This window comes from Shimwellia pseudoproteus (genome assembly GCF_016415625.1).
Classification (GTDB): domain Bacteria; phylum Pseudomonadota; class Gammaproteobacteria; order Enterobacterales; family Enterobacteriaceae; genus Shimwellia; species Shimwellia pseudoproteus.
In genome coordinates, this window is record NZ_WBXP01000021.1 from 1 (window position 1) to 57671 (window position 57671).

56 protein-coding genes and 1 pseudogene (1 of these 57 running past the window's edge) are annotated in these 57671 nt (G+C 54.8%); 21 read left to right on the forward strand and 36 right to left on the reverse strand.

What is annotated here, in order from left to right; genetic code table 11:
* Positions 1-671: 671 nt before the first annotated feature.
* Positions 672-1259, reverse strand: a complete 588-nt coding sequence (locus tag F9C28_RS10940) for a tyrosine-type DNA invertase (RefSeq protein ID WP_199015348.1) — start codon at positions 1257-1259, stop codon at positions 672-674.
* Between the two features lie 1334 nt (positions 1260-2593).
* Between F9C28_RS10940 and F9C28_RS10945 the strand changes: the two genes are divergently transcribed.
* On the forward strand, positions 2594-2830 hold the full coding sequence (locus tag F9C28_RS10945) for a hypothetical protein (protein WP_199015349.1): 237 nt from the start codon (positions 2594-2596) through the stop codon (positions 2828-2830).
* Positions 2831-2972: 142 nt separating this feature from the next.
* Here F9C28_RS10945 and F9C28_RS10950 read toward each other — a convergent pair whose 3' ends face one another.
* Entirely contained in the window at positions 2973-3860 is an 888-nt protein-coding gene (locus tag F9C28_RS10950) for an SDR family oxidoreductase (RefSeq protein ID WP_199015350.1), read from the reverse strand.
* 102 nt (positions 3861-3962) lie between these two features.
* Here F9C28_RS10950 and F9C28_RS10955 point away from each other — a divergent pair, with 102 nt between their 5' ends.
* Complete coding sequence (locus F9C28_RS10955) at positions 3963-4796, forward strand: helix-turn-helix transcriptional regulator (RefSeq protein ID WP_199015351.1); 834 nt, start codon at positions 3963-3965, stop codon at positions 4794-4796.
* Here F9C28_RS10955 and F9C28_RS10960 read toward each other — a convergent pair.
* Positions 4793-5455, reverse strand: coding sequence for a TetR family transcriptional regulator (locus tag F9C28_RS10960; protein WP_199015352.1), 663 nt, complete (start codon positions 5453-5455; stop codon positions 4793-4795). The genes F9C28_RS10955 and F9C28_RS10960 overlap by 4 nt on opposite strands.
* Positions 5456-5583: 128 nt before the next feature.
* Here F9C28_RS10960 and F9C28_RS10965 point away from each other — a divergent pair, with 128 nt between their 5' ends.
* Positions 5584-6243, forward strand: a complete 660-nt coding sequence (locus F9C28_RS10965) for an O-methyltransferase (protein ID WP_199015353.1) — start codon at positions 5584-5586, stop codon at positions 6241-6243.
* Positions 6244-6322: 79 nt separating this feature from the next.
* Here F9C28_RS10965 and yecR read toward each other — a convergent pair whose 3' ends face one another.
* The 3 genes from yecR to icd form a co-directional block, all read right to left on the reverse strand.
* Entirely contained in the window at positions 6323-6625 is a 303-nt protein-coding gene (yecR, locus tag F9C28_RS10970; protein WP_233149030.1) for a YecR family lipoprotein, read from the reverse strand.
* Positions 6626-7102: 477 nt separating this feature from the next.
* Positions 7103-8479, reverse strand: coding sequence for an autotransporter-associated beta strand repeat-containing protein (locus F9C28_RS10975; protein ID WP_199015355.1), 1377 nt, complete (start codon positions 8477-8479; stop codon positions 7103-7105).
* Positions 8480-9485: 1006 nt separating this feature from the next.
* The gene (icd, locus tag F9C28_RS10980; RefSeq protein ID WP_199015356.1) at positions 9486-10736 is read right to left on the reverse strand and encodes an NADP-dependent isocitrate dehydrogenase; all 1251 of its coding nucleotides are present in this window, start codon (positions 10734-10736) and stop codon (positions 9486-9488) included.
* 396 nt (positions 10737-11132) lie between these two features.
* Between icd and rluE the strand changes: the two are divergent.
* From rluE to F9C28_RS11025, 9 genes and pseudogenes are all read left to right on the forward strand, one after another.
* Positions 11133-11778: pseudogene (gene rluE, locus F9C28_RS10985) on the forward strand (23S rRNA pseudouridine(2457) synthase RluE).
* Entirely contained in the window at positions 11775-12110 is a 336-nt protein-coding gene (locus F9C28_RS10990) for a lysozyme inhibitor LprI family protein (RefSeq protein ID WP_199015357.1), read from the forward strand. Before rluE ends, F9C28_RS10990 begins: the two are co-directional and overlap by 4 nt.
* 12 nt (positions 12111-12122) lie before the next feature.
* Positions 12123-12581 carry an NUDIX domain-containing protein gene (locus F9C28_RS10995; protein WP_199015358.1) on the forward strand — a complete coding sequence of 153 codons (459 nt, stop codon included), beginning with the start codon at positions 12123-12125 and terminating at the stop codon, positions 12579-12581.
* A 56-nt stretch (positions 12582-12637) separates the two neighbouring features.
* The gene (gene mnmA / locus F9C28_RS11000; RefSeq protein ID WP_199015359.1) at positions 12638-13747 is read left to right on the forward strand and encodes a tRNA 2-thiouridine(34) synthase MnmA; all 1110 of its coding nucleotides are present in this window, start codon (positions 12638-12640) and stop codon (positions 13745-13747) included.
* A gap of 29 nt (positions 13748-13776) precedes the next feature.
* A complete protein-coding gene (gene hflD, locus F9C28_RS11005) occupies positions 13777-14406 on the forward strand; it encodes a high frequency lysogenization protein HflD (RefSeq protein ID WP_199015360.1) in 630 nt (209 codons plus the stop codon).
* 20 nt (positions 14407-14426) lie between these two features.
* Complete coding sequence (purB, locus tag F9C28_RS11010) at positions 14427-15797, forward strand: adenylosuccinate lyase (protein ID WP_199015361.1); 1371 nt, start codon at positions 14427-14429, stop codon at positions 15795-15797.
* Positions 15798-15927: 130 nt separating this feature from the next.
* Positions 15928-16602 carry a two-component system response regulator PhoP gene (phoP, locus tag F9C28_RS11015; RefSeq protein ID WP_199015362.1) on the forward strand — a complete coding sequence of 225 codons (675 nt, stop codon included), beginning with the start codon at positions 15928-15930 and terminating at the stop codon, positions 16600-16602.
* Positions 16599-18074, forward strand: a complete 1476-nt coding sequence (phoQ, locus tag F9C28_RS11020) for a two-component system sensor histidine kinase PhoQ (protein ID WP_199015363.1) — start codon at positions 16599-16601, stop codon at positions 18072-18074. The genes phoP and phoQ overlap by 4 nt, the downstream gene beginning before the upstream one ends.
* A gap of 77 nt (positions 18075-18151) precedes the next feature.
* Positions 18152-19273: a ribosomal protein uL16 3-hydroxylase gene (locus tag F9C28_RS11025; protein WP_199015364.1), complete on the forward strand. Its 1122-nt coding sequence runs from the start codon at positions 18152-18154 to the stop codon at positions 19271-19273.
* Positions 19274-19349: 76 nt separating this feature from the next.
* Here the strand turns inward: F9C28_RS11025 and pepT are convergent, their stop codons facing one another.
* The gene (pepT, locus tag F9C28_RS11030) at positions 19350-20573 is read right to left on the reverse strand and encodes a peptidase T (protein WP_199015365.1); all 1224 of its coding nucleotides are present in this window, start codon (positions 20571-20573) and stop codon (positions 19350-19352) included.
* 390 nt (positions 20574-20963) lie between these two features.
* Between pepT and potA the strand changes: the two genes are divergently transcribed.
* Genes potA through potD form a run of 4 tightly spaced genes read left to right on the forward strand, consistent with a single transcriptional unit; the run spans position 20964 to position 24772 of the window.
* Positions 20964-22100 carry a spermidine/putrescine ABC transporter ATP-binding protein PotA gene (potA, locus tag F9C28_RS11035; RefSeq protein ID WP_199015366.1) on the forward strand — a complete coding sequence of 379 codons (1137 nt, stop codon included), beginning with the start codon at positions 20964-20966 and terminating at the stop codon, positions 22098-22100.
* Positions 22084-22941, forward strand: coding sequence for a spermidine/putrescine ABC transporter permease PotB (potB, locus tag F9C28_RS11040; RefSeq protein ID WP_199015367.1), 858 nt, complete (start codon positions 22084-22086; stop codon positions 22939-22941). Before potA ends, potB begins: the two co-directional genes overlap by 17 nt.
* Positions 22938-23729, forward strand: coding sequence for a spermidine/putrescine ABC transporter permease PotC (potC, locus tag F9C28_RS11045; protein WP_199015368.1), 792 nt, complete (start codon positions 22938-22940; stop codon positions 23727-23729). The genes potB and potC overlap by 4 nt, the downstream gene beginning before the upstream one ends.
* A complete protein-coding gene (potD, locus tag F9C28_RS11050) occupies positions 23726-24772 on the forward strand; it encodes a spermidine/putrescine ABC transporter substrate-binding protein PotD (RefSeq protein WP_199015369.1) in 1047 nt (348 codons plus the stop codon). Before potC ends, potD begins: the two co-directional genes overlap by 4 nt.
* A 187-nt stretch (positions 24773-24959) precedes the next feature.
* Here potD and cobB read toward each other — a convergent pair whose 3' ends face one another.
* Genes cobB through lolC form a run of 5 tightly spaced genes read right to left on the reverse strand, consistent with a single transcriptional unit; the run spans position 24960 to position 29913 of the window.
* The gene (gene cobB / locus F9C28_RS11055; RefSeq protein ID WP_199015370.1) at positions 24960-25799 is read right to left on the reverse strand and encodes a Sir2 family NAD+-dependent deacetylase; all 840 of its coding nucleotides are present in this window, start codon (positions 25797-25799) and stop codon (positions 24960-24962) included.
* A gap of 45 nt (positions 25800-25844) precedes the next feature.
* Positions 25845-26756: an N-acetylglucosamine kinase gene (nagK, locus tag F9C28_RS11060; protein ID WP_199015371.1), complete on the reverse strand. Its 912-nt coding sequence runs from the start codon at positions 26754-26756 to the stop codon at positions 25845-25847.
* A gap of 13 nt (positions 26757-26769) precedes the next feature.
* Positions 26770-28017 carry a lipoprotein-releasing ABC transporter permease subunit LolE gene (gene lolE / locus F9C28_RS11065; RefSeq protein ID WP_199015372.1) on the reverse strand — a complete coding sequence of 416 codons (1248 nt, stop codon included), beginning with the start codon at positions 28015-28017 and terminating at the stop codon, positions 26770-26772.
* Positions 28017-28721: a lipoprotein-releasing ABC transporter ATP-binding protein LolD gene (lolD, locus tag F9C28_RS11070; protein ID WP_199015373.1), complete on the reverse strand. Its 705-nt coding sequence runs from the start codon at positions 28719-28721 to the stop codon at positions 28017-28019. Before lolD ends, lolE begins: the two co-directional genes overlap by 1 nt.
* A complete protein-coding gene (gene lolC, locus F9C28_RS11075; protein ID WP_199015374.1) occupies positions 28714-29913 on the reverse strand; it encodes a lipoprotein-releasing ABC transporter permease subunit LolC in 1200 nt (399 codons plus the stop codon). Before lolC ends, lolD begins: the two co-directional genes overlap by 8 nt.
* A 379-nt stretch (positions 29914-30292) precedes the next feature.
* On the opposite strand from lolC, the gene mfd reads away from it, so the two are divergent.
* A complete protein-coding gene (gene mfd / locus F9C28_RS11080) occupies positions 30293-33739 on the forward strand; it encodes a transcription-repair coupling factor (protein ID WP_199015375.1) in 3447 nt (1148 codons plus the stop codon).
* A 152-nt stretch (positions 33740-33891) separates the two neighbouring features.
* The gene (ldtC, locus tag F9C28_RS11085; RefSeq protein WP_199015376.1) at positions 33892-34836 is read left to right on the forward strand and encodes a L,D-transpeptidase LdtC; all 945 of its coding nucleotides are present in this window, start codon (positions 33892-33894) and stop codon (positions 34834-34836) included.
* A 210-nt stretch (positions 34837-35046) separates the two neighbouring features.
* Here the strand turns inward: ldtC and bhsA are convergent, their stop codons facing one another.
* Complete coding sequence (bhsA, locus tag F9C28_RS11090; protein ID WP_199015377.1) at positions 35047-35304, reverse strand: multiple stress resistance protein BhsA; 258 nt, start codon at positions 35302-35304, stop codon at positions 35047-35049.
* A gap of 237 nt (positions 35305-35541) precedes the next feature.
* On the opposite strand from bhsA, the gene F9C28_RS11095 reads away from it, so the two are divergent.
* Both F9C28_RS11095 and F9C28_RS11100 read left to right on the forward strand, forming a co-directional pair.
* On the forward strand, positions 35542-36180 hold the full coding sequence (locus F9C28_RS11095; protein ID WP_199015378.1) for a TetR/AcrR family transcriptional regulator: 639 nt from the start codon (positions 35542-35544) through the stop codon (positions 36178-36180).
* 133 nt (positions 36181-36313) lie between these two features.
* Positions 36314-37375, forward strand: coding sequence for a Gfo/Idh/MocA family oxidoreductase (locus F9C28_RS11100; RefSeq protein WP_199015379.1), 1062 nt, complete (start codon positions 36314-36316; stop codon positions 37373-37375).
* A gap of 49 nt (positions 37376-37424) precedes the next feature.
* On the opposite strand, the gene F9C28_RS11105 is transcribed toward F9C28_RS11100, so the two are convergent.
* The 22 genes from F9C28_RS11105 to yceD all read right to left on the reverse strand — a co-directional run bounded on the left by F9C28_RS11105 (position 37425) and on the right by yceD (position 56230).
* Positions 37425-37964 carry a glycine zipper 2TM domain-containing protein gene (locus F9C28_RS11105; RefSeq protein ID WP_199015380.1) on the reverse strand — a complete coding sequence of 180 codons (540 nt, stop codon included), beginning with the start codon at positions 37962-37964 and terminating at the stop codon, positions 37425-37427.
* Positions 37965-38136: 172 nt separating this feature from the next.
* The gene (locus F9C28_RS11110; protein ID WP_199015381.1) at positions 38137-39435 is read right to left on the reverse strand and encodes an NAD(P)/FAD-dependent oxidoreductase; all 1299 of its coding nucleotides are present in this window, start codon (positions 39433-39435) and stop codon (positions 38137-38139) included.
* A gap of 224 nt (positions 39436-39659) precedes the next feature.
* Positions 39660-40202: an alpha/beta hydrolase YcfP gene (gene ycfP / locus F9C28_RS11115; RefSeq protein WP_199015382.1), complete on the reverse strand. Its 543-nt coding sequence runs from the start codon at positions 40200-40202 to the stop codon at positions 39660-39662.
* Between the two features lie 27 nt (positions 40203-40229).
* Complete coding sequence (gene nagZ / locus F9C28_RS11120) at positions 40230-41255, reverse strand: beta-N-acetylhexosaminidase (protein ID WP_199015383.1); 1026 nt, start codon at positions 41253-41255, stop codon at positions 40230-40232.
* A 21-nt stretch (positions 41256-41276) separates the two neighbouring features.
* Complete coding sequence (gene thiK, locus F9C28_RS11125) at positions 41277-42089, reverse strand: thiamine kinase (protein WP_199015384.1); 813 nt, start codon at positions 42087-42089, stop codon at positions 41277-41279.
* Positions 42067-42786 (reverse strand): penicillin-binding protein activator LpoB, encoded by a 720-nt coding sequence (lpoB, locus tag F9C28_RS11130; RefSeq protein ID WP_199015385.1) that lies wholly within the window; start codon positions 42784-42786, stop codon positions 42067-42069. The genes thiK and lpoB overlap by 23 nt, the downstream gene beginning before the upstream one ends.
* Before the next feature lie 13 nt (positions 42787-42799).
* The gene (locus tag F9C28_RS11135; protein WP_199015386.1) at positions 42800-43174 is read right to left on the reverse strand and encodes a YcfL family protein; all 375 of its coding nucleotides are present in this window, start codon (positions 43172-43174) and stop codon (positions 42800-42802) included.
* 1 nt (position 43175) lies between these two features.
* Positions 43176-43535: a purine nucleoside phosphoramidase gene (gene hinT, locus F9C28_RS11140; protein WP_199015408.1), complete on the reverse strand. Its 360-nt coding sequence runs from the start codon at positions 43533-43535 to the stop codon at positions 43176-43178.
* 255 nt (positions 43536-43790) lie between these two features.
* Positions 43791-45224 (reverse strand): PTS glucose transporter subunit IIBC, encoded by a 1434-nt coding sequence (gene ptsG / locus F9C28_RS11145; protein ID WP_199015387.1) that lies wholly within the window; start codon positions 45222-45224, stop codon positions 43791-43793.
* Between the two features lie 292 nt (positions 45225-45516).
* Positions 45517-46299 carry a metal-dependent hydrolase gene (locus tag F9C28_RS11150; protein ID WP_199015388.1) on the reverse strand — a complete coding sequence of 261 codons (783 nt, stop codon included), beginning with the start codon at positions 46297-46299 and terminating at the stop codon, positions 45517-45519.
* A 24-nt stretch (positions 46300-46323) separates the two neighbouring features.
* Entirely contained in the window at positions 46324-47331 is a 1008-nt protein-coding gene (holB, locus tag F9C28_RS11155; protein ID WP_199015389.1) for a DNA polymerase III subunit delta', read from the reverse strand.
* Positions 47331-47969, reverse strand: a complete 639-nt coding sequence (gene tmk / locus F9C28_RS11160) for a dTMP kinase (protein ID WP_199015390.1) — start codon at positions 47967-47969, stop codon at positions 47331-47333. Before tmk ends, holB begins: the two co-directional genes overlap by 1 nt.
* Entirely contained in the window at positions 47959-48981 is a 1023-nt protein-coding gene (gene yceG / locus F9C28_RS11165; protein WP_199015391.1) for a cell division protein YceG, read from the reverse strand. Before yceG ends, tmk begins: the two co-directional genes overlap by 11 nt.
* A 9-nt stretch (positions 48982-48990) precedes the next feature.
* Entirely contained in the window at positions 48991-49791 is an 801-nt protein-coding gene (pabC, locus tag F9C28_RS11170; protein ID WP_199015392.1) for an aminodeoxychorismate lyase, read from the reverse strand.
* Positions 49792-49915: 124 nt separating this feature from the next.
* Positions 49916-51157: a beta-ketoacyl-ACP synthase II gene (gene fabF, locus F9C28_RS11175; RefSeq protein ID WP_199015393.1), complete on the reverse strand. Its 1242-nt coding sequence runs from the start codon at positions 51155-51157 to the stop codon at positions 49916-49918.
* Between the two features lie 87 nt (positions 51158-51244).
* Positions 51245-51481, reverse strand: a complete 237-nt coding sequence (gene acpP, locus F9C28_RS11180) for an acyl carrier protein (protein WP_000103754.1) — start codon at positions 51479-51481, stop codon at positions 51245-51247.
* Between the two features lie 274 nt (positions 51482-51755).
* Entirely contained in the window at positions 51756-52490 is a 735-nt protein-coding gene (gene fabG / locus F9C28_RS11185) for a 3-oxoacyl-ACP reductase FabG (protein WP_199015394.1), read from the reverse strand.
* 13 nt (positions 52491-52503) lie between these two features.
* Positions 52504-53433 (reverse strand): ACP S-malonyltransferase, encoded by a 930-nt coding sequence (gene fabD, locus F9C28_RS11190; RefSeq protein WP_199015395.1) that lies wholly within the window; start codon positions 53431-53433, stop codon positions 52504-52506.
* A gap of 17 nt (positions 53434-53450) precedes the next feature.
* Positions 53451-54404: a beta-ketoacyl-ACP synthase III gene (locus F9C28_RS11195; protein ID WP_199015396.1), complete on the reverse strand. Its 954-nt coding sequence runs from the start codon at positions 54402-54404 to the stop codon at positions 53451-53453.
* A 6-nt stretch (positions 54405-54410) separates the two neighbouring features.
* Positions 54411-55445 carry a phosphate acyltransferase PlsX gene (gene plsX, locus F9C28_RS11200; protein ID WP_199015409.1) on the reverse strand — a complete coding sequence of 345 codons (1035 nt, stop codon included), beginning with the start codon at positions 55443-55445 and terminating at the stop codon, positions 54411-54413.
* Positions 55446-55518: 73 nt separating this feature from the next.
* Positions 55519-55692 carry a 50S ribosomal protein L32 gene (rpmF, locus tag F9C28_RS11205; protein WP_002440227.1) on the reverse strand — a complete coding sequence of 58 codons (174 nt, stop codon included), beginning with the start codon at positions 55690-55692 and terminating at the stop codon, positions 55519-55521.
* Between the two features lie 16 nt (positions 55693-55708).
* Entirely contained in the window at positions 55709-56230 is a 522-nt protein-coding gene (yceD, locus tag F9C28_RS11210; RefSeq protein WP_199015397.1) for a 23S rRNA accumulation protein YceD, read from the reverse strand.
* Between the two features lie 140 nt (positions 56231-56370).
* Here yceD and F9C28_RS11215 point away from each other — a divergent pair, with 140 nt between their 5' ends.
* Positions 56371-56955 (forward strand): Maf family protein, encoded by a 585-nt coding sequence (locus tag F9C28_RS11215; protein WP_199015398.1) that lies wholly within the window; start codon positions 56371-56373, stop codon positions 56953-56955.
* A gap of 90 nt (positions 56956-57045) precedes the next feature.
* Here the strand turns inward: F9C28_RS11215 and rluC are convergent, their stop codons facing one another.
* A protein-coding gene (gene rluC / locus F9C28_RS11220; protein WP_199015399.1) for a 23S rRNA pseudouridine(955/2504/2580) synthase RluC crosses the window boundary here: on the reverse strand, positions 57046-57671 show its 3' portion. It continues 343 nt past the right edge of the window; 626 of the gene's 969 nt are visible here — the last part of the coding sequence; the start codon falls outside the window, past its right edge; it ends in the stop codon at positions 57046-57048.

Genomic DNA, 57671 nt, shown 5'->3' on the forward strand with positions numbered 1-57671 from the left:
TGACGAAAGCAGGTATGCCTGAAAGTGTGCGTATTGCCTGAAAACACAACCCGCTACGGGGGAGACTTACCCGAAATCTGATTTATTCAACAAAGCCGGCCAGCACTTCTTTAGCAGTAAGAAAACGACGTTTATTCACAACGATGACTCCAATTAGTTGAGGGATACAGGTAATTACCCTTACAGTTAAAAGGGAATTAATAAATTAACCCGCAATGTTAAAGGTGTATTATATGAAGGTAATTAATAGTAAATTGACGGACATATGACTTTTACACACTGGAGGGATTGTACTACGCGACAATTCTTATTCTCATTGATTTTGCCCATAACCACAAGCGCGGTCACACCCGACATTGCGCCAGGTGCATAATACATCAGAGTAAATAATTATTTATTGCCTGGTAATCAATCAAAAAATAAATAACCCATTATTATAAAACAACCAATAACAACAATAACACTGGGTGTATTTATCATACTGTGCGGGGAAATAAATACTGACAAGATATTGATACGGTTAGCCAATATATTATGCCGTCATGGGGCATATCGCGTGCTGCCAACACCGTCCCTGGTGTCGGTATTTACCCTCCCCTGCGCGCCCGGAATAGGGTGCCCTATGATAATACTGTCCGGCATTATTACTCAGGCAGCGGCCCGGCGGCGCATCACAGCCCGGGGCGGGGGCTATCCCATATACCGTAAAACCGCCCGGCATTACTGGCGGTATACCATACAGTATGGCGGATATTACGGTGGCCAAGGTAATCCTGGATCAGCCGTGTATCAATGCCCATATTTGCCAGGGCGAAGCCACAAGAATGGCGCAGCATATGCGGATGGATTTCCAGCGGTAACCCGGCGCTGTCTCCGCAACTGGAAATTATCTGGTAGAACTGTTGGCGCGATAGCGGATTGCCTTTACGGGACAAAAATATCCACTCACTGTCAGCATCCGGGTAGGCCGCCCGTTCGCTTAACCGGGCATTTAGCGCCCGCACCTCCTTCGGCAACAGTGGGTGAGTGGTTGAAAAGCCTTTCTTGAGGCGATGGATGTAAATGCATTTTGCCCGTAAATCAATGTCGGAAATACGTAACCGACATATCTCGCTGGCCCGAAATCCATGAATAAAACACAGCAGTGTCAGACAATAATTTCTGGCAGCATAGGGGCCGCTGTTGGCGGCACCGAGGAGTAACTCTATTTCGTTTTGAGTCAGAAAATTTCTTTTTTTGATTTCTGTATTACTTTTCATTTTTATCATCTTCCATTTCAGGCGGCATATAGCGTTGAGTCAACCGCGCGACGCCTTTCACTCCATTAAGTTCCATTGCAACATCGAAAGCTATGCCAAAGAATACTCATCTACTCCTCTGATAGAAAATGGATGCCCACGTGATTGGTTATCAGGCTAAAAGCAAATCCAGCTGCTACCTCCCTATTCAGCACATACCCTTGATGCTAAAAATAATGAGCTACGGCGTAGCGTCACCGCACTTGAAATATAAAAAATAATAATAAAGTCACCTATCCGGCACACCCTATCATCAGCCGCTAAAAATACGGTTGACGGGGTAATACGATAAAAACAGATACAGCGACGAACGGCGTTGTGCAAATGCACATATATAATGACGTAATCGATCACTCACTTATGCTATTACACATGATGTATGCGCGCGCACTGTTATTGATGACAGTGTCTATTTGCGTTGTTGTTTTGCGCAGTTGTTGGCTATTTGGCTTACACGATCCTATTTAGAATAGTTATGATAAAAAGCGGGCTACTGTCGTGAATATGATCGACCAATGATTAAATGTCAAGCAATTTTATTAAACGAGTCGGTAACAAAAAATATCATCCGCAGTGAGTTACCCCTCTATAGTTTGCGGATTAATTAAATAATCAACACACCGGAATCACTGGCGCTTTATTAAATTTTGATGATGTCATATAAAAAATTTTAACAAGATTATCGCGTTATCCTGACTCTTGCGGCATGTTACCTATTACTGATAATAATCACACCGATAAATAAATCGTCGTTTCCTTACCATTTCACTAAATTATCATTTTTTATCGAATCAATGGCGTATCAGGCACGGTATTCTCTGGCAACCATCACCGCGACGGGCATACGCCGGAATGAAGTGCCAGCACCATGACCGCTCGAATGTGGATCGGTGGTGAGGTAAATCACACTATTTAACACCGTACTGCCCGGCTTTTTTCAGGTTAATCCCTTTATGTCTGAGATAATTACCAAAATACACCGCTCAAAATGTCCATCAGATTAATTCATTATCCCGTACACTCTTCATCGGTAACACTTATGGTTACTTCTCAACCCCTTTTTGCCGGGAGGCCCCACCTCCCGGTTTTTTTAACCCCCGCCTGCCCCAGGACTATTGCCGGAAAACCGTAACGTTGAGTTACCATATCAATTTAAATATCATCGCGAGTGCAACGCGCAACTTTCTTCCGGCGCGATAAGGCGCTCACCCCCGGCAGGAAACAGAGGGCTGACACCAAAAACCACAGGGTATGGCCGGTGTGCCAATAAATAATTGACATGCGTGACTAATGATATGACAACGAAAAATCTTTTTAGTAGCGTTACGGCCAGGTTTTATCCACCGGATCAATTACATCCTGATGATGCTATTGAAATATCCGCTGGCGTGGAGGATTTTTTGCGGGAAGCAATATTGTGGGGGGCAAATACCTTTACGGTTGCGCGGGACAGTGCATCTGTAAGCTATCCCCCGGAACTGGATAACTATGTTAGCCGCTATCATGCGCCGACCCACTACCCTGAAAAATAGGTCATTCAGTGGCGCATTATTGTCAGCAACACTGAAAGCTGCCGCGATAATTAGCCCGGGACCGGTAACCGGTGGTGTAAAGCAATATATCCATCACACATGTAGATGACAGCAATATAACCCGGTCCCGCTAACCGGCGGATTATTCGATATTTATCTTACCCAAATCCTCAAGTAACCCGGGGCCCGTTGGGGTCCAGCCAAGCTGCAAACGCGTCCAGGCGCCTGATGCGGTGAGGTCTTTATCCGCGAAGAATGCGAACCAGCCAAAGTGTGCCGGGGACTGACTGGCGGTGAGCGATACCTGTGGTAGCCCGAGCCTCTCACTCACTATTTGGGCTATCTCACGCATCGCAATCCCCTCTTGCGCCACGGCATGGTAGCGTTTGCCCTTTTCCCCCCGGGTAAGCGCCAGAACATAGAGCGTCGCCACATCCGTCACGTGGGCCGCAGGCCAGCGGTTATTCCCGGCGCCAATATACGCCACTATGCCTTTCTGGCGAGCTATCTCGATATAGGGGGTAATCAGCCCCTGACGTACCGTATCGTGAACTTGCGGCAAACGCACGAACCGCACGTCGACACCTTCATCAAGCCATTTATCGCCTTCCAGCTCAGAGAGAACCCGCGGGTTAGTGAGATCGGCACTAAAACCGTCTTCTGTGGCTGGCTGGCCGTTTCCTCTCTCCCCCATGGCGGTACCGGACGTAATAAGCAAGGGGCGGTGGCTCCCCTTCAGGGCATCACCGAGTACGCGGATCACCTGGCGGTCTTTCTCACAGTTGGCGGCAAAATGGCTGAAATCATGGTCAAACGCGGTATGGATCACCGCATCAGACTGGGCGGCACCATCACGCAATGTTTCAGGTTGATCAAGGGTCCCGCGGTAAACCCCGGCCCCCATGGCCTGGAGTGCCCGGGCACTGGTATCGGAACGGGCAAGCCCGAGCACCTGGTGGCCCGCAGCAATTAATTCAGGGACGATACGGGAACCAATAAACCCCGTTGCTCCGGTTAAAAACACACGCATAATGACCTCTCATCTGGTTGGCGCTCTCGTTCAGATGAGTGTAATCCGGGGTGTATACTATAAAAGTAGTGAATTTATCATGGTATAAAACTTAACAGGAAAATGATGACCACTGGCAACCCCCTTGGGGATTTTTTACGTCACCGCCGAATGAAATTAGATCCCGTCTCGTTCGGTTTTACCACCGGCAGGCGGCGCACGCCGGGGCTGCGCCGGGAAGAGGTGGCCCAGCTCGCCAATATAAGCCCAACCTGGTATACATGGCTGGAGCAAGGACGGGGTGGTGCCCCCTCCCGGGAGGTATTAAGCCGAATAGCCAGCGGCCTGATGCTGACCGAACCAGAGCGGGAGCACCTGTTTCTGCTGGCCTTCGGCCACCCACCGGAACGGCACTACCGGGGTACCGGCACTATCACGCCGCGTTTACAGGGCGTGCTGGATGCGCTGCCCTATAGCCCGGCGATTATAAAAACCGCCCTGTGGGACGTGATAGCCTGGAACCGTGCCGCCACCGTAATACTGGCAGACTACGAGCAACTTGCCCCCCGCCAGCGTAATGTGTTACGCCTGCTGTTCACCGATCCTCAGGCCAGGACGGTTCAGGAAGACTGGCAGCGCATCGCGCAATTTGTGGTCAATGCCTTTCGGGCCGATGTTGCCCGGATGGGCGGGTCCAGTGACGCCATGGCGCTGGTCGATGAGTTATCCCTGGCAAGCGAGGAGTTTGCCGCTTTCTGGCAAAACAATGATGTTACCCACCACAGTGAAGGGGTTAAACGGCTGCGCCACCCGGCGCTGGGGCTTATCGAGCTGGCGTTCTCCACCTTTTCGCTGGATGGCCGCCCCGATCTGCAACTGCTGATATTCAACCCGGCAACACCGGAAAGCCAACTGGCGATCCAGCACTATCTGGCAGAAACACAATCCCCGTCTTAGCCCCCGCACTGGCGCGGCGGCTGGCCATCGTTCGCCTGGGCCTCCTTTAGCCAGGCGATCAGCATATCGGCTATCGAATCAGAAAAAATACGCACCTCAGCGTCACTGTGCGGCTGGGTCGAATAGCGGGTACCAACGGCGCTTAATGTAGTGGTGAGTAATTCACTGGCGACGCGGCGGCGCGCCGGCCCCGCCTGGGGTAACACCTCTGCAATAAAGCGCGCATAAATCATATCCCCTTGGGCCCCGATCGCCTGCGCCTCCGGCGCGTCACGGTAGAGCGGCGCGGCATCATGGAGGGCCTGGCGTAGTTTTGCTTCCTCACATTCAGAGCGGATAAATACCTGCACCAGCGTGCGCAGCCGCGCCAGTGGCGGGACCGTGTTATTCCCCAGGATACCCGTCAATAGGGTTAAGGTCTGCTGCCATTCATCGTGCTGCAAGCGAAACAGAATCGCGGCTTTATTGGGGAAATACTGATACACCGACCCTATGCTCACCCCCGCCTTTTCTGCCACCCGCGCGGTAGTGAAACGCGCCACGCCCTCTTTTTCCAGAACCTGAACAGCCGCCTGGAGAATGGCCGCCACCAGCACGGCTGATCGCGCCTGTTTCGGCTGTTTTCTGGATGAAATCAGTGGGTTAATTTTTGATGACATAGGGCGCCCTTTGCTGGCCGGAATGCGAATAGTGAATACCGCTTATTGGCCGTATTCTTTAAAAAAGTGACGAATCAGTCGCATTTTAGGCATCCCATGTCGCCCATTCAACTTTTGAAGGATTTACTATGTCGAACACCCTGACATCCGCCCCGCTGGCGGCGCTATTAGATAAGCTTTTTCAGCAGGCAAACCACGCGGCGAACACCACGACTGTGATGATATCCAGTGCCGATCAAGAGCGCATGATGACCAGCAAAACGGAATACCGTGCGCTGTATGGCCAGCTTAAAAACCTCTGGTTACCGGTCACCCGTGAAACCGGCACGCTGCTCTATATGCTGGCCCGCAGCCTGCGCGCCCGGAATATTATTGAATTCGGCACCTCATTCGGCATTTCTGCGCTGCACCTTGCGGCGGCGTTGCAGGATAATGGCGGCGGCCGATTGATCACCAGTGAATTCGAGCCGCAAAAAGTGGCCAAAGCCCGTGAACATATTCAGGCGGCCGGGCTGAGTTCCCGGGTGGAAATTCGTGAAGGGGATGCTTTACAAACCCTGGCGGACAATCTTCCGCAGACCATTGATCTGGTCTTACTCGATGGCGCTAAGTCACTGTATTGCGATATTCTGGCGCTGCTGGAACCACGGTTACGCCCCGGGGCGCTGATCGTTGCCGATAATGCCGATTACGCCGCAGACTATCTGGACTATGTGCGCAATCCGCAGCATGGTTATTTATCCGTGCCCGTTGCTGAGGATGTTGAATTAACGTTTCGTCTTGGCTGAAATACCGCGCCCCCTTGCCGGGGGCCGTGAGGTAACCGGGTTACCGGATATAAAAAGGGCCGCCGGGGTGCCAGCGCGATCAGTGCTGTGCAGCAGGGCCGCCAGTGCACTGATATTCAACCGTCACATTGGTGACCTGGCAGCCCCCGGCAGTGTCGGTTTCCTGGCAGGTTTGGGTCTGGCCGCCAAATGCCTCTGCTCCGGTATAGCCCCAGGTTTTGCATTTCGCCGCCGCCTGGATTGCGCCATTGTTCAAATCGACCACCGGTTTCTCAAAGGCACCAAAGGTATATCCCATACGCACCGTTCCATCCGCTTTACTGCCGCCGATGGGGGCCATCTCTTTTTTTGTCGCGCAGCCCGCCAGGGCGAATAAGCACATTGCTAAACACGCCTTCTGTTTCATTTCCACGTTGCTTTACCTATTCAATATTCTGCCTGGCAAAGAAACTAACAAAAGAGGGTTGGGGTGTCATCATGGAGTGGGCGGGGAAATAGTTATTACTCTGATTGGTATTATCATCACAACCGCAGACCGCCTGGTGACGAAATAGCCATAACAACACAAATGTTATTGCGGGTGATATATCACCCAGTAAAGATAAACCTGTTCAGGATGAAAATGTTAAGCCCGGTATTATAGCGACGGGATGGCAATAATATCCCGGCAGGAAAACAGTGATAACACCCTGACGCATTATGTGCCGGATAAAAAAGGAATAGAGAGGATTTTACCATGGGACAGCGAGTTGCTCCTCAGTGAGCTGGAAAAACGCACTCACTGCATACGCAGGGCCATAATCAGAACCACTGAAACCTTGCCAATATCTTCTGACATTAAACCACCAGCCACTCATTTTCACGAATATGTAGGGTCAAGCTGCAGGGTCCCTTCCTGCACGCTGGTGCCGCCGGTATAGGTATTCACCCCGGTGAGCAGGAGGGTACCGGCGCCGGTTTTGCTTAAGGCGCCGTCACCGGAAATAATACTGTTCAGGGTATTATTAAAGCCATTGGTATCAACCACCCCACCTCCACTGCCGAGGATAAATGCGTCCGTGCTGATATCTGCCACCCGGCCATAACGCAAGGTACTCCGGTTATCCAGAGTCAGTGAGGTTAATAATGAATTATCGGTCATGGTCCAGATACTGTCTGGCCCGTCGATACGCAGGTTCAGTGTGCTGGCAGAGAAAGAAGGGCTGTCAGAGTAAATGGTTCTTCCGGTAAACAGGCTGCCGTTCGCCATCGACAAATCTATCAGACCGTGGTCAGACGCAATCAGGTTACCCTCTATGTTATATACACCAGAGGTAGCGACATCGTTCACATAATCCCAGGAGCGGATGATCCCACCAGAATGAGCAAGGGCGGCCGCGGCGCCGTTGGCGGTCAGCGTGATATCGCCCCCGAGATTGATAATCGCAGAGCGGGGGGCACCCGAAATCAGTGTTCCCGCCCGGGCATATAATGCCCGTAGAGGGCCACTGACCTCTACAGTGGCATTATTCAGGGAAATAGTAGCGCCCCCATCTGCAACCACCCCATAGCCTAAAGACTGAATAGTACTGTTACCATTTAGTTCCACGATAGCCCGCCCTTGACTGCCTGAGTTATATTTCCCAGCAAAAACCGCATAATAACCGGAACTTGTCACAGGAGACATTGTTTGTATATTGGCATTACCATTGACAACAACACTATTAACGGCACCAGTGCTATCTGCCGTATATACAGAGATACCGTTACCGACTCTCCCAATATTTATACTGGCATTATTATTAATCACAACTGTAGAGCCGGAACTCGGATTTAACCTTATACCATCTGCAAATGTAGAACTACTACCTGAACTGAGTGGCTGATCAGTATGGACTGTAAAATCATCCATTATTATCGACCCACCTACAAGGCCTGACAAGATACCATGAGCACCAGCACCTGTTGTCGATATAAATAAATCATGGAATTTATAATTTCCTCCATCCAGGTAAATCCCAAAGCCGCTCAGTGGATTACCAGTCCGCCCAGGATCAGTAGTAGTTACACGGACCTCATCGTAATTAGTGTAATCCTGATTATCTCCGTTGAGGTTATCGGATGTGAAATTGTTTAACGTATTCGATACTGAAAGCACGTTATCAGCCCACACCGGCAGTGATAAGCTCCCCACCATTAATGCCATAGAGATACACAATGCTACATTTGGAAGTCTGGGTGCCTTTTTCTTATTCATGGTAACCTCCTTACTGCTTTCATCATATTGCGTTCAGAACACGACGAAAAACAGCGACAGCCTGGCTCATCTAAAAATAAGTTTCACACCTCAAAAATAAGGCCACAAAACAATCAAAAAAATACTCCAACACATAACCTAACAACAGTCATGTTTATGCTGATGTGAAAACCTCTGTAACCAGTTAAGATACCGACTGGTTTTACAATAATATTTTCATCGTATTTTAATGCTGTCAATGTCAAAAAACGCTCGAATCGACAATATACAATCATACTACAGCCAGCCTCCTTAATAATCCTATAGCCCATATCATTTGTATAAAAAAGATAAGAGAAAAAGTCCATAACAATAGCAGGTAAAAAAACACAGCACGCATTAACCAGGATTATTATGACAATTAAGATAATTGATACTCATGAGCAGTACACTCCCAAAAGAAAACAGCATAAAAAATCAAAAAACATTATGGCACCAATACCTTCACAGCAGCCATCCCGGAGAGAGCGCCAGGATAAACGCTTCGCGTCTTTTTGTTTATGATGTGCTTTACCACCTATCTTTAGCCCGGTTCTGCCGGGCATTTTTCACCCCAACCTAAAAGCCAGAAATTAAAACCATCCTTCCGCTTATCAATATAGGAGAATTGATACAACCTCAGTCATGCACTGAATTAAAATAATTTCACCGAGTTACATTATTTTTATAAAACTCCTATTTCACAGGAAATAAAAAAAGGGTGGATATGTCGGAAATATCTACCCCGAATAGTAGACTAACATTATTATAAGAACGAACCCCAAAGAAATATAATCGATAGTTAATTTACTGGATGAACATTTAGAGCTGTACTGTTATTAAAGTGATAAGAAGCCACTACGCCACTGGCCCAGCAGTCCACCCAGTTTTGGGGTGAGGTTTTGGGGATAGTTTTGGGGAGGAGATTTTACCGGTGAAAAAAACGGGAACCCGAAGGCTCCCGTATTATGAAAATCAGCCGGGCTGATTACATGTTCGCGATAATCGCGTCGCCAAACTCGCTGGAACTCAGCAGTTTAGCGCCTTCCATCAGACGTTCGAAATCGTAAGTCACGGTTTTGGCCGCAATAGCGCCTTCCATGCCTTTAACGATAAGGTCTGCGGCTTCGAACCACTGCATATGGCGCAGCATCATCTCAGCGGACAGGATGATGGAGCCCGGGTTCACTTTGTTCTGGCCTGCGTATTTCGGTGCGGTACCGTGGGTGGCTTCAAACAGTGCGCATTCGTCACCGATGTTAGCACCCGGTGCAATACCGATACCGCCCACCTGGGCTGCCAGGGCGTCAGAAATGTAGTCGCCGTTCAGGTTCATACAGGCGATAACATCATATTCTGCCGGGCGCAGCAGGATCTGCTGCAGGAACGCATCGGCAATCACATCTTTAACGATGATATCTTTGCCGGTGTTCGGGTTCTTGATCTTCATCCACGGGCCGCCGTCCAGCAGCTCTGCGCCGAACTCTTCACGCGCCAGCTGATAGCCCCAATCTTTAAAGGCACCTTCGGTGAATTTCATGATGTTGCCTTTGTGTACCAGGGTCAGTGAATCGCGATCGTTGGTGATAGCGTATTCAATGGCCGCACGTACCAGGCGTTTGGTGCCCTCTTCAGAGCACGGTTTGATACCGATACCGCAATGCTCAGGGAAGCGGATTTTCTTCACGCCCATTTCTTCACGCAGGAAGTTAATCACTTTTTCCGCGTCGGCACTGTCGGCTTTCCATTCAATACCGGCATAAATATCTTCGGAGTTTTCACGGAAGATAACCATATCGGTCAGTTCAGGGTGTTTCAGCGGGCTTGGCGTGCCCTGGTAGTAACGTACCGGGCGCAGGCAAACGTACAGATCCAGTTCCTGGCGCAGCGCAACGTTCAGAGAGCGAATACCGCCGCCGACCGGGGTGGTCAGCGGGCCTTTGATAGCCACGCGATAGTCGCGGATCAGATCCAGGGTTTCCTGGGGCAGCCACACATCCGGGCCGTACAGCTCGGTCGATTTTTCACCGGTATAGATTTCCATCCAGGAAATTTTCCGCTCGCCTTTATAGGCTTTCTCAACGGCGGCATTGACAACTTTCAGCATCGGCGGCGTAACATCCACCCCAATACCGTCACCCTCGATATAAGGAATTACGGGGTTATGCGGCACGTGCAGCTTGCCGTCTTGCAGGGTGATTTTCTGACCTTCCGCCGGAACAACTACTTTGCTTTCCATTCACCTCTCCTTCGAGCGCTTCTGGTTTATTACTGATTTTTTGTTAATGATTTGTAATTAGCGTGTCAATACTACCGGATTGTTGCCCACCGCGCCAGACACGATTACCACCAATTTGCGTAATGGGCTGGACAAAGCCTTTTACCTGCACTACGCACAGATACCACCCGCCGTCGCGACCCTATCCCGGCGCTAACCCGTTAACACAAAAAGAGATCTGCGGACAAACAACCCAAGTAAATATCCCCACAGAAAACCATAAAATTTGCCCGCGCGCCACAAAACCTGGCGACAACCCCGGTTAACATTTCCTGCGATCGCGTCCTCGCCGGGCAATAACCCTTCAGTGGGTGGTTGTGTTACCCTTATTACAGGACAGTTGACCAGAAACCCGTTATGCACAGCCAGATAAAAAAGCCCCATTCGCCACACCAGAAACGTAAAGCGTCCACCCGTGGCGCTGCCCGGCCCGCGCCCAGGCGCCGCCCTACTGGCCCCACCCGGGTGGTACTGTTTAATAAACCGTTTGATGTGTTGCCGCAGTTCACTGATGAGCAAGGCCGCAGCACCCTGAAAGACTATATCCCGGTGAGTGATGTTTACGCCGCCGGGCGGCTCGATCGCGACAGCGAAGGGTTACTGGTGCTCACCAATGACGGCGAACTACAGGCGCGCTTAACCCAGCCCGGTAAGCGCACCGGCAAAATCTACTTTGTCCAGGTTGAAGGTGTTCCCGATGAGCAGGCGCTGAACGCACTGCGCACCGGCGTCACCCTCAACGATGGCCCCACCCTGCCCGCCGGTATCGAACAGGTGGCAGAGCCTGCCTGGTTATGGCCACGCCAGCCCCCCGATCCGGGAACGTAAATCAATTCCCACCAGTTGGCTGAAGATTACCCTCTATGAGGGCCGTAATCGTCAGGTCCGCAGGATGACAGCCCACGTGGGTTTCCCTACCCTGCGGCTTATCCGCTATGCCCTTGGGGACTGGGATCTTACCGGTCTGGCCAACGGCGAATGGCGTGAGGTCTCTGAAAAATGAAAATACTGGCCGTTATTACCCCCCTGTTGTGTGCCGTCAGCGTGCCAGTTATGGCCGCCAGCTTTGACTGCACCCGGGCCCGGCAGCCCGACGAGCTGGCCATTTGCCATGATCGCACCCTCAACGATAAAGATGTCGAAATGGCCACCACCTACCGGCTGTTAAAAGGGCTGTTCGCCATGGGGGCCAGGGGGAGCATGCAGGATCAGCAGCAACAGTGGCTGGCCCAGCGCCGCCAGTGCGGCAGCGATGTTCAGTGCCTACACCAGCGTTATGACCAGCGCCTGCAACAGCTCACTGCAATTTACGACAACATTAACAAGCCGCTATAGCCCGGAGGACGTATGTTTAAACCTCATGTCACCGTCGCCTGTGTAGTCCAGGCCGGGGGGAAATTTCTGGTGGTTGAAGAGACCGTTAACGGGAAAGCCACCTGGAACCAGCCTGCCGGACACCTCGAGGCGGACGAAACCCTGATTGATGCCGCCAGTCGCGAGCTGTGGGAGGAAACCGGGATCCGCGCGGTTCCCCAGCAGTTTATCCGCATGCACCAGTGGATCGCCCCGGACAGCACCCCTTTTTTACGCTTCCTGTTTGCCATTGATCTTGACCACCAGCTGCCCACCACACCGCACGACAGCGATATTGATCGCTGCCTGTGGCTGGCGCCGCGCACCACCCTTGAAGCCGACAACCTGCGCTCTCCGCTGGTGGCTGAAAGTATTAAATGTTACCTGGGATCGCCGCGTTACCCGCTGGAAGTCCTGGGGGCATTTAACTGGCCTTTTACAAAGGGTGCCTAACGTGACGTCACGTGCTAGAATATGCCGCCCTGAAGTTCAATGTCGTGAGTATCTCCATGTCTGATAACAGCCAAAAAAAAGTAATCGTCGGAATGTCCGGCGGTGTTGACTCCTCTGTTTCTGCCTACCTGTTGCAACAACAGGGTTATAAGGTCGAGGGCCTGTTCATGAAGAACTGGGAAGAGGACGATGGCGAGGAATACTGCACCGCGGCGGCTGACTTAGCCGATGCCCAGGCGGTTTGCGATAAGCTGGGCATTGAACTGCACACCGTCAACTTTGCCGCAGAATACTGGGACAATGTGTTTGAATTGTTCCTGGCAGAATACAAAGCCGGCCGGACACCAAACCCGGATATTCTGTGCAATAAAGAGATAAAATTTAAAGCCTTCCTGGAATTTGCCGCGGAAGACCTGGGGGCGGACTATATCGCCACCGGTCACTACGTGCGCCGCCAGGATACAGAGGGCACTACCCGCTTACTGCGCGGCCTGGACAGTAATAAAGATCAAAGTTACTTCCTGTATACCCTCAGCCACGAGCAAGTCGCCCAGAGCCTGTTCCCGGTGGGTGAGCTGGAAAAACCCGAGGTGCGCCGCATTGCCGAACAGCTGGATCTGGCTACCGCGAAGAAAAAAGACTCTACCGGGATCTGCTTTATTGGTGAGCGTAAATTCCGCGAGTTCCTGGGCCGCTACCTGCCCGCGCAGCCGGGCAAAATCGTCACCGTTGACGGGGACGACATCGGCCAGCACCAGGGGTTGATGTACCACACCCTCGGCCAGCGTAAAGGTCTGGGGATCGGCGGCACCAAAGACGGTAGCGAAGATCCGTGGTACGTGGTCGATAAAGACCTTGAAAACAATATCCTGGTGGTTGCTCAGGGGCACGAACATCCGCGCCTGATGTCGGTGGGCCTGGTGGCCCAGCAGCTGCATTGGGTTTCCCGTGAGCCGCTGACCCAGCCACTGCGCTGCACCGTGAAGACCCGTTACCGCCAGGAAGATATCCCCTGTAGCGTGACGCCGCTTGATGACCAACGTATTGAAGTACGTTTTGATTCCCCGGTTGCCGCGGTGACACCCGGCCAGTCCGCTGTCTTTTATGACGGTGAAGTGTGCCTCGGGGGAGGTATTATCGAGCAGCGTCTCCCGCTGCCCTGCTGATACGCACCGCACACAAAACAGGAGTTTTCGTGGCAAAAAATTATTACGACATCACCCTGGCGCTGGCGGGTATCTGCCAGTCCGCCAGACTGGTTCAGCAGCTGGCGCATCAGGGACACTGCGACACGGATGCCCTGCACACCATGCTGAACAGCGTTATTGATTTAAACCCAGCCTCGACCCTCGGGGTGTATGGTGGCCGCGAAGCACATTTACGCACCGGGCTGGAGACCCTGCTCGGCGTACTGAACGCCGGCCAGCGCCAGGGGATCAACGCCGAATTAACCCGCTATACCCTAAGCCTGATGGTGCTGGAGCGTAAGCTCTCCGCCAGTAAAGGCGCGCTCGATACCCTGGGCCAGCGTATTGCCGGCCTGCAGCGCCAGCTGGACCATTTTGATCTGGAGTCCGACACGCTGCTCAACGCCATGGCGGGTATTTATGTTGATGTCATAAGCCCGCTCGGGCCGCGCATCCAGGTTACCGGCTCGCCTGCGGTCCTGCAAAGCCCACAGGTACAGGCGAAAGTCCGGGCGACATTGCTCGCCGGGATCCGTTCCGCCGTCTTGTGGCATCAGTCAGGCGGTGGCCGCCTGCAACTTATGTTTTCCCGTGGCCGCCTGACATCCCAGGCCAAACAAATTCTTGCACACTGTTAACCTCTCAGGAGTCTTGACTTATGGAATTATCCTCACTGACCGCCGTTTCCCCTATTGATGGACGCTACGGCGATAAAGTCAGCGCGCTGCGCGACATTTTCAGCGAGTTCGGTTTGCTGAAATTTCGCGTGCAGGTAGAAGTACGCTGGCTGCAAAAACTGGCCGCGCACGCAGCGATCAGGGAAGTTCCTGCTTTTGATCGGGACGCAATCGGTTTCCTTGATCAAATCGTCGCGCAATTCAGTGTCGAAGATGCCGCCAGGATCAAAACCATCGAACGCACCACCAACCACGACGTGAAAGCCGTGGAGTATTTCCTGAAAGAAAAAGTGGCCCAGATCCCGGCTCTGCACGCGGTGTCCGAATTTATTCACTTCGCCTGCACCTCAGAGGACATCAACAACCTGTCCCATGCCCTGATGCTGCAAACTGCCCGTCAGCAGGTTATCCTGCCGCAGTGGCGCACGATTATCGACGCCATCAAAGATCTGGCCAACCAGTACCGCGATATTCCGTTACTCTCCCGCACCCACGGTCAGCCGGCAACGCCGTCCACCATGGGTAAAGAGATGGCCAATGTGGCTTACCGCATGGAGCGCCAGTACCGCCAGTTGGAAAACGTCGAGATCCTCGGCAAAATCAACGGTGCGGTCGGCAACTACAACGCCCACATGGTCGCCTACCCGGAAGTGGACTGGCATGCATTCAGTGAGTCCTTTGTGACCTCTCTGGGGATCAGCTGGAACCCGTACACCACCCAGATCGAGCCCCACGACTATATTGCCGAACTGTTTGACTGTGTGGCCCGCTTTAACACCATCCTGATTGATTTCGACCGTGACGTATGGGGCTATATTGCGCTGGGTCACTTCAAACAGAAGACCGTGGCCGGTGAAATTGGCTCCTCCACCATGCCCCATAAAGTTAACCCGATTGACTTCGAAAACTCCGAAGGCAACCTCGGGCTGTCCAATGCGGTACTGCAACATCTGGCCAGCAAACTGCCGGTATCCCGCTGGCAGCGTGATCTGACTGACTCCACCGTACTGCGTAACCTCGGGGTGGGGGTTGGTTATGCGCTGATCGCCTACCAGTCGACCCTGAAAGGTGTCGGCAAACTGGAGGTAAACCGCGATCATCTGCTGGATGAACTGGATCATAACTGGGAAGTACTGGCCGAGCCTATCCAGACCGTGATGCGCCGTTACGGTATCGAGAAGCCTTACGAGAAGCTCAAAGAGCTGACCCGCGGCAAACGGGTAGACGCACAGGGCATGAAAGACTTCATTGATAGCCTTGAACTGCCGGACGCAGAGAAAACCCGTCTCAAAGCCATGACCCCGGCAAACTATCTGGGCAGTGCTATTCAGCTGGTTGATGCGCTGAAATAACCGCCACTGGCTGGCCACCGTCTGGTGGTCAGCCGCGGATGCCCTTTTTTTATCGTTTACCGATTGTTTATCCCTCTGCCACAATAATTCGCGTTAAACTTAGGAAATTATTGAATCAGGAGGATCTACCATGCGCGTATTAGTTGTAGAAGATAATGCTCTGCTGCGCCATCACCTGCAGGTACAACTACGTGAGCTCGGCCATCAGGTTGACGCCGCAGAAGATGCGAAAGAAGCCGATTATTTTCTCAATGAGCATGTGCCCGACGTCGCTATTGTCGATCTTGGCCTGCCTGATGAAGACGGGATGTCGATGATCCGCCGCTGGCGGAGTCACAGTATTACCCTGCCTATTCTGGTGCTTACCGCCCGGGAAGGCTGGCAGGATAAAGTCGAAGTGCTGGGTTCCGGTGCCGATGATTATGTGACAAAACCGTTTCATCTCGAAGAAGTGGTCGCCCGGATGCAGGCCTTACTGCGCCGCAGCAGTGGCTTGGCCTCTCAGGTGATAACCATGCCGCCTTTCCAGATTGATCTCTCCCGCCGGGAGCTGTCAATTAACGACGTGCCCATCAAACTGACCGCCTTTGAATATACCATCATCGAAACGCTGATCCGTAACACCGGTAAAGTGGTCAGCAAAGATTCGCTGATGCTGCAACTCTATCCCGATGCGGAGTTACGGGAAAGCCACACCATTGATGTCTTAATGGGTCGGCTGCGTAAAAAAATTCAGGCTCAATTCCCCAATGATGTGATAACCACCGTACGCGGCCAGGGATATCGTTTCGATTTACAGCCATGAATCGTCTGTTCCGTCATATTTTCCCTCTCTCGCTGCGGGTGCGCTTTTTACTGGCAACCGCCGCGGTGGTTATGGTGCTGTCGCTGGCCTATGGCGTGGTGGCGCTGCTGGGCTACAGCGCCAGTTTTGACAAGACCACGTTTCGCTTATTGCGCGGCGAGAGCAATCTGTTTTACACCCTTGCCCGCTGGCAGGATGGCAAAATCACCCTCGATGTTCCCGAACATCTTGACCTGCAAAGCCCTACCCTGACCTTTATTTATGATGAACACGGCACGCTGCTGTGGTCACAGCGCCAGGTCCCGTGGCTGGAAAAACAGATCAAACCGGAATGGCTGAAGTCCAACGGCTTTCATGAGCTGGAAGCCAGCTATGCGTCGTCGCGTATTTTGATCGGCAATAACAGCGATTTTCAGCGCAAACTCCGCGATATTCAGGACGATGACGGCGACGATGACGACGACGATGAGCTCACCCACTCCATTGCGGTAAACCGTTATCCGGCCACCAAAATGATGCCCGCCCTTATCCTGGTGGTGGTGGATAAAATTCCCATCGAAATCAAACGCTCTTACATGGTGTGGAGCTGGTTTATCTATGTGTTGCTCGCCAACTTGCTTTTAGTGGTGCCGCTGTTGTGGCTGGCCGCCTGGTGGAGCCTGCGCCCGATTGAGGCCCTGGCCCGGGAGGTACGAGAGCTGGAAGAACATAACCGCGACAGCCTCAACCCTCAGACCACCCGCGAGCTGACCAGCCTGGTACGCAACCTTAACCGGCTACTAAAAAGCGAGCGCGAGCGTTATGACAAATACCGCACCACCCTGACGGATCTCACCCACAGCCTGAAAACCCCGCTGGCGGTACTGCAAAGTACCCTGCGTGCGCTGCGCACCGATAAACTGACCGTTCAGCAGGCGGAGCCCGCCATGCTGGAGCAGATCAGCCGTATCTCTCAGCAGATAGGCTATTACCTGCACCGGGCCAGTATGCGCAGCGGCAGCGCGCTGCTCAGCCGGGAGCTGCATCCGGTGGCCCCGTTACTGGATAAGCTCACCTCGGCCCTGAACAAGGTGTACCAGAATAAAGGGGTGTCCATTACCCTGGATATTTCGCCGGAAATCACCTTTATGGGTGAACAAAATGACTTTATGGAAGTGCTGGGCAATGTGCTGGATAACGCCTGCAAATATTGCCTTGAATTTGTGGAGATTTCCGCCCGCCAGCATGAAGAGACCCTGCATTTAATTGTCGAAGATGATGGCCCGGGGATCCCGGAAGGTAAACGCAGCCTGGTATTTGATCGCGGCCAGCGGGCTGATACCCTGCGCCCGGGGCAAGGGGTGGGGTTATCCGTCGCCCGGGAGATAGTCGAACAGTATGACGGGTATATTCTGCCCAGTGACAGCGCCCTCGGCGGGGCCAGAATGGAGATAATTTTTGGCCGCCAGAATGCCCCCGGTGAAGATAATTAGCGGAAAAGCCTGCAGCGATCATGCAGAAAAAAACCGATCCGTTATAATCCCGGACAGGTACTCAGCCGGATGACAACATGGATTATCACGTAGATCTCAATCAAGCCGACTTTATCCAGCGTTACTGGCAAAAACGGCCAGTGGTGCTAAAGCGCGGCTTTAAGCAGTTTATTGACCCTATCTCTCCTGATGAGCTGGCGGGGCTGGCCATGGAAAGTGAGGTGGACAGCCGACTGGTCAGCCATCTTGACGGGAAATGGGAGGTCAAACACGGCCCCTTTGAAAGCTATGACCACATGGGGGAAACCAACTGGTCATTGCTGGTACAGGCGGTGAATCACTGGCACGAGCCGACCACCGGTCTGATGCACGCCTTTCGCTTTTTACCGGACTGGCGTACCGATGATCTGATGATCTCCTTCTCGGTGCCCGGCGGTGGCGTAGGGCCGCACCTGGATCAGTACGATGTGTTTATCATTCAGGGTACCGGCCGCCGTCGCTGGCGGGTGGGTGAAAAGCTGGCGCTTAAACAGCACTGCCCGCACCCGGATCTGCTGCAAGTCGATCCCTTCGAGGCAATCATCGACGAAGAGATGGAGCCCGGCGATATTTTGTATATTCCGCCAGGCTTCCCCCATGAAGGCTACGCGCTGGAAAACTCGCTTAACTATTCGGTCGGCTTCCGGGCACCCAACACCCGGGAACTGATCAGCGGATTTGCGGATTACGTTTTACAGCATGAGCTGGGGAACCAGTATTACAGCGATGCCGATCTCCCGGCGCGGACGCACCCGGCGGATATTCTGCCCGCCGAGCTGGAAAAGAACCGCGCCATGATGCTGGAACTGATCAGCCAGCCGGCGCAGTTTACTCAGTGGTTTGGTGAATTTATCTCCCAGTCGCGCCATGAGCTGGATATTTCCCCGCCGGAACCGCCCTATCAGCCCGATGAGATTTACGACGCCCTGAAACAGGGAGAGACCCTGATCCGGCTGGGTGGATTACGGGTGCTGCGCATCGGTAACGATATTTTCGTTAACGGTGAGCGCATCGACAGCCCCCATCGCCCGGCCCTGAGTGCCCTGGCCGAGCACATCAACCTCCATGAGGCAGATTTTGGCGATGCTATGGAAGATCCCAGTTTCCTCGCCATGCTGGCGGCCCTGGTAAACAGCGGGTACTGGTATTTTGCCGGCTAACCGCTTACCCGGAAATGTGACCAACGACAACGGGCCCCGCAGGGCCCGTTTATTTTTCCGGCGTTGCGATGACCGTTCAACGCTGCGCCGTCAGTTCGGCAATACGCACGATCACCTGTACCGCCTTCGCCATCCCTTCGAGGGTAATAAACTCATGTTTACCGTGGAAGTTATAGCCGCCGGTAAACAAATTCGGGCACGGCAGACCTTTAAAGGACAACTGCGCCCCATCGGTACCGCCGCGGATAGGCTTCATATCCGGCTCAATACCGCAGTCCAGCATTGACTGGCGCGCAATATCAATAATATGCGGATGGGCCATCACCTTATCGCGCATATTGTAATAACTGTCGTCGATCACCAGCTCAATATAACAATCCGGGTGCAGCCCTTTGCCGACCTTTTTGGCAATCTCCATCATGCGCCGCTTGCGGGTTTCAAACCCATCCCGCTCGAAGTCGCGAATGATGTAATGCATCTCCGCCCGGTCGACGCTGCCTTTGATGGCGGTCAGATGATAAAAACCCTGATAACCATCGGTTTTTTCGGGGGATTCGTCGGCGGGAACCTCGGCATGAATACGCGCCGCCAGAGAGAGCGCATTCACCATCACCCCTTTGGCTGTCCCCGGGTGAACATTGTTACCCACAATTTTGACCGTCACCGAGGCGGCATTGAAGTTTTCATACTCCAGCTCACCCACGCCGCCGCCATCCACGGTGTACGCCCATTCTGCCCCGAATGCCTCGACATCAAACCAGCTCGCCCCTTTGCCCACTTCTTCATCCGGGGTAAACGCCACGCGGATATCCCCGTGGGGAATATTCTGCTGTTTCAGGGTTGCCAGCGCGGTCATTATCTCGGCAATGCCGGACTTATCATCCGCCCCCAGCAGGGTTTTACCGTCGGTAGTGATCAGCGTCTGGCCCAGCAACTGGTGCAGGACCGGGAACATCACCGGTGACAGCACCTCATCGCCAATCCCCAGCGCAATGTCGCCGCCGCGGTAGTTTTCCACAATCTGTGGTTGTACGTGCTTGCCGCTAAAATCCGGTGCCGTATCAACGTGAGAAATAAAACCGATAACCGGCACCTTGCCGTCCACATTGGCGGGCAACGTCCCCATTACCGTTCCGTGTTCGCTGAGGGTCACATGGGTGAGTCCCATCTCTTCCATCTGGGTTTTCAGCAGGTTGAGTAACTTCCACTGCCCCTCCGTACTGGGGACCTGCTTAACACCAGGTCTGGACTGGGTGTCCAGCGAGACGTACTGTAAAAAACGCTCAAGTAATTTATCCATTTTGTCACCCTCTTCTGACGAACCAATATTATCAATAAGCCGGTCATGACAAATATTGCGTCAAGTCACTTTTAACCCGGCAAGGTCAAAAATAGTGCCCTCCCAACAATGCGTTGCTGTTTTTTCAGCCAATTTTACCCCCACCCGCGTTCGCGCCGGCAACCCGGTGCGGCACAACAGGCAACCTGGCGGCAACCCCCGGGATTTATTGCGCTAACAAAGACTATAGTCGCAAACCGCCGGCGGGATTTAATCTCGTGATTAGTGCCTCAGAGCATTGGCGATTCAGGTGGTTTGCCGTAGAATGCCAGCCCTTACTTAACCGAGTGTCAAACCCAAAGGTGGTTAACCACAAACCCCGCATCCGGCTAATAACAGGATGCGTTATTAATGGGACAGCGTAAAAAATTGAATAGACCAACACGTCCGCTCACTCCGCTAGTTGAACTGGCGAGCATTCGTAAAAGCTTTGACAGCAAAACCGTTATTCCCGACCTTTCCCTGACCATTAATCATGGTGAATTTCTGACGTTACTGGGGCCATCCGGCTGCGGTAAAACCACCGTTTTGCGCTTACTTGCCGGGCTGGAAAATGCCGATGGCGGCACTATTCACCTTGAAAATCAGGATATCACCCATATTCCGGCGGAAAATCGCCACGTGAATACGGTGTTCCAGAGCTATGCCCTGTTCCCGCATATGACGGTATTTGACAATGTCGCCTTTGGGTTGCGGATGCAAAAAAGACCGGCCCACGAAATCCAGGACAGGGTAACGGACGCGCTGAAAATGGTTCAGCTGGATGATTTTGCCCAGCGTAAACCGCATCAGCTTTCGGGTGGTCAGCAACAGCGTGTCGCCATTGCCCGGGCCGTGGTCAATAAACCCCGCTTGCTGTTACTCGATGAGTCCCTCTCCGCGCTGGATTATAAGCTGCGTAAGCAGATGCAGAACGAACTAAAAGCCCTGCAGCGCAAACTGGGGATCACCTTTGTGTTTGTGACCCATGATCAAGAAGAGGCCCTGACCATGTCGGACCGGATTGTAGTAATGCGCGATGGCCGCATTGAGCAAGACGGTACCCCTCGTGAGATCTATGAAGAGCCTAAAAACCTGTTTGTGGCGAGTTTTATTGGCGAAATCAATATCTTTGACGCCGTCGTCCTTGAGCGGGTTGACGAGCAGCGGGTGCGGGCGAATGTCGAAGGCCGCGAATGCTTTATTTACGTCAATTTCCCGGTGTACCCGGGGCAGAAACTGCACGTCCTGCTGCGCCCGGAAGATTTGCGGGTTGAAGAAGTTAACCACCAGAACGACGTGGAAGAGCTGGTGGGCTATGTGCGGGAGCGTAACTACAAAGGGATGACCCTCGAATCCACCGTGGAGCTGGAAAGCGGCAAGATAGTGATGGTCAGCGAGTTCTTTAACGAGGACGATCCCGATTTTGACCACTCTCTGGATCAGAAGATGGCGGTAAGCTGGGTTGAAAGCTGGGAGGTCGTACTGGCAGATGAAAACCTCGCGTAAATTTCAGAATAGCGTTATCGCGCTCATTGTCGGCTGGCTGGTGCTGTTCGTCTTTTTACCGAACGTATTGATAATTGGTACCAGCTTTCTGACCCGGGACGATGCCAATTTTGTGAAATTGGTTTTCACCTGGGACAACTATACGCGTCTGTTTGATCCGCTCTATCTGGACGTTCTGCTGCATTCGCTGAATATGGCGGCCATCGCCACCCTTACCTGCCTGATTATCGGCTATCCGTTTGCCTGGTTTCTGGCGCGGTTACCCCATAATATCCGGCCGCTGCTGCTGTTTTTGCTGATAGTCCCGTTCTGGACCAACTCACTGATCCGGATTTACGGGCTGAAGCTGTTCCTCAGCACCCGGGGCTATCTCAATGAGTTCCTGCTGTGGACCGGTATTATCGATACCCCGATCCGCATTATGTATACCCCCTCGGCGGTGATCATTGGCCTGGTGTACATTCTGCTGCCGTTTATGGTGATGCCGCTGTACTCCAGTATTGAGAAGCTCGACAAACCCCTGCTGGAGGCGGCGAAAGATCTCGGTGCCGGTAAGCTCCAGACCTTTACCCGCATTATTCTGCCGCTGACCATGCCGGGGATCATCGCCGGTTGCCTGCTGGTGGTGCTGCCGGCCATGGGGCTGTTTTATATCTCGGACCTGATGGGTGGCGCTAAAAACCTGATGGTGGGCAATGTGATTAAGAGCCAGTTCCTCAATATTCGCGACTGGCCTTTCGGCGCCGCCACCAGCATTACCCTCACCCTGGTGATGGGCCTGATGCTGCTGGTCTACTGGCGCGCGGCACGTTTACTGAATAAGAAGGTGGAACTGGAATGATCGGACGCCTGCTGCGCGGCGGATTTATGTCCGCCATTTACGCCTTTTTATATATCCCGATCATTATTTTGATCGTTAACTCCTTTAACCAGTCGCGTTTTGGGATCAACTGGCAGGGGTTTACCACCAACTGGTACACCCTGCTGATGAATAACGACAGCCTGTTGCAGGCCGCCCGCCACTCACTGACTATGGCGGTCACCTCGGCAACCTTTGCCACGCTGATAGGCTCGCTGACTGCGGTGGCGCTGTACCGCTACCATTTTCGCGGCAAGCCCTTTGTCAGCGGGATGCTGTTTGTGGTGATGATGTCCCCGGATATCGTGATGGCCATCTCCCTGCTGGTGCTGTTTATGCTGCTGGGGGTCTCTCTGGGGTTCTGGTCATTGCTGTTCTCACACATTACGTTTTGTCTGCCCTTCGTGGTGGTGAGCGTCTATTCGCGCCTGAAAGGCTTCGATGTACGAATGCTGGAAGCCGCCAAAGATCTCGGCGCCAGCGAAGTGGTTATCCTGCGTAAGATTCTGCTGCCGCTGGCAATGCCTGCGGTGGCGGCGGGCTGGTTATTGAGTTTTACCCTGTCAATGGATGATGTGGTGGTTTCTTCCTTTGTTACCGGGCCGGCTTATGAGATCCTGCCGCTCAAAATTTATTCCATGGTTAAGGTTGGGGTTTCGCCAGAGGTCAACTCACTGGCCACCATCCTGCTGGTACTCTCGCTGGTTCTGGTGATTATCAGCCAGCTTATACTACGTGATAAAAGTAAAATTCAGGGGACGTTAAAATGAGAAAATGGTCGCGCCACCTGCTGGCAGCCGGTGCACTGATGCTGGGAATCAATAGCGTACAGGCCGCTGACAACAATACGCTCTACTTCTACAACTGGACGGAGTACGTGCCGCCAGGGCTGCTGGAGCAATTTACCAAAGAGACCGGCATTAAAGTTATCTATTCGACCTACGAGTCGAATGAAACCATGTATGCCAAGCTGAAGACCTATAAAGAAGGCGCCTACGATCTGGTGGTCCCCTCCACCTACTATGTGGCAAAAATGCGCAAAGAAGGGATGCTGCAAAAGATCGACAAAAGCCAGCTGAGCAATTTCCATAACCTCGATCCGCAAATGCTGAATAAGCCTTTCGATCCCAATAATGACTATTCGATCCCGTATATCTGGGGGGCGACCGCCATCGGGGTTAATACGGACGCCATCGATCCCAAAACCATTACCAGCTGGGCGGATCTGTGGAAGCCGCAGTATAAAAACAGCGTGCTGCTCACCGATGACGCCCGGGAAGTGTTCCAGATTGCGCTGCGTAAGCTGGGCTACTCCGGTAATACCACCAATCCCAAAGAGATTGAAGCCGCCTATCATGAGCTCCAGAAGCTGATGCCGAACGTCGCCGCGTTTAACTCCGACAACCCGGCCAACCCGTTTATGGAAGGGGAAGTTAACCTCGGGATGATCTGGAACGGCTCCGCCTTTGTGGCCCGCCAGGCCGGCACGCCGATGCAGATAATCTGGCCTAAAGAGGGGGGGATTTTCTGGATGGACAGTCTGGCAATCCCGGCGAATGCCAAAAACCGTGAAGGCGCCCTGAAGCTTATCAACTTCCTGCTGCGCCCGGACGTGGCCAAACAAGTTGCCGAAACCATTGGTTACCCGACACCGAACCTGGCCGCCCGCAAACTGCTCAGTAAAGATGTCGCCAATGATAAGTCCCTGTACCCGGATGACGCAGTGCTGAAAAACGGTGAATGGCAAAATGACGTTGGCAGCACCAGCGCGCTCTATGAATCCTACTACCAGAAGCTGAAAGCGGGCCGCTGAGCCCCTTTCACCGCAACAGCGGCGCCCGGTAAATAACCGGGCCATCGCCCTGCTGAAAGCCTGCTATTTACTGCCGATTTTGGCCTTTGCCTGGAGCCTGTTTATACCGCGACCGGTTGACACGCTGGGCTGGGCGGTGGCGCTGCGTGAACCGCGCCTGCTGCTGGCCCCAGGGGGACGCTGACGGCTAAATAGCCCCGGGGCTATTTAGCGCATCAATCAGCTTACTGACATACTCCGGCACCACGACGCTGGCCAGGCCATAGTGTTTTTCTTCAAATTCACTGCCCACCTGGCTGGGTTCGAGGTTGAGCTCAACGGTATGTGCGCCCTGCAATTTTGCCTCATGGACAAACCCGGCAGCCGGGTACACATGGCCGGAGGTGCCGATGGCGATAAAAATATCCGCTTGCGCTATCGCCTGATAAATCTCATCCATCCCCAGCGGCATTTCGCCGAACCACACCACATGGGGGCGCAGCGCGGCCGGGAACTGGCAGCAGTGACAGCGATCTTCAGGCTGAACATCCCCCTGCCACTCCAGCACCTGACCACTCCAGCTACAGCGCACTTTAAGCAGCTCGCCGTGCATATGAATGATATTTTTATTGCCCGCCCGCTCGTGGAGGTTATCAATATTCTGGGTCACCAGCAGAAAGTTCCCCTCCAGCGCGTGCTCCAGTTCGGCCAGCGCATAATGGGCGGCATTCGGTTTGATCTCAGGCTGCTGAAGTTGTGCCCGGCGGGCATTATAAAACGCCTGCACCAGTGCCGGGTCCCGCTCAAAGCCTTCCGGCGTCGCGACATCCTCAACCCGGTGCTCCTCCCACAGGCCGTCTGCGGCCCGGAAAGTGCGGATCCCGGACTCTGCCGAAATCCCCGCCCCGGTTAACACCACTACTCTGGGTTTTTGCATCACACTTAACCCCTGCTCATCCCGGAAAAAAGTACGCTGGCGCAAACGCGCCCGCAATCGCCGTTTGTTCTTACGGAAACGACATAACCGATGAAGCCCTCGCGATGGCATACCATCCCCATTATTACTACGCGAACGTGACAGACGCGAAAATGATTAACGCGCAAGATGCAAAAATGCGGCACCGCGCATACCGCCAGCGTCCCCATAACGGGCTTGCTCGATACGCGGTACTTTTGCTACCGGCAATAAATATGCCGGTAACCGGCCCGGCAGGCCCTCAATCAAAGTAGCAAATTGTGACAGCCCGCCACCAATCACCACCAGATGGGCATCCACCATGGTGAGCCAGTTGGCAAGACAAATAGCCAGCACCTCAAGGTAACTATCCACATGCTGCTGTGCCTGAGGTTCCCCCTGATGATAGCGGGCAATAATTTGTGGCGCGCTCAGCCGCTCACCATAGCTATGGTGATAGAGCCAGGCGAACCCTGGCCCTGATAAAAACGTCTCAATACAGCCCTGCTGGCCGCAGCCACAGCGCCGTAATGGGGTATCCCAGCCCAGCAATTGCAGGGCATCCACCGGCAGGCGCATATGGCCAAATTCACCGCTGATAAAATGCTGCCCGGTCAGCGGCTGGCCATTAATAATAATACCGCCACCGACACCGGTGCCGAGGATAATCCCCAGCACCACCGGATACTGGCAAAATTCATCATCCCAGGCTTCCGAAAGGGCGAAGCAGTTAGCGTCGTTGTCCATCCGCACGTCCCGGGCCAGCCTGGCGCTGAGATCCGCCTGTACCGGCTGCCCGCTGGCAGCGGGCAGATTAGCCGCATACAGGGTGCCATGTTCGGTTACCGGGATCCCGGGGATCCCTATCCCTACGGTGCCGCAGCCGCCAAAGCGCTGGTCCGCATCGCGCACCAGGCCCACCACGGCATCAATAAAATGGTCATAGCTGTCGTGTGGGGTCGGCATGCGCGTTTCCCACAGCAACTCACGCTCCGCGTTATATACCCCGAGGGCGATTTTGCTGCCCCCGATATCCAGACCGTAGTGCATTATCTCTCCTGGATTACTGGCCACTTAACACCCGGGCAGGATCGATATTGCTGGCCCGGCGCGCCGGGTACCAGCTGGCTAACAGACTGAGCACCAGCGCCGTTCCCAGCACATACACCACATCCATGCCGTGCAGTTCTGACGGCAGGAAATCAATAAAGTAAATATCGCCGGACAGGAAACGATGGCCGATCAGCGTTTCAATCAGATTAATGATTGCCGTCAGCTTCCAGGAGGCCAGCACGCCAATAATCACCCCGATAACGCTCCCCAGCAGCCCCGCCATCAGGCCATACCAGATAAAAATCGCCCGGATCAGGCCATCTTTGGCCCCCAGGGTACGCAGTACCGCAATATCACTGCTTTTATCTTTTACCGCCATCACCAGGGTCGAGACGATATTAAAACAGGCCACGCCAATCACCAGCACCATCGCCAGATACATAATGGCGCGGATCATCTGGATATCCCGGTACATATAACCGTAGGTGGTCATCCAGCTTTTGATATAGACATACGCATTGGTCACTTCCCCGGCGTCACGCACCAGTTTATTGGCGTTAAAGACGTTGTTCATCTTCATGGCAATACCGGTGACACTCTGGGGCATATCGAGATACTGGCGGGCATCGTCAATCGGCACCATAGCAAAGCTGTGATCCAGCTGGCCGCTAAGCTGCAAGATCCCCGTGACATGCAGGCGCACGCGTTTGGGCTGCAACAGCTTTTGCTGGGCATCCGAATTGTTCGGGATCATGATTGAGATCCAGTCACCCTGCTTAACATGCAGGGCGTCTGCTACCCCTTTGCCGATAATAATCTGCTGGCTGCCGGCCTTAAAATCCTGCCAGGCGTTGTTCTGGACAAACGACGGTAACGCACTGAGGTGCGCTTCCTGGGCGGGTTCCACCCCTTTGACCTGAATCGCCCGCAGGTTTACCCCGCTCTCCACCAGGCCAGTAAAATTAATATAGGGCGCGGCGGCTTCAATACCGGGCACTTTTTCTATGCGCTTCAGGGCCCCCTGCCAGTCCTGCCAGGGTTGATCCACCGGCTCGATTTCACCGTGGGGCACCACCGCCAGAATGCGGTTATTCAGCTCACGCTCAAAACCGTTCATGGCGCTCAGCCCGACAATCAGCACCGCAACGCCGAGGGCTATCCCAAAGGTGGATATCACCGAAATCAGCGACACCATGCCGCTACGCCGCCGTCCCCGGCTAAAGCGCAGCCCAATAAGCAACGAAAGCGCAGACGCCATTACCTGGCCCCCATCAAGGTCAGTTCGTTATTCAAACGGCCATCGCGCATCTCCAGCTGGCGCGACATTCGCCGGGCCAGAGACAAGTCGTGGGTCACCACCAGGAACGCGGTGCCCTGCTGGCGGTTTAACTCCCCCAGCAGCTCGAAAATACTGTCCGCGTTACGGGCATCAAGGTTACCGGTGGGCTCATCCGCCAGCACCAGGCGCGGGTTATTGACCAGCGCACGGGCAATGGCCACCCGCTGGCGTTCACCGCCGGAAAGCTCCGAAGGACGATGTTTGCTGCGATGATCCAGCCCCACTGCCGCCAGCATATCCATGGCGGTCTTTTCCATCTGCGGCCCTTTCTGGCGGCCAATCATCAGCGGCATGGCCACGTTTTCAAGGGCGGAAAAATCCGGCAGCAGATGGTGGAACTGGTAAATAAACCCCAGCTCGCGGTTGCGCAGGTCCGCCTTGGCGGATGACGACATCTGGCTCAGGGATTTACCGTTAAAAATAACATCGCCGCTGGTCGGGGTATCCAGCCCGCCCAGCAGGTGTAATAAGGTGCTTTTCCCGGAGCCGGAGCTGCCGACGATTGCCATCATCTCTCCGCTGTTAATCGTAAAGCTGACGTCATGCAACACATCGGTCTGCACACTCCCTTCCTGGTAGCGTTTGCACAGATTGTCACACTGTAACAGGACCGAATTACTCATAACGTAAAGCCTCAGCGGGTTGGGTGGCGGCAGCGCGCCAGGAAGGATACAGGGTCGACAACAACGCCAGCGCCATCGCCACCAGCGCAATAGTAATGACCTGTACAGGTTCAATAGCCACCGGCAGCGCCGCACCGTCAAGAAACGCGCCAATAACCGGCATTAAATTATTCAACTGGCTGGCCAGCAGTGCACCCAGCCCGGCCCCCAGCAGCGCCCCGATAATACCGGCACTGGCGCCCTGGACCATAAATACCGCCATGATCTGGCGGCGCGTTAATCCCTGGGTTTGCAGGATTGCCACTTCCCCCTGCTTCTCCATCACCATCAGGCCCAGGGAGGTAATAATATTAAACGCCGCCACAGCCACTATCAGGCTCAGCAGCAGGCCCATCATGTTCTTCTCCATCCGGACCGCCTGGAACAGCTCCCCTTTGCGTTCGCGCCAGTCTTTCCATTCCAGCCCGCCGGGCAGCGGCTGCTGGCTGAGGGTATCCACCTGCAGGGGCTGAGTAAGCCACAACCGCCAGCCGGTAATATTGCCCTGGGGGTAGCGCATCAGGCGCGAGGCGTCCTGGATATTGACCAGCATCTGGTACTGATCCACTTCGCTATTGGCGGCAAAGGTGCCAATCACGGTAAACAAGCGCTGGCTGGGGATGCGGCCCATCGGGGTAAATTGGCTGGCAGAAGGCACCATCACGCGGATGGTGTCACCGCGTCTCACCCCTAACTGGCCCGCCAGTTGTTCACCGAGGATGACATTGTATTTCCCGGCCTCCAGCAGCTGCTGTTTCACATTCACCAGATACGGGGTGAGCGGGTCCTGCTGTTGCGGATCAATGCCGAGCATCACGCCCACGGACACGTTACGGGCACTCTGCAGCACCACATCGCCGGTGGTCAGCGGCGCCATGCGCGACACCCCCTGGAGCGTCAGGGAGTTTTCAGGGACCTTTTCCGGGCTCAGCGAGCCCTGAGGGGTTGTGATCAGTGCCTGGGGCATCAGCCCGAGGATGTTGTTTTGCAGTTCCCGCTCAAAACCGTTCATCACGGACAATACCGTGACCAGCGCCATCACCCCGAGGGTTATCCCGATGGTAGACAGCCAGGAGACAAAACGGCCAAAACGATCTGCTGCTCGCCCGCGCATGTAACGCAGGCCGATAAATAACGCGACAGGTTGATGCATGAAAATCCGTCTTATGCGGTTTTACAAATTGATCCCGGAGTATATAAGCGCCGGGCAATCAAGTAAATGAATTATAACGGCTTTTGTCATTCGCCATTGGCAATAAAACAGAACACAATCAAGCGGATGGCGTAAATTCGCTTAAAATAGCGCCGCCCATAGCGCCAGAAAAAGCGCACAGAATTAAGCCCCGGGGCCGCAAAACCACCGCCAGAACCAGCATAACGCGCAGAGCCTTTGTTTTCGTTAGGAAAAATCTCGTCGCTTTTTCTTGTGGTTGCTTATGTAAAATGATCAAGGATAATAAAGAGATACCACCTGGATTCACGGCGCGATGCCAACGGCCCGCCCAATACCTTGAAGGGATCCCGACAGACACATGTCCGAACACATTCGTTACGACCTGCCCACCAAAGCAGGAGACTTACGCCAGCTTGGTGAGCTTATCGGTGCGGCTTGCGCCACAGAAGTGGCGGAAATCAGTGAGCGCCACCCGGGCCCGGTGTTACTTATTGCCCCGGATATGCAGAACGCACTGCGCCTTGGTGATGAGATCCAGGAGTTCACCGACAGTATGGTGATCAATCTGGCCGACTGGGAAACCCTGCCCTATGACGGCTTTTCCCCGCACCAGGAAATTATCTCTTCACGGTTATCGACCCTCTACCAGTTGCCGGAGATGCAGCGCGGCGTGTTGATTGTCGCGGTCAGTACCCTGATGCAGCGGGTCTGCCCGCACAGCTTCCTGCACGGCCACGCCCTGGTGATGAAAAAAGGCCAGCGCCTGTCCCGGGACACGCTACGCGCCCAGCTGGAGCAGGCCGGCTACCGCAGCGTGGACCAGGTAATGGAACACGGGGAGTTTGCCACCCGCGGGGCGTTGCTGGATCTGTTCCCCATGGGGAGCGAGCATCCCTTCCGGCTGGATTTCTTTGACGATGAGCTCGACAGCCTGCGTATTTTTGATGTTGACAGCCAGCGCACCCTCGAAGAAGTCACCGCCATCAATCTGCTGCCCGCCCACGAATTTCCGACAGACAAAAACGCCATTGAACTGTTTCGCAGCCAGTGGCGCGACCAGTTTGATGTCAAACGGGACGCCGAACATATTTACCAGCAGGTCAGTAAAGGTACCCTCCCCGCCGGGATCGAGTACTGGCAGCCGCTGTTCTTCAGCGAGCCGTTAACCTCGCTCTTTCAGCATCTGCCGGCCAACACCCTGGTGGTGAACACCGGCGATCTGGAGGGCAGTGCCCAGCGCTTCTGGCAGGAGATCCAGACCCGGTTTGATAACCGGAAAGTGGATCCAATGCGCCCGCTGCTGGCCCCCCCGGCCCTGTGGCTACGGGTGGACGAGTTATTTAGCGCACTTAAAAACTGGCCGCGCATTCAGCTAAAAACCGGCCATCTTGAGGCCAAAGCCGGGGTCACCAATCTTGGCTACCAGGCGCTGCCGGACCTGTCTGTCCAGGCCCAGCAAAAATCCCCGCTCGATAACCTACGCCGCTTCCTGGAAAGCTTCACCGGCCCGGTTATCTTCTCTGTTGAGAGCGAAGGCCGCCGGGAGACCCTGGCGGATCTGCTGGCGCGCCTGAAACTGGCCCCCAGCCGGATTCAGCGCCTCGACGCCACCGGGGATAGCGGGCGTTTTGTGCTGATTGGCGCCAGTGAGCACGGCTTTATCGACAGTTTACGTAACCGGGCACTGATTTGCGAAAGCGACTTGCTGGGCGAGCGGGTTGCCAGACGGCGCCAGGATGCCCGGCGCACCATTAACCCCGATACGCTGATCCGCAACCTGGCGGAGCTGCATCCGGGCCAGCCGGTGGTTCACCTTGAACACGGTGTGGGCCGCTATGGCGGCATGACCACCCTCGAAGCCGGCGGTATTACCGGGGAATACCTGATCCTGATGTACGCCGGTGACGCCAAACTGTACGTGCCGGTATCCTCGCTGCACCTGATCAGTCGCTATGCCGGCGGCGCCGATGAAAACGCCCCGCTGCACAAGCTGGGCAGCGATGCCTGGAGCCGGGCGCGCCAGAAAGCGGCAGAAAAAGTGCGCGATGTCGCCGCCGAACTGCTGGATATCTATGCCCTGCGGGCGGCCAAAGCGGGCTTTGCCTTTAAACACGATCGCGAGCAGTACCAGCTGTTTTGCGACAGCTTCCCCTTTGAGACCACGCCGGATCAGGCCCAGGCGATTAATGCGGTACTCAGTGATATGTGCCAGCCGCTGGCAATGGATCGCCTTGTGTGCGGGGATGTGGGCTTCGGTAAGACCGAAGTTGCCATGCGCGCCGCCTTCCTGGCGGTGGAAAACCATAAACAGGTCGCGGTGCTGGTGCCGACCACGCTGCTGGCCCAGCAGCATTATGATAACTTCCGCGACCGTTTCGCTAACTGGCCGGTACGCATCGAGATGCTGTCGCGTTTTCGCAGTGCCAAAGATCAGGTTCAGGTGCTCGAAGAGACCCGCGAGGGCAAGGTCGATATTCTGATTGGCACCCATAAATTGCTGCAAAGTGATGTGAAATGGCACGATCTTGGGCTGTTGATTGTCGATGAAGAGCACCGCTTCGGGGTGCGCCACAAAGAACGCATCAAGGCCATGCGCGCCGATGTGGACATTCTGACCCTTACCGCCACACCGATTCCGCGCACCCTGAATATGGCCATGAGCGGGATGCGCGACCTGTCGATTATCGCCACCCCACCGGCACGTCGCCTGGCGGTAAAAACCTTTGTTCGCCAATATGATGAGCTGGTGGTCAAAGAGGCTATCCTGCGTGAAGTGCTGCGCGGCGGCCAGGTCTATTACCTGTATAACGACGTCGAGAATATCCAGAAAGCGGCGGATCGTCTGGCGGCGCTGGTGCCTGAAGCGCGGGTCGCCATCGGCCACGGCCAGATGCGTGAACGGGAGCTGGAACGCGTGATGAATGATTTCCATCATCAGCGTTTTAATGTGCTGGTTTGTACCACCATTATTGAAACCGGTATCGACATCCCTACCGCCAACACCATTATTATTGAGCGGGCTGACCACTTTGGCCTCGCGCAGTTACACCAGTTGCGTGGCCGGGTGGGCCGCTCGCATCATCAGGCCTACGCCTGGCTGTTGACCCCGCATCCCAAAGCCATGTCCCAGGATGCCCATAAGCGGCTTGAAGCTATCGCCTCGCTGGAGGATTTAGGGGCCGGTTTCGCGCTGGCAACCCACGACCTGGAGATCCGCGGCGCCGGTGAACTGCTGGGTGAAGGCCAGAGCGGCCAGATGGAGACCGTGGGCTTCTCGCTGTATATGGAGCTGCTGGAGAACGCCGTCGACGCCCTGAAAGAAGGCCGGGAGCCCTCTCTGGAGGATCTCACCAGCAACCAGACCGAGGTTGAGCTGCGTATGCCGGCACTGCTGCCGGAGGCCTATATCCCCGACGTTAATACCCGGCTGTCGCTCTACAAGCGGATAGCCAGCGCCCGTAATGGCGACGAGCTGGACGAGATCAAAACGGAACTGATAGATCGCTTCGGCCTGCTCCCGGATCCCGCCCGCACCCTGCTGGAGGTGGCGGCACTGCGCCAGCAGGCCCGTCGCTTAGGGATCCGTAAAATCGAAGGCCACGATAAAGGCGGCGTGATTGAATTTTCGGAGAAAAACCACGTTGATCCGGTATGGTTGATCGGCCTGTTACAAAAGCAGCCCCAGCACTTCCGGCTGGATGGCCCCACCCGTCTGCGTTTTATTGACGATCTGGCAGATCGCAACGTGCGGATGGCGTGGGTGCGCCGTTTTATGACCCAGATGGCCGACAACGCCGTGGCCTGAGGTTTCCCCTCTGCCCACCCGGGCAGAGGGGGCTTTCCAGATAGCATTCAGCTATTTACAAAAAATTTCATTTGGCCTGGGTTTCCCGACAAGGGCGATATCATAATCACCGGTTAACAATTTCTTACTGAAATAACAACGCAGGTGATAATATGCGACTTTCTGCCGCCCTTGCCCTGGGGCTCCTTGCACTGACAAGTGTCTGCGCTCAGGCCAATAGCTATGATTTACCGCCCCCCGGTAGCCGTCTGGTGGGGCAAAATCAGATTCACGTGGTGCAAAACGACGGTGGCTCCCTGGAGGCCATTGCCAAAAAATACGATGTTGGCTTTCTCGCCCTGCTTCAGGCCAATCGGGGTATCGACCCTTATGTGCCCCAGCCCGGGGCGGTGTTAACTATTCCCACCCAGGTCCTGCTGCCGGATGCGCCCCGGGAAGGCATCGTTATCAATCTGGCGGAGCTGCGGCTCTACTACTATCCAGCCAACCAGAATAAGGTGGTTATTTTCCCGATTGGTATTGGCCAACTGGGGGGCGATACTCTTACCCCCACCATGCAAACCCGGGTGTCCGAAAAGCGGGCCAACCCCACCTGGACACCCACGGCAAATATCCGCGCCCGTTATCTGGCCCAGGGTATCGAGCTACCGGCAGTGGTCCCCGCCGGGCCGGATAACCCGATGGGCCATCACGCCATTCGCCTGGCGGCCTATGGCGGTGTCTACCTGCTGCACGGCACAAATGCCGACTTTGGCATCGGTATGCGGGTGAGTTCAGGCTGCATCCGCCTGCGGGATAACGATATCAAGTGGCTGTTTGAACAGCTCCCGGTCGGCACCCCGGTGGCGATTATCAATACCCCGATCAAGGCGTCTATTGAACCGGATGGCCACCATATGGTTGAGGTACACCAGCCTCTGTCAGAACATATTGATGATGATCCGCAACGGCTGCCCATTGTGCTGGACGCCGCCATGACGGCATTCCGGGATAACCCGGCAACCGATGCCCGACAACTGGAGCAAGTGATTAATCTGCGTCAGGGAATGCCGGTGAATATCACCCGGCCTTTCCCGCCTGCACCGGCGCAGATTTAGGGCAAAAAAAACCGCCACTGGGTAGGTGGCGGTAAAAATCAAGTTATGCGCTCTGGTGGCATTTCAGAGCTTTTCGGGCATATCAAAGGACTAACACAGGGTAATAACCGTTCGTCATGGGTAGTGACGAACGGGACAACATTGCTACAAAATATTGCTACAAAATATTGCTACAACACATTGCTTATCAAAAAAGTGCGTACAGCAGTATTACTTATAGATAACCGCGGTACCGTGCAGCTGATTCGGGCCGCTAACAGAAGTAATACGGAATGATTTGGCGCCCATTTCATCCGCTTTGGCAGACAGCTCATCCTGTAAGGAGGCTAAGTTAGAACCCGCGGATACGGAAACGTGGCCGAACTCCTGCTGTCCGGTTGGGGTAGTCTGAACCTCAACAGCAGCAAGACTTGCAAAAGAGACAGAGCCTAAAACGGCAGCGGCGATGAGAGCAGTGATCTTTTTCATAGGAACCTCGGCAGATGATAGTGGTGCTTTTTTTATTAACTTAACGATCGATAGGTAAATATTAAATGTGATCCCAATCACAGTCAACATCATTTTTTAACGAACATTAACTTATTTTTAAACTGCTTATTTTTCAGTCTCATAGGATTTTGCGCGTTTTGCGAAACTGTGGCTGGTGTTTGCGAAGCTATTATTTTTATAATGACTACTCAGAAAACCAACCGAGGTTCAACGGCAATGACAACGACAGCGACAACAGAAAGTTGCCCTAAAAAAAGCCGTGGTCGCCCGAAAGTGTTCGACAGGGATGCAGCGCTTGATAAGGCCATGACATTATTTTGGCAACACGGCTACGAAGCGACATCGATGGCTCACCTGGTGGAAGCCACCGGCGCCAAAGCACCGACGTTGTACGCCGAATTTACCAACAAGGAAGGTCTGTTTCGTGCAGTACTGGACCGCTACATTGCCGAGTTTGCCTCCCGCAATGAAGCCGAATTACTCTGCCCGGAGAAAAACGTTATCCAGGCGCTGGCGGATTACTTCAGCGCCGTCGCCCACTGCTTTACCAGTAAGGACACCCCCTCCGGCTGTTTTATTATTTGCACCTCTTCGGCGCTGGCCGCCTCTAATGACGATATCGCCAACACCATCAAAGAACGCCACGCCCAGCAGGCGCTGGCCATCAGGCAGTTCCTTGACTTACACCAGAACCGGGGTGAGATCCCGGATAATTGCTGCCTGCAAACCCTGACAGAGTATCTGTGTTGTATCCTCCAGGGGATGTCGGTCAGCGCCCGCGACGGCGCCAGCTATGAAGATCTGATGAAAATTACCGCCACCACGCTGCGCCTGTGGCCTGACTTGATCAAATAATCACCTCGGGGCGGGCTATCCCGCCCCTGTCCGCTAACTTCGCCGTTATCTGCCCCACATTTTTACTTGTCGTTACAGCCCCTGGATTACCAGTGTGCTACAACCGGATCTCTTTTTTTAACGGATGTCTGTTATGCTACTTGCCTTTGTTGGCCTCGGCGCCGTGGTAGAAACCGCCTGGCTGCCTGCGGTCACTGATTTATTGTCCCGGGGCGGCCAACCGCCACTGGGTTTCGATTGTGATCCTGCCCGACAACTGCCCGGCATTATCCGGCTGCCGGCCCTCTCTGCACTGCTGGCTGCGCCCATTGATGTCCTGATTATTACCACCGCCTCACTCAGCCATTTAGCGGTTCTCGAGGCCGCCCTGGCAAGCCAGATACCGCGCATTCTGGTGGAAAAGCCCGTCGTCGCCTCCCTCGAACAAATGACCGCCCTGCACCGCCTGCTGCGCCAGGAGCCCAATCCAGATCGGGTGCTGGCCTTTGACCACTGGATGTCCCGTACCGGCATTGCTGAGCTATTACGCGGCACGCTCCCCCTCCACTGGCAGGGGCCGGCCTGCCCGCCACTCGGCTATCAGACCGGGGATATCATCGCTATTGACGGTTATCTGGAGGAGCCCAGCGGCATCAACGCGGCCGGGGAGCCGGTGGCGCTGAATTTTGCCACCGGGGAGCCAGACAGCAGGCAGTTTCGCCACCCGGACGGGGTTATCATGGATACCGGCCCCCATGTGCTGGCGATGCTGCGCGAGAATCTGGCCTTACTCGGGTTACCTGTCGGCCTTCAGTTCCAGCAGACAACCGCCGCTGATCGGCTGGGTCATCCGCTGATGCCCGGTGATTTCAGCAGCGCGGAAGGCTCAGCAACCATCACCGGACAGGTGGGCGAAATCCCCTTTACTCTGCGGCTCAATAAATACGCCGGGCCCGGCATCAGCCGCAAAGGGATGCGTATCCAGTTACGCCAGGGGAGTGTGATTTCGCTGGATCGCGGGGCGGATCACGAACGCCTGATCCTCAAACACGGCGGGCAGCGCCTGGAATGGCGGCAGCCTGGCGCCCTGTATCCTCACTGTGTACAGCAGGTGTTGTTTAACACCCCGGCGCACCCGGGGGAATACACCCGGCGCCGCATTGAGGAAGTGCGTGCTCTGCTGATGCTGCACCAGCAGCTGCGCGGGCCCCATTAAAAAAACCCGTCAGCCGCGGCTGACGGGTAAGCGAGTATGAACATCGGTTTTAGTGTTTCTGATTCAGTACCAGCTGACCGTTGCTGTCCAGCGGGATACGCTGGCCGGGGTCATAATCCATACGGATCTTGCCCTGTTGCTTAGCAATCCGGTACGTGACGTTGTAACCTATTTGTTTTTGGGTTTTATCGTAGACTGTTTTACAACGCTTTTGGGTGGTTGTATAGGTATCACCGTCCTGCATAGAGCCCTGAATCTGGTTACCGGCGTAGCCGCCCCCCAGGGCGCCGACCACGGTAGCCACATCCCGCCCGCGGCCGCCACCAAACTGGTGGCCAATCACCCCACCGGCGACAGCACCCAGTGCAGACCCCAGCAGGCGATTTTCATCCTGCACCGCGCGCCGGTGTTTGATGACCACATCGCGGCAGCTCTCCCGGGGGGTGGAGACGGTTTCATGGATTGGAATGGCCGATACCACCTCAGCATACTCTGGCGTGCGATTAAGCACCGTCAACCCGGCCGTGGCCGCAATGCCCAGCGCCGCCACCATACCGACCCCAACCCCCGCTAACATGGATTTATTCATCGTTTGTCTCCTGATGATACCTATGTAACCATTTTGTTACAAAACCGTCAGCGGGGCACCAGGACAACGGATGAAAACGGAAGGAAAACAACGGAAAGGCTGGATTTCAGAACACTCTTAACCGGCGGGAAGAAGCCGCCACGGTAACCGTGCGCTACCGTGGCGGAAAAGATTAATGCAGTTTGAGCCGCGGGCGGATAACCCGGTTGATCCGTCCCACCAGCATCATCAGGCCGGTCTTAAAGTAACCGTGCAGTGCAATCTGGTGCATCCGGTAAAGGGAGATATAAACGAACCGGGCAATGCGCCCTTCGATCATCATCGACCCGCGCATCAGGTTCCCCATCAGGCTGCCCACGGTGGAGTAGTTTGACAGGGATACCAGGGAGCCATGATCTTTATAGAGGTAATTTTTTAGTGGCTTATCTTTCATCTGGGCCAGGATATTGTTCATGGCGCAGGTGGCCATCTGATGGGCCGCCTGGGCGCGCGGCGGCACAAAGCCCCCTTCCGGGCGCGGGCAGGACGCACAGTCACCGATGGCAAAAATATCGGCATCGCGGGTGGTTTGCAGCGTCGGCTCTACCACCAGCTGGTTGACGCGGTTCGTTTCCAGCCCGCCGATGTCTTTCAGGAAATCAGGGGCTTTAATCCCCGCCGCCCAGACAATCAGATCCGCAGAGATAAACGCCCCGCTTTTGGTATTCAGCCCGTTAGCTTCCGCACTGGTCACCATGGTCTGGGTCAGCACGTTAACCCCCAGTTTTGTCAGCTCCTGGTGCGCGGCAGCGGAGATCCGCGGCGGCAGCGCAGGCAGAATACGTTCGCCGGCTTCCACCAGCGTCACATTCAGCGCGTCATTGCTCAGGCCCTTATAGCCGTAGCTGTGCAGTTGTTTCACGGCATTATGCAATTCTGCGGACAGCTCTACCCCGGTAGCGCCGCCCCCGACAATGGCGATATTCACCCGGCCGTTAGCACCGAGGTTAGTCGAATATTTAAGGAACAGGTTGAGCATCTCCTGATGGAAGCGCTGGGCCTGTTGCGGACTGTCGAGGAAGATACAGTGTTCTTTGACGCCCGGGGTATTAAAATCGTTAGAGGTGCTGCCCAGCGCCATGACCAGCGTGTCGTAAGGGACTTTACGCTCCGGCATCAGCAGCTCGCCTTTTTCATCACGTAGCTCCGTCAGCGTTACGGTTTTGGCGTCGCGATTAATATCGCTCACTGAACCGAGCTGGAACTGAAAGCCGTGGTTGCGGGCATGAGCCAGATAGCTCAGCGCGTCAACGCCTTCATCCAGTGAACCGGTGGCAACTTCGTGAAGCAACGGCTTCCACAGGTGGCTGTGGTTACGATCAATCAGGGTGATTTTCGCTTTTTTGCTGCGGCCCAATTTATGACCCAGCTGCGTTGCCAGCTCCAGTCCGCCCGCGCCCCCACCAACAATGACAATTTTTTTCATTGGCATAACCCCTTAAAATAACTAACCAATTGTTAATTAAAAGCTATAAACATAACGCTTAGTTAACAATGAGTTACTGCTATTTCATCCTTTTCTTGACGGTGATCATAACACGCCGGGTGAATTGGTCATACCAAATTTGATGAGCATCAAAGTTTTGCGCACAAAAGATAAACAAAAGGCCGGTATTTAACCGGCCCGTTGTTTTGGTGTTAGCTGACTGTAACTATTCAGCCAAGGGTTTTGAAGGCTTTGATACGCTGCAGATGCGGGGCAATATTCTTGAATTTATGGGTTTGTTCGTCATCCCAGACAATTTCGTAATAGTGATGCAGCAGCCCGGCTGAACGCTGGCTATCCAGGATGCCATCGTTGCGGGAGAGGATAGCCATACAGCGGTCACGATTTTTTTCCCGGAAGTTTTCCACGCACTTGGTGGCAATATCGACATATTCCTCCGGGCGATCGATTTTCCCTTCCATATTTTCCGCCGGAAATAAGTTAGGGTTAAAAATCACCTGGCGGATATCGCAGAGAAATCCCACCCGTTCGGCCCAGAAGCCCCCTAAACCGACCCCGCAAATCAGCGGACGCTCGTCCGCATTGAGTTGCAGCATTTTGTCGACCTCTTTGAGCAAATGCTGCATATCATGTTTAGGGTGCAACGTGCTGTAGCTAATCAGACGGACATCAGGATCAATGAACTGCAACTGCAGCACTTTTTCATGGTTACCCGGACTGTTCGAATCGAAACCGTGCAAATAGATAATCATTACATCCTCTCACCACATATTGTGAAATTAGTGGCCCGCTTTATGGGCTTCCCAGCGCTCATGCAGCGCGGTCAGTTGTGTATGAGCCGCTTTCCAGCGTGCCGATCCCCGGAGCTCGTCACGGGTCAGCGAACCGGTATGATACAAAGTTGTTACACGTTGTGCTTTGACCGGAGACAGGTTATCCAACACGCTTACCGCGCCTTTACGATTATTACAGACCAGGATCATATCGCAACCGGCATCCAGCGCCGCCTGGCCCCGCTCAGCATAGCTGCCCATAATCGCCGCCCCTTCCATCGACAAATCATCGGAGAAAATCACCCCGTTGAACCCCAGCTCACCGCGCAATACCTGCTGTAGCCAGTACGGCGAGCCGCTGGCCGGGCGCGGATCGACCTGTTGGTAAATAACGTGGGCGGGCATTACCGCATCCAGTAAATTATCCCCGATCAGCGCGCTGAACACCGCCATATCCCGGCCACGAATAATGTCCGCCGGGCGGGTATCCCGCGGGGTTTCTTTGTGGGAGTCAGCCTGTACCGCACCGTGCCCCGGGAAATGCTTCCCGGTGGTTTTCATCCCGGCGGTATGCATCCCGTTGATCACCGCTCTGGCCATATGCAGTGCTTCCTGGGGATCGTTATGATAGGCACGCTCGCCAATGGCGGCACTGATATGGCCAATGTCCAGCACCGGGGCGAAACTGATATCAATATCCATCGCTATCATTTCACTGGCCATCAGCCAGCCACATTCCCGGGCCAGTTCAGCCCCCTGCTCCATCCCCAGCAATGCCGCAAATGACTGGGCAGCCGGTAACCGGGTAAATCCCTCCCGGAAGCGCTGTACCCGCCCGCCTTCCTGATCCACGGCCACCACCAGGTGGTTACGGGATGCGCTGCGGATCTGGCGGACCAGTTCGCGTAATTGTGCGGGATCATGATAATTGCGGGTAAACAGGATAAGCCCCCCCACCAGCGGGTGCTGTAAAATTTCTCGTTCTTCGTTGTCCAGCTCATAGCCAGCCACATCTAACATTACCGGGCCCACACCATACCTCTCTTGATCAAATCAGCGCCGCAGTGCAGACCATTGTGCATCTGCCAGCGCAGTAAAAACGGGATCGCCAGTTTGCTGCCAGCGTTGTTCATACCAGGATGCCATCAGTATTGCGGTCCAGGGTCGCCAACAGTTTACCTGGCGCGCCAACTGCTGGCAGTTAATTCCTGACAGCCGGGCATAATCCGCAATTAATGCCTGGCGGTCAGATTCACTCGCCACCCCGACAGCCGCCAGCTCAAGGGCAATATCGCCATCACCGGCATATTCCCAGTCAATCAGGCGCATACCGCCAGGCTGGCAGATAATATTACCGCTATGGACATCCATATGCAGGGGCGCCAGGCGCAAAGGCCCCGGCATCCGCTGCTGCCGTAACTGTTTTAGCAACCTCAGCCAGCGGGGGGTTCTGCGCGCAGGCGCCGCATTTTGCCAACAGGACTGCAATACCGGCAATAGATCAATCCGCCACCCCAGCAGCGGCATCCCGTGCAGCCGGTGGAGCACATCCGCCAGTTGCGGGATGGCGGTTATCGCCGGTTTGACCTCACCGGGCAGCCATTCGGTGACCAGCCAGTGTGTCGAGCACCCCAGCACCCGTGGCCCTATCTCGCGCCCGGCGCGGCGTAATGCCCGCTGCTGGCGCGCCAGTGAAACGCCAGGCAGTGCGGGACGCGCCACCAAAGGGCCTGACGGGCTCTCGATGCGCAGTACGCCGCCGCTCAGCCCCGGTTGCCCGGAAACAGAACCGGCGGCCTGGGCCGCCGGTAAAATCCGTTTCAGCAGAAACGCTAATTGCTGGTTAGTGGGTTTGCTGTACCGCATTTTTCCCTGACCAGACAATCTCCCCGGTCCCCACGGTTATCAATTGCATCTGCAACTGAGGCGCGGTCACATTACCGGTGGCGTTCGAATACAGCATGTACTGGGCCCCCACTTTACGGGCAATCCCCATCGCTTTACTGCGCGAGCCGAGGCTGTCATTGGCCGAAAGCCCCAGGGACTGTTTTGCCACCGACAACTGCTGAGGCGACACCAGGGTAAATTTGCCGTTATTGGTCAACGCCGCGTGCAGCGCGTTCGTCGCATCGCTGGTTTTCAGGGTGCCATTAGTGCGGTTGTTGACGCTATCAACCAGCAGCACACTGCCGCGGGTGACCCCGCCTGCCTGTAACATCTGGTTGACCATCGGCGCGGCGGCGCTGCCCCAGTCGTAATGACGAACCCGTGCAGCAGGCGCTGATGTGCCAGTCGACCCACTGCTGTGATGCGTGGTGGTGGTACCGTTTTCTTCGTGAGTAATCGGCCCTGGCTGGTTGGGAACCACAACCCCCGTTGGCGCCGTCACTACCGGCAGCTTAGGCTGTTGCGGCTGCTGCGGTTGTTGTGGTTGCTGCTGATGCGGTTGCTCCGGCTTATTTTGAGCCTGATCAACCGGCGCCGGTGACTGACCGTGCATCGCACAACCGGTCATGATCATCGCTGCCAGAACAGGCAGCAGATAGCGAGAGATTCCTCTCATTAATTTTTACCCCTCAGAGATAAAGATAAAGTCGCACTTTAGACGCACCCGCCGCGTCTGTCAGTGCCGTTATCGTGGCACTTGCATGGGCGGCAACCACTACCGAGGTTGCTTTTGCCAGCGGATGCATTTCCAGCCCTGAATTGTCATACCAGTAAAAACGATAATTAATGGTAATCGGCTGGTTAGTTTCATTGTAGAGTTCAGAAGTAGCGACGTGCTGCACCCCGGAAGTAGTCACCTCCGGGTTACTTGCCGTGATCCCGGCGGCCAGTACTGATGTTTCCATCACCAGTGTTTGTTGTTTATTGACCGGTATTTCTGGTCGGGACTGACAACCGGCAATCCCCAGCACACTGAGCAGCACAGCGATAAGTCCCGTTCGCATATTAATGTCCTTTATGTGCCAGCAATGGGCCAAGCGGTCGGCCACCCAGCAGGTGCATATGAATATGATACACCTCCTGACCACCGTGACGATTACAGTTCACCACCAGGCGATAGCCATCTTCAGCAATCCCCTCTTCCCTGGCTATTTTTGCCGCCACAGTCATCATGCGCCCCAGCGCCAGTTCGTGCTCAGGGGTTGTATCATTAACTGTAGGGATAAGGATATTAGGAATAATCAGAATATGCGTTGGCGCCTGGGGAGAAATGTCCCGAAAGGCCGTAACAAGCTCATCCTGATAGACAATGTCCGCCGGAATTTCGCGACGAATAATTTTACTGAAAATCGTTTCTTCGGCCATGGAGGTTTCCTTCAACTGAATAGCCCAGCGCCAGGCTGGCCCTGACTGCGCACCCATCCCACCACCGGCAATCGGTCACTGGCGGTATCGGCAGGTAATATATTGAAGTTTGAGTATATCACCGTCGCGCAGTGCGACAAATCCACCCCGCGACAGTTCCCTCCAGCCAGCGCCTCCCCGAGGGGTTAGGCGCCTTTTTTTAGCACAAAAAAAAAGGAGGCCGTAGCCTCCTTTTCGTTCTCCCCGCGTTATCCGTTAGTGATTGCGGATATAGTCGTCCATTTCGGTTTTCAGGTTATCGGACTTGGTCCCGAAGATAGCCTGCACACCAGAACCGGCAACCACAACCCCGGCTGCGCCCAGTTTTTTCAGCCCGGGCTGATCCACTTTAGCCACATCCGCCACGCTAACGCGCAGACGGGTAATACAGGCATCGAGGTTGGTAATGTTCTCTTTACCGCCGAAAGCCGCAATCAGAGCCGGTGCCATTTCACTGGTCGCCGTCGCTTTGCTGTCTTCGGTTGCGTCTTCACGGCCCGGTGTTTTCAGGTTCAGTGCTTTGATCATCACACGGAACACGGTGTAGTACACCAGCGCGTAGCAGATACCGACAATCGGGAACAGCCACAGTTTGCTGCTGTTACCACTCAGTACCACAAAGTCAATCAGACCGTGAGAGAAGCTGGTACCGTCACGCATTCCGAGCAGGATACAAATCGGGAATGCCAGACCGGCCAGAATCGCGTGGATGATGTACAGGATAGGCGCCACGAACATGAAAGAGAACTCGATAGGCTCGGTAATACCGGTCAGGAACGAGGTCAGCGCAGCGGAAATCATGATACCGCCCACTTTCGCGCGGTTCTCTGGTTTCGCAGAGTGCCAGATGGCGATAGCGGCAGCCGGCAGGCCGTACATTTTGAACAGGAAGCCACCAGACAGTTTACCCGCAGTCGGGTCGCCCGCCATATAGCGCGGAATATCACCGTGGAAGACCTGGCCCGCCGCGTTAGTGAACTCACCAATCTGCATCTGGAAAGGTACGTTCCAGATATGGTGCAGACCAAATGGCACCAGGCAACGTTCAATAAAGCCATAGATACCGAACGCCACCACCGGGTTCTGGTACGCCGCCCACTGAGAGAACGTCTGGATAGCGGAACCAATCGGTGGCCAGATGAAGGACAGGATAACACCGGTGAAGATGGCCGCCAGACCAGAAATGATCGGCACAAAACGTTTACCGGCAAAGAAGCCCAGATATTCAGGCAGCTTGATACGGTAGAAACGGTTGAACATATAGGCCGCAATGGCACCAGAGATAATCCCGCCAAGCACCCCGGTATCCGCCAGATGTTTCGCGGCGATCTCTTCGGCTGGCAGGTGGAGCACCAGTGGCGCAACCACGGCCATGGTTTTGACCATGATCCCGTAGGCCACCACGGATGCCAGAGCAGAAACCCCGTCGTTATTGGTAAAACCAAGCGCTACACCGATCGCAAAGATCAGCGGCATATTGGCAAAAACGGACCCGCCCGCTTCGGCCATAACGTGGGACACAACTTCTGGCAACCAACTGAAGTTAGCTGAACCGACACCAAGCAGAATACCTGCAATGGGCAGTACAGACACGGGTAACATCAGCGATTTACCGACCTTTTGCAGGTTAGCAAATGCGTTCTTAAACATAATTGAGAGTGCTCCTGAGTATTTGTGCTTTATCGCTCGGGCCCCGGGGAGGCAGGCCCTGTATCAGGCATCTAAGTACCTTTATTTATTACGAAGACTAAAATAAATCAGAGTTTTTTTGTTTGACCACTATCACGTTTCATAAAGCCGTAACCTAAAAAAACGAAGTAATTCACATATTTCACATTAATATCCGGCAATCAGGCCCATAACGCCGCGTTCCGGGCGCCAGACTTTACCCGCACTGGCGTTTAATTTCGAGCTGAAAAAAATAGCCGGTTCAGTAATCGGATTAATCCAACCCGTTGATATTAAATAGCAATGAGAAGTTGCGGGTGGTGGCCTGGGCCAGGGCCTCAAGGGAGACGCCTTTTAACACCGCCAGATACTCTGCAACATCACGTACCATTGCCGGTTGGTTCTCTTTACCGCGATGGGGCACCGGCGCCAGATAAGGCGAGTCTGTCTCGATAAGCAGGCGATCCAGTGGCACATAGCGGGCGGCATCACGCAGTTGCTCCGCATTACGGAACGTGACAATTCCCGAAAAAGAGATCATGAATCCCATATCCAGCAACGTGCCGGCAGTCTCTCTATCTTCCGTGAAACAGTGTAGTACCCCACCACAATCTGTCACTTGTTCTTCTTTCAGAATAGCGAGGGTATCGGCACGGGCATCCCGGGTATGCACAATCACCGGTTTTTTCAGTTCGCGGCCAACGCGGATATGATCGCGAAACGAGATCTGCTGGCGGGTTTTGGTCTCCGGGGTGTAGAAATAGTCCAGCCCGGTCTCCCCCAGGGCCACCACCCCCGGCTCCGCCGCCAGGCGCAGTAAATCCTCTGGGTCATAGGGCTCATCCCGGTTAAGGGGGTGTACCCCACAGGAGAACGCCACATTGTCGCGCTCGCCAACCAGTTGGCGCATTGCCCGGTAACCGGGCAGCGTGGTGGCGACCGCCAGGCAAAATTTCACATCACGGGCCGCCGCTTTGGCCAGTACGTCATCAACATTGTGGTGCAGGGACTGGTAATCCAGTCCGTCCAGATGGCAGTGGGAATCAACTAGAAACATAGTGGCTCTTTCAATAGTGGCGCGTTAAAAATAGGCGGCGGGGAGCGTCGCACCGGGTCGCATCCACTGTTCCCAGCGTAATAGCAACTCCGTTAGCATCAGCTCCCGGTTAAGGCCGGGAACATCACGCAACTGTTCGCGGCACTGGAATAAATGATGCAATACCGCCTGAATCACTGACTCAGGCATCATTGAGCATAGCTGCTGGATAAGGTCCCGGGCATCCGCATTGGTGAGCCAGGAGACCGCCCCGCGCTGCATTTTGAGCGCGTCCAGCAGTAAGGTACTGATCCAGTGAAGGGACTCGACAACATGATCGTCATTCAATTGCCCGGCAAGCAGCAGTAAATCTTGCTGTTGCAGAGCATCCTGGACCTTTACCCACAGCCCGGCGCGCCGTTTCCAGTTTTCCGGCTGCAACAGGGTTAACGCCGCCCCCGGCGCCCCCATACTCAGACGCAGCGCCGTCTGCAATTGCAGAGGATCTTGGGGGTTCTCCCGGGCCAGCCAGGCCTGCGCGTAATGTTCATCCGGGGGGGAGAGATACCAGTACAGGCAGCGGCTGCGCAGGGTTATCAGTAAACGGGCCGGTTCCCGGCAGCCGAGGAAGAACCAGCAGTTCTCCGGCGGTTCCTCAAGGGTTTTCAGCAGCGCATTGGCGGCGGACTCGGTCAGGCACTCCGCATCCGGGATCCAGACAATACGGGCCCCGCCCCGGCCAGAACGGCTGTAAAGCTTCTCCGTCACGTGGCGAATCGGATCAACCCCCAGGGATGATTTACCTTTCTCCACCACCACCTGGTGGTAATCCGGATGGGTTCCGGCCTGCATCAACTGGCAGCCCCGGCAGTGTCCGCAGCTTTTATGACCGTCAGGTTGCTCACACATTAGCCAGCGGCAGATGGCGTAGATCAACGCATCATCCCCCATCCCCGGTAATGCATGCATCAGCAGCGCATGGTGCGCCCGCCCGGCTTGATACTGGCCAATCAACTGTTCAAATGCCGGGCGCAGCCACGGATACCAGCGCATCAGGCTTGCCCCTGCACCCAGTCCACCAGCAACTGACGAATATTCTGGCTAACCTGCTCAAGAGGCTGCGTCGCGTCAATGGTCTGAATGCGCGTGTCCGCCGCGGCCAGGGCCTGGTAGCGTGCCCGGGTACGGTTAAAGAAATCCAGAGACTCTTGCTCAATACGGTCCAGTTCACCCCGTGCCCGGGCGCGACGCAGCCCCACTTCCGGGGTAACGTCCAGATAGATAGTCAGGTCGGGATAAAAATCGCCCAGCACCGTGTCGCGTAACGTGGCCAGCATATGGGGATCGATCTGACGGCCACCGCCCTGGTAGGCCTGGGTGGACAGATCGTGACGATCGCCCACCACCCAGGCACCGCGCGCGAGAGCGGGCTTGATCACCGTCTCCACCAGTTGCACCCGGGCGGCATAAAACATCAGCACTTCGGCGTGATCAGTTATCACTTCATCACCGGTGGATTTAATGTCGAGGATAAGGCTGCGTAACTTCTCCGCCAGCACGGTCCCGCCCGGTTCACGGGTTTCAACAATATCGGTAATCCCCTGCGCCCGCAGAGTGTCAATCACCAGACTGCGGGCACTGGTTTTCCCTGAGCCTTCTAGCCCTTCGATGACGATAAATTTACTGCGCATCTTTGTCCTTAAGAACCTGAATGTAACTGCGAACAGCCTTGTTGTGGTCGTTCAGATTGGTGCTGAAAGTATGCCCCCCTTTGCCGTCCGCCACAAAGTAAAGCCAGTTACTTTTTGCCGGATGGGCCGCCGCATCCAGTGATGCCGGGCTCGGGATCGCAATGGCGCCGGGAGGCAGGCCATCGATCACGTAGGTATTGTAAGGCGTTGGGGTTTCCAGATCTTTACGGGTGATATTCCCGCGATAGTGCTCACCCATACCGTAGATAACCGTCGGATCAGTTTGCAGCCGCATCCCTATCCGCAGGCGGTTAATAAAGACCGAGGAAACCAGATCCCGCTCGCCGGCAACGGCAGTTTCTTTTTCGATAATCGAGGCCATGGTCACCAACTGCTGCTGATCTTTATAGGGCAGATTATCCATGCGGTCTTTCCACACCGCATCAACCGCTTTTACCATCCGCTGATGGGCCCGTTTCATCAGGGCAACATCGGTGGTGTTGGCGGTATACAGCCAGGTATCCGGATAGAACCACCCTTCCACCTGCTCCGGGCCGGTAAGGCCAAGGGCGCTAGCCAGGGTACGGTAGCTATCGTCTTTCAGCGTGTGTTTGATGTAGGGCGCGGCGCGCAGCTGTTCCAGCCAGTCGCTGACCCGCATCCCCTCAACCAGACGTAGCGGGAACTGCGCCTCTTTGCCACTGGCCAGCAGCGTCATCATGGCCCGCACCGACATGTCCGGGGTCAAACGATAAGTGCCTGCTTTAAAGTGGGACAGTCCGGGTTCAATTTTCAATAGCCACTGGAATACCCGCGGGCGGTTAATGATTTTTTCGTTATACAGCTGCTCGCCCAGCGCCAGTCGTCCGGTACCGGGTTTCAGGGTGAAAATCGTCTCGTCGCGAATTAACAGCGGACTGTCCGCCAGGCGGTGCACCTTCCACATCCCCACCCCGGCAGCCAGCCCAAGCGCCACCAGAATCAGCAGGAAGAAATAAAGCATCTTTTTCATGAAATCGTCTTACTCACAAAGCGGGGCCAAAAAATCATACAGTTGCCGGTCAGTATAATGGTGCTCGCCAATGCGTTTTACCGGAATAATCGGCATTAGCGCATTACAGATAAATACTTCATCCGCCTGGGCCAGCGTGGCGGCCGGTTCGCGTACTTCCTCAACCGTCCAGCCGCCGTACCGCAGGCGGGCAATAATATGCTGGCGCATGGTGCCATCCACCCCGGCCAGCGCCAGGTCCGGGGTATATACCCTGTGGTTTTTACGCCAGAATAAATTAGCCGCACAGCATTCCACCAGCATACCGTCACTGTCAAGAACCAGCGCCTCTGGCGCGTGTATCTGCTCAAGATGCGAACGAATCAGCACCTGCTCCAGGCGGTTAAGGTGTTTTATCCCCGCCAGGGCCGGGTTACAGCCCATACGGATCGGGCTGAGTACCAGCGTAATCCCCTGCTGCTGCCACTGAGCATAGTGGCCTGGCACACCCGACACCGAGAGTATCCGCCGCGGCATATCGCACCCGTGCGCGCTGTAACCCCGGCCACCGCTTCCCCGGGTGATAACCACTTTCAGGGTGCCGGTGCCCTGATCCCGGGCCAGGGTCTGCATTTCATCCGCCAGGATAACGCTGTCCGGCTGCGGGATCCCCAGACGCTGGCAGCCCGCCAGCAAGCGAGCCAGGTGGCGTTCAATAAACCGCACCTGGCCATGAAGGATCCGTGCGGTGGTAAAGCAGCCATCGCCGAACTGCAGGCCACGATCACTGGCGGGAACCGTCTCCTGCCACGCACCATTAATCAGATACATCAGGACTCCTGTGGTCGGGAAAATGACATGTCGGGCCCGGTAAGTATGACGGAACCTGTATTGCAGGAACAAGGGGGGATAAAACAGAAAAGGCCCGCAGCGCGGGCCTTAAAGAGACCGGCAATCAGACCTTTTTAAAGATCAAAGAGCCGTTAGTGCCACCGAAACCAAAGGAGTTACACAGGGTATATTCCATGCCGGACACCTGGCGCGCTTCGTGCGGGACGAAGTCCAGGTCACAACCCTCAGACGGGTTATCCAGGTTAATGGTCGGCGGTACAGCCTGGTCGCGCAACGCCAAAATAGAGTAAATAGACTCTACTGCACCCGCAGCGCCCAGCAGATGGCCGGTCATTGATTTGGTGGAGCTGACCAGCACACGGCTTGCCGCATCACCAAATACGGATTTAACTGCCTGCGCTTCGGCTTTGTCGCCTGCCGGGGTAGAGGTCCCGTGAGCGTTAACATAACCGACCTGACCCGGCGTAATACCGGCATCACGCAGTGCATTCGTCATCGCCAGTGCAGCACCTTTGCCGTCTTCCGGCGGTAACGTCATGTGGTAAGCGTCACTGCTCATCCCGAAGCCAACAACTTCAGCATAAATTTTCGCGCCGCGTTTTTTGGCGTGTTCGTACTCTTCCAGTACCAGCATACCGGCACCGTCACCGAGGACGAAGCCATCACGATCTTTATCCCACGGGCGGCTTGCTGCCTGCGGATTGTCGTTACGGGTAGAGAGTGCGCGAGCTGCGCCAAAACCACCGACACCTAACTCAGTGCTGGCTTTTTCCGCACCACCTGCCACCATGGCATCGGCATCACCGTAAGCGATAATACGCGCCGCATGACCGATGTTGTGTACGCCTGAAGTACAGGCTGTCGCCACGGAGATGCTCGGACCACGCAGACCAAACATGATAGTCAGATGACCTGCCACCATATTGACGATAGTAGACGGAACGAAGAAGGGACTGATTTTACGCGGACCGCCTCTCATCAGCGCGCCGTGGTTTTCTTCAATTAACCCCAGGCCACCAATGCCGGAACCAATTGCAGCACCAATGCGATGTGCGTTTTCTTCAGTAATTTCCAGGCCAGAATCCTGCATGGCCTGTACGCCAGCGACAATTCCATATTGAATGAAGGCATCCATTTTGCGCTGTTCTTTGCGCGAAATGATGTCATCACAGTTAAAATCCTTTACTAAGCCAGCAAATTTCGTTGCAAAGGCGCTAGTATCGAAATGGTCGATCAGGCTGATGCCACTCTGACCGGCAAGGAGAGTTTTCCAGTTGGACTCTACGGTATTGCCGACAGGAGACAACATGCCCAGTCCGGTCACAACTACACGACGCTTAGACACGTTTGTCCTCCAGGGAGGGATAAATAGACACTAGTGGGGCAAATTAAAAAAACTCAGGCGGTCGAATGACCGCCTGGAGATGTTCACTTACGCCTGGTGGCCGTTGATGTAATCAATGGCAGCCTGAACGGTGGTGATTTTCTCAGCTTCTTCGTCCGGAATCTCAGTATCAAACTCTTCTTCCAGAGCCATTACCAGCTCAACGGTGTCAAGAGAATCAGCGCCCAGATCTTCAACGAAGGAAGCATTGTTGGTAACTTCTTCCTGCTTAACGCCCAGCTGTTCGCCAATGATTTTCTTAACGCGCTCTTCGATAGTGCTCATACTCTTAAATTTCCTATCAAAACTCGCTTTCGCGATGGTTTTCGTAGTGTATAAAATGTTGAAAAAGTTGCAACTAAATCCCGGCAGTTCTTACCACGATTTTACGCTATTTTGAGACTAATCGCCCCGATAACGCAAATAAAATTCTTCCGATTCCCAATAAAAGCCGAATTAAGTCGCTAAAAATCATCAACATTGCTTATTTTCTGCACGAAAATAGCCTGATAATGATTCACCCGACACTAGCCCGACGGGGAGGCGAAAGACATCGTGATTAGACCATATACATTCCGCCGTTGACGTGCAGCGTTTCACCAGTGATGTAACTTGCGTCGTCAGAAGCTAAAAATGCAACCGCATTGGCGATTTCCTGCGCCTCGCCGAGGCGATTAGCAGGAACCTGCGCCAGAATACCCGCACGCTGATCATCAGACAGCGCACGCGTCATGTCCGTTTCAATAAAACCCGGAGCAACAACGTTTACAGTAATCCCGCGGGACGCAACTTCACGTGCCAGAGACTTACTGAAACCGATCAGGCCCGCTTTCGCCGCAGCGTAGTTTGCCTGACCAGCATTCCCCATGGTGCCAACCACAGAACCAATGGTGATAATCCGGCCATGACGCTTCTTCATCATAGCTCGCATTACTGCTTTTGACAGACGGAAAACCGATGACAGATTGGTTTCCAGAATGTCGTTCCACTCGTCGTCCTTCATGCGCATCAGCAAATTATCGCGAGTGATACCGGCATTATTTACCAGAATATCAACTTCGCCAAACTCTGCGCGAATATTTTCCAGAACGGATTCAATGGATGCCGGTTCGGTCACATTCAGCAGCAGACCTTTGCCATTTGCGCCCAGATAATCACTGATAGCCTGGGCGCCATTTTCACTGGTCGCCGTACCGATAACTTTTGCGCCACGGGCCGCAAGGGTCTGCGCAATCGCCCGTCCGATACCGCGGCTTGCGCCGGTTACCAGTGCAATTTTCCCTTCAAAATTCATGGTGTTCCTCGTTTTATTGCTCAAGCGCCGCAGACAGGCTTGCCGGCTCGTTAATTGCCGTTGCTGTCATGGTGTCAACAATACGTTTGGTCAGGCCAGTCAGCACTTTACCCGGGCCCGCTTCCAGTAGCTGGGTCACGCCCTGCCCGGCCATAAATTCAACACATTTGGTCCACTGGACCGGGCTATACAGCTGGCGAACCAGCGCATCGCGGATAGCGTCCGGGGCGGTTTCACATTTAACGTCAACGTTATTTACCACCGGAATCTGCGGGGCGCTGAAGGTCATTTTTTGCAGTTCAGCCGCCAGTTTTTCAGCCGCTGGCTTCATCAGCGCACAGTGGGACGGCACGCTCACCGGCAGCGGCAGCGCACGTTTGGCCCCGGCGGCTTTACAGGCAGCACCGGCACGCTCTACCGCGTCTTTATTGCCGGCGATAACCACCTGGCCCGGAGAGTTAAAGTTCACCGGAGAAACCACCTGCCCATCGGCTGCGTCTTCACAGGCTTTGGCAATCGCGGCATCATCAAGGCCGATAATGGCATACATCGCGCCAGTGCCCGCAGGCACGGCATCCTGCATAAATTTGCCGCGCAGTTCAACCAGGCGCACCGCGTCCGCGAAATTCATCACCCCGGCGCACACCAGCGCAGAGTATTCACCCAGGCTATGGCCCGCCATCATGGCCGGTGTTTTACCGCCACGCTGCTGCCAGACACGCCAGATAGCCACAGACGCCGCCAGCAGCGCCGGCTGCGTGTGCCAGGTTTTATTCAGTTCTTCTGCCGGCCCCTGTTGAGACAGCGCCCACAGATCGTAACCCAGCGCGTCAGATGCTTCACGGAAAGTCGCTTCCACTACCGGGTTTTCAGCAGCCAGATCCGCCAGCATGCCGACACTCTGAGAGCCCTGCCCCGGGAAAACAAATGCAAATTGCGTCATGTTTTAGTCTCTGTTAATCAAAAACGGACCAGCGCCGAACCCCAGGTGAATCCACCACCGAAGGCTTCCAGCAGAATCAGCTGGCCACGCTGAATGCGGCCATCGCGAACCGCTTCATCCAGTGCCGCAGGCACCGAGGCCGCAGAGGTATTACCGTGACGATCAAGCGTAACCACCACTTTTTCCATCGGCATACCCAGCTTTTTCGCGGTGGCGCTAATAATACGTAAATTCGCCTGATGAGGGACCAGCCAGTCCAGTGCGCTGCGCTCCATGTTATTGGCGGCCAGCGTCTCATCAACGATATGTGCCAGCTCAGTCACTGCCACTTTAAAGACTTCATTCCCCGCCATCGTCAGATAAGTGGGGTTTTCCGGGTTCACCCGATCTTTGTTCGGCAGCGTCAGCAGTGAACCGTAGCGGCCATCGGCATGCAGATGCGTGGAGATAATACCGGGCTCTTCAGACGCCCCCAGTACTACGGCACCCGCGCCATCACCAAACAGGATCAGGGTGCCTCTATCTTCCGGGTCCAGGGTCCGCGCCAGTACGTCAGCGCCGATCACCAGCGCGTTTTTCACCGCACCGGATTTAATATATTGATCGGCCACGCTCAGTGCATAGGTAAAGCCCGCACAGGCGGCCGCGATATCAAATGCCGGGCAACCGGTAATTTCCAGCATGGCCTGAATCTGGCAAGCCGCGCTGGGGAACGCGTGGGTGGCTGAGGTGGTGGCGACAATGATCAGGCCAATAGACGATTTATCCACCCCGGCCATATCGAGGGCACGCAGTGCCGCCTGATATCCCATGGTTGAGACGTTATCTTGCGGGCCCGCAATCCGGCGTTCACGAATGCCTGTCCGGGTAACGATCCACTCGTCGGTGGTCTCTACCATTTTTTCAAGGTCGGCGTTAGTCCGTACCATCTCGGGCAGATAGCTGCCCGTACCAATAATCTTCGTATACATGTACGCTCAGTCACTCCTGGGTAATACAGATTCCAGACGCGCAGCTATCCTGACCGGAACTTGCCGTCGCACTGCCTGCACTGCCTGTTCAATCGCGACCGCAAAAGCTCGCTGATTCGCCGCACCGTGGCTCTTGACCACAGTGCCGCGCAATCCTAACAGACAGGCGCCATTATACTGGTCGGGGTTGAGGTGACCGAATCGCCTGGTCAGTCGCTTTTGTAACCAACGCGTCAACAATAGTAGCCACCACGCCCTTTTTTTCCCCTCCCCCTGTGACTTCAGGAGCGAAAGGAACATCCTGACAACACCTTCCATTGTTTTTAACGTGACGTTACCGACAAACCCATCACATACCAGCACATCGGTTTTCCCGGTCAACAGTTCGTTGGCCTCAAGGTAGCCAATATAATTTATAGAAGGCATTGTTTTAAGCAATGCGGCTGCATCGCGGATGCTGTCCAGTCCCTTTGTTTCTTCCTCGCCAATATTCAGTAGCGCAACGCGGGGATGGTCAATGCCGACCACTTCCTCCGCCAGCACCGAGCCCATAATGGCAAATTGTGCCAGCATCGTGCTGTCGCACTCCACGTTGGCTCCCAGGTCGAGGACAACCGTTTTTCCTTTCTGCTGGTGCGGCAGTACCGTCACCAGCGCCGGGCGGACAATACCGTCAATCGGCTTTAACAGCCGCCTGGCCAGCCCCATCAATGCACCGGTATTCCCTGCACTGACACAGGCTTCAGCCCGCCCTTCTTTGACCAGCTCCAGCGCGATCCGCATCGATGTTCCGCGACTGTTGCGGATAGCATGAGACGGCCGGGCATCACTTGCAATAACTGACTCGGCGGGAACAACCTGTAACCGTGACCGCTGTTCAAAATCAGCTCTGGCAAGTAATGGTGTGATGGCGTCGGGGTCGCCGACTAACAGAAGGCTTAACTGGGAATCAGAATCCAGCGCCTGCAATGCAGCAGGCACTGTCACGGTGGGACCAAAATCCCCACCCATGGCATCTAACGCAAGGGTTAGACGTGTCAAGATATCGCCCAAGTATGCATTATCCCCGGCAAGCCGGGGACAAGACACTAAGCGTAATCACGCAACCGCGTGATTACTTAGCGATAACTTTACGGCCGCGGTAGAAACCGTCAGCAGTAATGTGGTGACGCAGATGGGATTCACCAGAAGTCTTGTCTACAGACAGGCTGGTTACTGCAGTCAGGGCGTCATGAGAACGACGCATGCCACGTTTGGAACGAGTTGGTTTATTCTGTTGTACGGCCATGGACCTTACTCCTCAATTACTTTTGCTTTAAACTGGCTAATACGGCAAATGGGTTTGGTTTTTTTGCCTCATCTGGCAGTTCACCAAAGACCATGTCCGCCTCGGACACTTCACAGTGTTCAGAATCATGCACCGGAACCACTGGTAAGGAGAGAATGATTTCATCCTCAACCATTGCCAGAAGATCGATTTCACCGAACTCGTTAACCTCGATCGGCTCATACGCTTCCGGGAGTGCCTCAGCCTGCTTGTCATTGGCAATCGGACTGAAACAATACTGCGTATAGACCTGGTGCGGAAACGGTTTCCCGCAGCGCTCACAGCGCAACGTTACCGCCACCTTTGCATCACCGTTAATCACGGCAAGGCGCTGGTTGTCGATAGCGAAGTTCATGGAGCACTCCACATCACTGTCTACGCTGACAACAGATTCGGCCACGCGCTCAACCTGAGCCTGGGTATAAATACCCTGGTAATCAAGGCGTTTTTGAGCGGTACGAACCGGATCAAGTGTCAGGGGTAATTTTACTTTTTGCATAGGGCGCGCATATTAACGTTGTAGCGGGATATAGTCAAAGAAAAAGGCGGTACCGCACGCCTTTTGCCAATTATTCGCACACATTGCGGTGCACAGTTTAAAATGCCTGATACCAATACGCTATATGTGGCTGTAAAAATATGAAACCGATAATCCTGGCGTCCACCTCGCCTTTTCGCCGCACCCTGCTGGAAAAGCTGGGGCTCCCCTTCCAGTGCGCCGCCCCGGAGGTGGATGAAACGCCCCGCCCCGGTGAAGACGCACGCCATCTGGTGCAGCGCCTGGCTCAGGCGAAAGCGCAGGCCCTGAGCCATCAGTTCCCGGCACATCTGATTATTGGCAGTGATCAAGTTTGTGTTATCGATAATAACATTACCGGCAAACCCCACAGCGAGGAAAACGCCATCGCGCAATTAAGTAAGGCGCGCGGAAAAATAGTCACTTTTTATACCGGGCTGGCGCTTTTTAATTCAGAAAATGGTCAATTACAATGCGAAGTAGAACCCTTTGATGTGCATTTTCGCCATCTGACCGACGAAGAAATCATCAATTATATTCGCAAAGAACAACCGCTACAGTGCGCCGGCAGTTTTAAAAGTGAGGGGCTGGGTATTACCTTGTTTAACCGGCTGGACGGGCGCGACCCAAACACCCTGGTCGGGTTACCGCTTATCGCCCTGTGCGCCATGTTGCGCAAAGCGCACTGCAACCCACTGCTGGGCTGATATTTTACGCGCCTGTTCCCAGCGGCGACAAAAAAGGCGGCGCCGGGCGCCGCCTTAATCATGTTGCTGTCTCAGCACTGCCGCCCGGGTTTACGCCCCTTTGGCTGACTTACGTAACGTCTGGAGGCAGCGTTTGAGTTTGTCGTCCAGCGGCGCTTCAATGCGCAGCGTCTCGCCGGTTTGCGGATGCTGGAAGCGTAACGCGGCCGCGTGCAGGAATAAACGATCTAACCCGGTTCCGGCCTCGCTCAGTTGCTTATCAAACTCACGCTCCCCGTAGCGATCATCAAACGCAATCGGGTGCCCGGCATGCAGCGTGTGCACGCGGATCTGGTGGGTCCGCCCGGTTACCGGGCTACAGCGCATCAGGGTGGCGAACGCATAGCGCTCCTCAACCTTAAAACGGGTCTCTGAGGGTTTCCCTTCGCTGCTGACCCGGACAATACGCTCACCGCTCTGGAGAATATTTTTCAGCAGCGGCGCCTGTACCACTTTAATGTGGGACGGCCACTGCCCGCGCACCAGGGCGAGATAATCTTTTTGCATCCCCTTCTCGCGCAGCTGTTCATGTAATGACCGCAGCGCCGAGCGCTTTTTCGCCACCAGCAGTACGCCGGAGGTATCGCGGTCCAGACGGTGAACCAGCTCCAGGAAGCGTGCTTCCGGGCGCAGGGCCCGCAGCCCTTCAATCACCCCAAAACTCAGCCCACTGCCGC

Coding starts and splice junctions, on each gene's coding strand:
- F9C28_RS10940 (WP_199015348.1), bottom strand. CDS start 1,259: ATGAAAAGTAATACAGAAATCAAAAAAAGAAATTTTCTGACTCAAAAC.
- F9C28_RS10945 (WP_199015349.1), top strand. CDS start 2,594: ATGACAACGAAAAATCTTTTTAGTAGCGTTACGGCCAGGTTTTATCCA.
- F9C28_RS10950 (WP_199015350.1), bottom strand. CDS start 3,860: ATGCGTGTGTTTTTAACCGGAGCAACGGGGTTTATTGGTTCCCGTATC.
- F9C28_RS10955 (WP_199015351.1), top strand. CDS start 3,963: ATGATGACCACTGGCAACCCCCTTGGGGATTTTTTACGTCACCGCCGA.
- F9C28_RS10960 (WP_199015352.1), bottom strand. CDS start 5,455: ATGTCATCAAAAATTAACCCACTGATTTCATCCAGAAAACAGCCGAAA.
- F9C28_RS10965 (WP_199015353.1), top strand. CDS start 5,584: ATGTCGAACACCCTGACATCCGCCCCGCTGGCGGCGCTATTAGATAAG.
- yecR (WP_233149030.1), bottom strand. CDS start 6,625: ATGTGCTTATTCGCCCTGGCGGGCTGCGCGACAAAAAAAGAGATGGCC.
- F9C28_RS10975 (WP_199015355.1), bottom strand. CDS start 8,479: ATGAATAAGAAAAAGGCACCCAGACTTCCAAATGTAGCATTGTGTATC.
- icd (WP_199015356.1), bottom strand. CDS start 10,736: ATGGAAAGCAAAGTAGTTGTTCCGGCGGAAGGTCAGAAAATCACCCTG.
- F9C28_RS10990 (WP_199015357.1), top strand. CDS start 11,775: ATGAAAATACTGGCCGTTATTACCCCCCTGTTGTGTGCCGTCAGCGTG.
- F9C28_RS10995 (WP_199015358.1), top strand. CDS start 12,123: ATGTTTAAACCTCATGTCACCGTCGCCTGTGTAGTCCAGGCCGGGGGG.
- mnmA (WP_199015359.1), top strand. CDS start 12,638: ATGTCTGATAACAGCCAAAAAAAAGTAATCGTCGGAATGTCCGGCGGT.
- purB (WP_199015361.1), top strand. CDS start 14,427: ATGGAATTATCCTCACTGACCGCCGTTTCCCCTATTGATGGACGCTAC.
- phoP (WP_199015362.1), top strand. CDS start 15,928: ATGCGCGTATTAGTTGTAGAAGATAATGCTCTGCTGCGCCATCACCTG.
- phoQ (WP_199015363.1), top strand. CDS start 16,599: ATGAATCGTCTGTTCCGTCATATTTTCCCTCTCTCGCTGCGGGTGCGC.
- F9C28_RS11025 (WP_199015364.1), top strand. CDS start 18,152: ATGGATTATCACGTAGATCTCAATCAAGCCGACTTTATCCAGCGTTAC.
- pepT (WP_199015365.1), bottom strand. CDS start 20,573: ATGGATAAATTACTTGAGCGTTTTTTACAGTACGTCTCGCTGGACACC.
- potA (WP_199015366.1), top strand. CDS start 20,964: ATGGGACAGCGTAAAAAATTGAATAGACCAACACGTCCGCTCACTCCG.
- potB (WP_199015367.1), top strand. CDS start 22,084: ATGAAAACCTCGCGTAAATTTCAGAATAGCGTTATCGCGCTCATTGTC.
- potC (WP_199015368.1), top strand. CDS start 22,938: ATGATCGGACGCCTGCTGCGCGGCGGATTTATGTCCGCCATTTACGCC.
- potD (WP_199015369.1), top strand. CDS start 23,726: ATGAGAAAATGGTCGCGCCACCTGCTGGCAGCCGGTGCACTGATGCTG.
- cobB (WP_199015370.1), bottom strand. CDS start 25,799: ATGCCATCGCGAGGGCTTCATCGGTTATGTCGTTTCCGTAAGAACAAA.
- nagK (WP_199015371.1), bottom strand. CDS start 26,756: ATGCACTACGGTCTGGATATCGGGGGCAGCAAAATCGCCCTCGGGGTA.
- lolE (WP_199015372.1), bottom strand. CDS start 28,017: ATGGCGTCTGCGCTTTCGTTGCTTATTGGGCTGCGCTTTAGCCGGGGA.
- lolD (WP_199015373.1), bottom strand. CDS start 28,721: ATGAGTAATTCGGTCCTGTTACAGTGTGACAATCTGTGCAAACGCTAC.
- lolC (WP_199015374.1), bottom strand. CDS start 29,913: ATGCATCAACCTGTCGCGTTATTTATCGGCCTGCGTTACATGCGCGGG.
- mfd (WP_199015375.1), top strand. CDS start 30,293: ATGTCCGAACACATTCGTTACGACCTGCCCACCAAAGCAGGAGACTTA.
- ldtC (WP_199015376.1), top strand. CDS start 33,892: ATGCGACTTTCTGCCGCCCTTGCCCTGGGGCTCCTTGCACTGACAAGT.
- bhsA (WP_199015377.1), bottom strand. CDS start 35,304: ATGAAAAAGATCACTGCTCTCATCGCCGCTGCCGTTTTAGGCTCTGTC.
- F9C28_RS11095 (WP_199015378.1), top strand. CDS start 35,542: ATGACAACGACAGCGACAACAGAAAGTTGCCCTAAAAAAAGCCGTGGT.
- F9C28_RS11100 (WP_199015379.1), top strand. CDS start 36,314: ATGCTACTTGCCTTTGTTGGCCTCGGCGCCGTGGTAGAAACCGCCTGG.
- F9C28_RS11105 (WP_199015380.1), bottom strand. CDS start 37,964: ATGAATAAATCCATGTTAGCGGGGGTTGGGGTCGGTATGGTGGCGGCG.
- F9C28_RS11110 (WP_199015381.1), bottom strand. CDS start 39,435: ATGCCAATGAAAAAAATTGTCATTGTTGGTGGGGGCGCGGGCGGACTG.
- ycfP (WP_199015382.1), bottom strand. CDS start 40,202: ATGATTATCTATTTGCACGGTTTCGATTCGAACAGTCCGGGTAACCAT.
- thiK (WP_199015384.1), bottom strand. CDS start 42,089: ATGCGGTACAGCAAACCCACTAACCAGCAATTAGCGTTTCTGCTGAAA.
- lpoB (WP_199015385.1), bottom strand. CDS start 42,786: ATGAGAGGAATCTCTCGCTATCTGCTGCCTGTTCTGGCAGCGATGATC.
- F9C28_RS11135 (WP_199015386.1), bottom strand. CDS start 43,174: ATGCGAACGGGACTTATCGCTGTGCTGCTCAGTGTGCTGGGGATTGCC.
- hinT (WP_199015408.1), bottom strand. CDS start 43,535: ATGGCCGAAGAAACGATTTTCAGTAAAATTATTCGTCGCGAAATTCCG.
- ptsG (WP_199015387.1), bottom strand. CDS start 45,224: ATGTTTAAGAACGCATTTGCTAACCTGCAAAAGGTCGGTAAATCGCTG.
- F9C28_RS11150 (WP_199015388.1), bottom strand. CDS start 46,299: ATGTTTCTAGTTGATTCCCACTGCCATCTGGACGGACTGGATTACCAG.
- holB (WP_199015389.1), bottom strand. CDS start 47,331: ATGCGCTGGTATCCGTGGCTGCGCCCGGCATTTGAACAGTTGATTGGC.
- tmk (WP_199015390.1), bottom strand. CDS start 47,969: ATGCGCAGTAAATTTATCGTCATCGAAGGGCTAGAAGGCTCAGGGAAA.
- yceG (WP_199015391.1), bottom strand. CDS start 48,981: ATGAAAAAGATGCTTTATTTCTTCCTGCTGATTCTGGTGGCGCTTGGG.
- pabC (WP_199015392.1), bottom strand. CDS start 49,791: ATGTATCTGATTAATGGTGCGTGGCAGGAGACGGTTCCCGCCAGTGAT.
- acpP (WP_000103754.1), bottom strand. CDS start 51,481: ATGAGCACTATCGAAGAGCGCGTTAAGAAAATCATTGGCGAACAGCTG.
- fabG (WP_199015394.1), bottom strand. CDS start 52,490: ATGAATTTTGAAGGGAAAATTGCACTGGTAACCGGCGCAAGCCGCGGT.
- fabD (WP_199015395.1), bottom strand. CDS start 53,433: ATGACGCAATTTGCATTTGTTTTCCCGGGGCAGGGCTCTCAGAGTGTC.
- F9C28_RS11195 (WP_199015396.1), bottom strand. CDS start 54,404: ATGTATACGAAGATTATTGGTACGGGCAGCTATCTGCCCGAGATGGTA.
- rpmF (WP_002440227.1), bottom strand. CDS start 55,692: ATGGCCGTACAACAGAATAAACCAACTCGTTCCAAACGTGGCATGCGT.
- yceD (WP_199015397.1), bottom strand. CDS start 56,230: ATGCAAAAAGTAAAATTACCCCTGACACTTGATCCGGTTCGTACCGCT.
- F9C28_RS11215 (WP_199015398.1), top strand. CDS start 56,371: ATGAAACCGATAATCCTGGCGTCCACCTCGCCTTTTCGCCGCACCCTG.